Genomic DNA, 57,671 nt, shown 5'->3' on the forward strand with positions numbered 1-57,671 from the left:
CAGCGCAAGCCAGGTCACTGGTGTTGTCCGCTGTTGAGGACCAGGGTCTGCGTCGTGTAGCCGGGAGCCGTCGACCGGGAGGCTGCAGTCGCCGCAGATCGCCAGGTCGTAGGCGAGCGTGTGGGCGTTGGCCTCGTTCAACCGACCCAGATCGGGCCCCTGGCCACTCCGCGACCGTGTCCGGGGTTCAGGCCCAGGAAGTGCCGAGGAATACTTCGACCGCCTCCGTCGCCGATCCTTCCATCAGGACGCGAGCGTCTTGGGCGATCGTTCCACGGGGGCTTCGGGTACCCGTCGACCCGGTAGCACGGCTCGTGCCAGCGCAGCCTGGCGATCGGGACGCCGGCGAGCGCGCCTTCGTCGCCAGGTTCGCGCCCGAGGACCGGCGAACAACAACCGCCGAGCCGCGGCCTCCTGGACCACCGCCTCGAGGTCTCGATCTCGCGCGGCGACGCGTACTTCGGGAAGTCGCGCTCTCGCCGCGCCCCCCGCGGGTCGTAGACGTAGTGGGCAGTGTGCCGCGCCAGTTTCGGACGAGCGGGTCGAAGATGGTGTGGGTTCGCGGGAACGAACCGTTGAGGAGCACGAGCGGCGCCCTCGCCTCCTTCCCGGAAGCGATTCGGGGCGTGCCGTCCCCCGGAAACCACCTTGCGGCATCACGCACTCCCCACGCCGAACGGAGATGCTCTCACCTCCCCGTACTGCCTCGCAATCTTCGAGCGCTCGGGCCACCGTCGAGGCGGCGCCGGGCGCACGGCCTTCCGCCCCCCGCCGGCGCCGTCAGCGGCGCGTCAGTCTTCCGGCAGCACCGGGGGCGCACAGTGGACCGGAACAGTATCGCCCTGCCCGGTCCCGGCGAGCCCGGTCAGCCACTCACGCTGCGAGTCCGGCACACGCAGCCCGCCCCTGGACGCCAGCGCCGGGCCGGGAACCCGGCCGCCCAAGGAGACGACAGACCGAGCCACCCCCAGGCGAGGAGCTCTCCGCGACCGCCGGACGCGGGGCGGAGCAAGTCGCGGTAGGCTTGCCACCGGCCGAGGGCCCGACCGGGCCTGCTGACCCGGCCAACGTCTCTCGGCTCCGCGCTCTCGCCCCGCACCGCGTCGCCCTGCCGGTCCGGCCTCGACGGCCCGCTCGGCGTGCGGCACCCCGCCGGCCCTGCGGCCGGATCCGCCGACGCCACGGAACCGGAAGACCGTCCCCGGTCACTCCCCGGCAGCACGAGCTGCTCCTCGGACGCCCTTGCCCGCCCCACGGCACCGGCCGCTAATGTGGGAGCCAGTTGTTCGCTGGCCGATGGTCACGGCCCCTGGACACCGACCGGTTCACCGCCGCCTGGCAGTCCGTGTTCGACCGCGAGGCCGTCCTGCGGGCCGCCTTCGACTGGGAGGCCGAGCCCCGCCTGGTGCTGCACGACGACGTGCCCGCCGAGGTCGTCCGGCATCCGGCCGGTTCCGTCGACTGGGACGAACTGATGGAGTGGGACCGGCTGCGCGGCTTCGACCTGCGCTCCCCGGGCCTGCTGCGGGCGACACTCCTGGACGAGGCGGCCGGTGAAGCCCGGCAGGCGGGCGGGGACACGGGCGGCACGCCCCCCGCTGTGCGGGTCCTGCTGACCTTCCACCACGCCCTGCTGGACGGCTGGGGCGTCTCCGTCCTGCTCCAGGAGTTCTACCGCGCCTACCTCGCCGGGGGCTTCCTGGCGGGCGCGAGCGGCCGGCCGACATCCGGGATAGCCGCCACTGGCTGAGGGAGCAGGACAGCGCCCGCTCGGGAGTTCTGGTCCTCGGCGGTACCGGACGCCCTCTCCTGGTGCGGCCCGCCGTCCGGTCGGGCACCGGCGGAGCGGGTTCCGGCCGAGCCGAGGTCCGGATGAGGCGGCGGACGCCCCACCGGCTGTGCGCCTGGGCGGGGTCCTGCGCCACCACCGAGTCCAGCGTGCTGCAGGCCGTGTGGGCGCTCTTGCTGTACCGGGCGGGCGGTGCCACCGGCCCGCCGGTCGGCTTCGGCGTCACCGTCTCCGGCCGCGGCATCGCCCTGGACGCCGTCGAGCGGCTGCCGGGCCTGCTGGTGAACTCGCTGCCCATGACCGTCCGGGTCGACCCGTCGGCCGCCGTCACCCGGCTGCTGACCGAACTGCGCGACCGGGCACTGGACATGGCCGCCTACGAATGGGTCTCCATCGGGCAGATCCAGCGGTGGAGCGGCCGACGGGCCGACGAGAAGCTCGCCGAGAGCCTCGTCGCCTTCGAGAACCGCCCGCGCGCCTGCGGCGGCCTGGAACCGGCGCTGGCCGCGCAGGGCATCGGCGTCGACCCGCCGGACGCGGTGGGCTCGCAGACCGCGTTCCCCGCCACTCTGCTCGCCCACCGCGACGTGGACGGCGCCCTCGTCCTGACCGCCGTCCACGACAGGACCCGGATCGCCGACGACGACGCCGAGCGGCTGGTCGGCCAGTGCGCGCGGCTGCTGCGTGAACTGCCCGGTCTCGCGGGCGGTTCCGCGACCGTCACCGACGTGCTGGCCGCGATCGCCGACGAGGAGCCCGCGCGGATGGCCGAGGCCTCCGGCCCGGCCGGCGACGCCGCCGCGGACGTCTCCTGACCGGACGGCCTGGCGAACACGGAGAAGCCGGGTGCCCGTGGCCGATTCGAGTCGTGCTCCAGGCACTTCGGCGAGGCTCGTGCGCAGCCAGGGCGTTCCTACGACCGGCGGCCGAGGAGGTGGACACACATGCGGGACGGCTCGCCGGTCACGCTGTACTGCTTCGCGCACGCCGGTGCGGGCGTGTCCGGTTTCGCGCACTGGCGCGTCAGGACGGCCCCGGGTGTCCACCGTGCCGGTGCTGCTAGCCGCGGCCGGGACGCCCCGGCGCCGGCGAGCCCCGTGCGACCATCCGCGCGCCGAAGCTGCTCGGGCGCGCTCCCTCGACCGCGCTGGCCGCACGAGGTTCGCCGATCGGCCGGCCCGTACGTGCTTGCTACGGGGCAACAGCCCCCTGGGCGGCAATCGTCGCCTACACCCTCGCCTCCGCGCGCTCAATGGACCGCGGGCCTTGCCCGTCCCGGCCCTCCTTCGCCGTCGGCGCCAGCCCGGCACCTGCACGCCGTGCCGCGTGTCATCGGCTGAAAGACATCACCGACGACCGGCCTGCTGCGCTTCGTGGCCTGACCTCGGCGCGGCGCCCGCCGCGGTGCTCGCCCGACGCCCGGGCAGCGTCTGGCAGCCGCTCCGTGCTGCCCGTGCTGCGGGAACGACCTCCAAGCTGGCCGCCGCCCTGCGCGTTCGCGGCTCCTCGCGACGCGGCGCACGGCCCGTTGACCGTGCCCGTCCTGGCACGTCGGCGGACAGGACGATCCCCGTCGTCGGCGCGGCTCGCTGGACGCTTGGTCCGCCTGACCCACCGCAAAGGTCCTGATCGGCGCACCGTCCCCGGCGACCACTTCTTCGGTCGCGCCCGCACGCAACCCGACTGGTCGGGCGCGCCCTGCTGCCGTGTGGTGCGCCGCACTCATCTATATTACCCGGGCTCGTACCTGGGATCGTCATATCTGAGGAGCAAAGTGAGGGATCAACCGATGAAGCGGTCGTCATCAACGGCATCGGGTCGTGGCCCCGGCGGTCGTGGGCAACCCGGCGGTTCTGGAGGTGGTGTGTCCCGTGCGGGCCGGTGGCCCTGGAGGACGGGCAGGACACCGGGAATGGGGCGGCGGGCCTGCAGACGGTGGATACTGGAAAAGCGGCACCCTGGCTGGCGGACTCAGCGGCGGTGGTCCTGTCCAGGGCACGTGCGGCCGGCTCGCGCGGCGAAGGGACTGGCCGTTACTTCGGCCGGCGCACGGCCTCACCTACCAGCCCCCGGCAACGGCGGACGTCGTACCTGTCGTCCGTCGCGCGGGCGAGCAGGTGCTGTTGCGCGGTCTGGGCCTGAAACTTCTTCGACTACATTGGCGCTTGTTTCGGGGACGGGGGCGGGGGGCGGTGCCTTCGAAGCCGCGGGCGGACGGCTGCTAGCGCCCTGGGCGGCGAGCCACGCCTGTACGGCGGATCGCGGCGCGGCGTGCCTACCAGCGCGCGGCGAGAAGAGAAGGGCGCACGGCCGGTACACCCCGGCTGCCTTGACGGCGACGCAATCGCGCAGGCTGCGTGCGTCGCACTGGGACGCCGACGGCTGCGTTTCGGCGGGACGATCTGTGGCAGCTGATAGCGCGGGAGTGCCCGTGGCGTCTACTAGGCCGTACTGACGCAGCGGCCGAGATCCGGACGGGTGGGCCGGTTCGCCGCCCGTAATGCGCGCCCGCACCGGGCCGCGCGGGAGGACCTTCTCCTGCGGGACGCGGGCATCGGCACGAACGACGCTGGATTGGAACGCATTCGCCCGCCCTCAGGCAGCGCGCGCCTTCACGACCTGCCTCGTTCGTGAATGGCTGGGCGAACCTGGAGCTGACCGATTGGGTGCGGAGAGGCCCGCGCTGGCAACGTAGCGGCCGCTCGAAGGCGGTCTGGCGTACTGTTCGCGAACTGCGCAACGAGGTGCGGCTCGCGTCGCCAGCGGCCTCGAGCCGGCCTGCACCGCGACGTACACTGCGAACGGTGGTAGGGCACCGCTAACGCCTTTTACCTGGTCGATAGGCCGTCCCGCCTCGGTGTCGAGAGATGGCCGGCTCATGGACGCGGGAGTTGGACGCCACGGGCCAGCAATGCGCGTGACGCGGCCGCGTCCTCGCTCCGGAAGGCCCCCGTTTCCAACGGCGGGACGTCGAGCCAGATCCGTGCGTGCGGGTAATTGGGCCATCCAGCTGATGAGTGCCGATGAGCGGGAACGATCTGCGCTGCACCGAGGATCCGCTGATGAACCAGTTGCTGCGTCACGGGCGTGCCGCCCTACCGCATCCCCGGCAAGGCGGCAGAGGAATACGAGACCGGGAGGCCTGGCCGTCTCCGCGCCGGCCCTACGGCGGGTGAGACGCCAGGCGGGGCACTCCGCGGACGCTTTCGCCCAGCGCGTTCCCTTACACGATCGGATGCACTCTGGGCGAGGGCCGCGCGGCGGGGATCAGACCGGCGTACGGCATTCCGGTCCGCTGGAGGACTCCGACGCCAATGCAGCGGCCGTCCTCGCCTCGGGCGCCTGCGGTGTCTCCGCCGCACGGCCTGCGAAGGCCGGGGGTCCGATTCGCGGCCGCTCCAGGAGCCGACCAGGGAGTGGGGATTGAGGATCACGCTTTGACGACGACCAGAAACACCGTCCGTGGGCGCCTCCCTCCGGCTTCCGGAACGGGCTGCCTCGGGCCGGTCTGTGCAGGCACCCCGTCGAACGCCGGGGTGGGGACACTGCCTGGGCTGCAGGCGATGTGGACGCGGAGGCGGCCTGGCCCCGCCAGGCGGCTGCGGAAACGATTTCCCCAGGCGCGCGCGAGAGGGATACCGGCCGCGGCACGCGTCGGAGAAAGCCTCGACCGCGCGACTGGGCGGCGGGGGCGCCGCCACGCCGGACGGAACCCGGTGGTCGGGCCTGGTCGGAGAATGCGGGCGGTGTGTGGCCGCCGCTCGCCCGAGCGCGAGTTACGTCACCGGGTCGCTCCACAGTCGGAGTCTTCGACACCGGCGCGATGCTGGAGGGCCCGGTACTGCGGCTGAATCGTTGCCGAATGCGGGAACGTGGCCGAGGCCTGGCCAGTCTCGGGTCGTTTCGCCCACCCCCGGGGGGCCGCCCCCCCCGGGGGGGACCCGTGATGGCGGGGCGCACCACTCACCTCCAGCGTGCCAACCAACTTCGGGTCAAGGCGGCGGGGGCGGGCACTGGTCCACTGGACTGCGGCCCGGCGGGCTGCGGCACGTGCGGACAGCACGGACATCAGTCGCGGGCTAATGACCCCGTCTCCTGGGCGGTGCCGGCAAGCGGAAATGGCGGGCTACTCAAGCACGCGGGGACGGGCGCACCCGGAAGCGGTCTGGACGACCTGACCGGCGCTTTTCGCCGGACGAGACCGGCTTGGCCGTCCACCCTGCTGGCACGCGCTTGCGCACCCCCTCGCGCCTCGGCGGGCCCTGCCCACCACCGGGGCCTCGGCAAGATCCCGCGGACGATGCGGTATAGACCGTACTCGAGGTCGGTGAGGTGGCGAGCCGCGGGCGGGCGGGCGGGGCGCCGGTCAGGGTGGCGATGCCACAAGCGCAACCCCGTCCTCCGACGCTGGTCCGCTCGGCGCGCTGCACAGTGCCGCTCGCCTCATCCTGAACCCAGTGCCCTGGTCACCGAGGACGAACGCGCGCAGTGTGTGGCACAGCCGAGTGGCAGCCGCTGAGCGACTGCCTGCGGCTGGCGGCGGTGCGTTGCACACCCACGTCGAGATGGCCCGAGGGCTCGTAGTCGCCGGGGCCGAAACGCCATGCGCGCCTTTAAACCTCGGGCACTTCCGGGGGCAGAGTCGGGTCTCCGAGAGACGGCTCAGCGCGGGATACTCGCACCGACCCGCCGGGGGCTACAGGCGGGAAGGCCAGAGGAACTGCGGCTGACCCGGGGTCCCAGCAGAGCGGCGGCGGCCTCCCCACGGCCGCTGCGGCCGGAGCGTCCTGCGCGAACATAGCCCTCTGCTGAGGCGCGTTCACCAGGAGAGCCTGGGTCGAGCTGCTGGACCTCGGGCGGATACACGGCGCGGCCGGAACCCTCCTGGTCGACCCAAAGCGCTGACCCGGCCTTCGACCCACCGGAGGCCGCGGGGAGACGGTGAACGGTACGCCCCTTTGTCATCTGGCGGTTAGGCTGGCGCGCTTGCGCACGTCGGCCGGGGCGACGGCGACGCGTCCCCGGAGCGCAGAGCCCGGCCGGGGAGGCCGCACCGGGTACCTCCCACGACGGCAGGCTGACACGGACCACGTCGCGCGGCAGAACGCAGGACCAGCTCCCACGTCTCGCACGATCCCGCCGCGAAACGGGTGACCGTACCCCGGCGCCGGCGTCTCGGGGCGGCGACTCGACTCCCGCTGCCCGACCCCGGGTTCCGCAGGGTCTCGGGGCTGCCCCAGAACCCGGCGGGGCTACCTGGCGGAATGTCCGCCTCGGGCCGTCACCGGGTACGATGCGGCCGCGTCCGCCCGGCTTCCCGTTGCACCGCGGGTGGTGAAGGAGGCCGCATCTCGGGAAGCCTTGCCCGGCAGCCGAGCAGAGGGCTCTGCCGCCGTCAATGGTGCAGAGCCCTCACATACGGCGGACCCAGGTCAGCGGTCGTCTTCCTCGCGGGCTGCTGAACGCGCTCGATGAGCTTCCCAGCTTGTCTCTCGGCGCATGGTGTGTCTCGGAGGATCAAGGCACACCTCGGCAGGACTGTCCCACGGCATCCGACAGCGGCGGGCCGGGACGGGCGGCTAAAGGGGCCGACGAACGCCGCGGGCTGTACGGGAAAAGATCCGGGCGTTGCCGCTGTCGGGCTCAGCGTGTCCCGAGCGGGTTGGTCGGATCCGTTGCGCTGCAGCGGGCGCGGCCCCTTAATAGGTACGCGCGTATATGGAGACTCTCCGGGGCGGGGGGCTGCTCTCCGGGCGCGGCGATATGGGCGGCCTCGCTTGGGTAGAGCTGCGCTCCTTTCAGCGGGGCCAGTTACCGGGCTCCGCGCTCGAGTGGCTTCTTCACCACCGACGGCAGCAGTAAACAGGCTCCGCAACCGCTCTCGCAGACGCCTCTGGCAGTGTCAGGGAGTCAGGGGGACGCAGTGCCCAGGCGTTGGGAGAACCCAGCCTGGACCGGTGGCGCTTGGCGAGCCTGGTCCCCGGTGGGGGTGCGCGTGGAACTCCAGCGCTTCTTCACGCCGCCCGGGCTTCGTCCAGCGGGTCCGAGGGGCTTCTCTGCGGGGGTGGATGTTGGCACCCTGGCACGCAGGCGGACTCCCAGCAGTTCGTCCGGCCGCGCGCGCTCGCAACGAGGGACTGTCCATCATGACCCGCAGTGATGAGAGGCCGGCTGCCGCGCGCAGGCCGAACGGGCTGGCAAAGTTCTGCGTGTTATGACCGCAACGTAGGCGGCCTGCGGCAGGCCTCGACGTGGTCTACGTGGCTCTGCACCCCGGGGCGGAGATGGCCCGCCTCAGGTTCCGCCTCACGGAATGATGTCACCCCGCGGACTTCTTGCCCGTGGTCCGCAGCGACGCGGCCAGGTCGGTGACATCCGGCAAGTGGTCGCGAGGGCTTGTCCCGGATTATGGCTGGCCGCAGATGCACGGACCAGCCGGGTCGGCCGTGGGGCCGTCCATTGCCGCCAGAAACTTTCAGCAACCGCTCGGGCATTGGGGCCGTTCCGGCACGGCCGATGCGACGAAGCCCCCAGCAGATAGCTTGCCAACTCACGACGCGGACCCCGCGATCTGCCGCTGCTCAGCTGGTTCCACAGCGGAGGCGATAGCTCAGCAGCGGCTTGCCATGGGACACGGCCTCACGTGCCTCCTTCAGATCACGGGTATGACCGCAGCACGGGCGTCTCCCGAGACTCCACTGCTGGAGGCTGGAGTGGCGGACGAACTCGCCTGGAGTGTACAGGTTCAATCCAACAGACGAGGTAGTCCAAGCCTCCAGTTCGAGATCCTCTTTCAGCGACTCGATCTGGTCGGTGAGCATCGCGTAGGCGGTGGCGGACGAATCCCGGCGAGGACGGGCGATGATGACGCGGAGGTGCCCACGGGTTTCCGTCACGGCGCCGCCCGGTAGTATGATGGCGGCGTCATGCGATCCAGCGGACGCGGACAGTCGATGACGGACGATGTCGAAGTCCGGCCTCCAGCGGCTCCAGAGCCCGTTCAAAAGCGTGGATCTCCCGCCGACGGATGCGCGGTGTTGGTTGGCGATTCTTCGCATCCAGGAGGAAACCGTCGAAACACGCGGGCAAGTAGTCTGGAAGCCGCTTTGCCGAACCGGTCCTCCTCGAAACGTGGGACCAGCAGAATCACGCGGATCCGCCTTGCCCTCCAGCACACATATGGGCCACCAGGCTGTCCGTCGCCCGGAGGGATCTGGGCATGCCGAGCTGCTCACTCAGGTCCCCTGAAAGGCGTCGTAGTCGACTCAGGAGACTCGCTTGCCCGGCTTCGGCGTACGCCTGGGCAACGCCGGCAGCGATGGCGGTCTTGCCAACCCCGCCCTTCTCTGATTACACGACGACCTTTTCCGCTGCGGCCCGGTGTGGAGGTTGCTGCCCCGGAAGAGGGGTGAGGTGTCCAGCCAGAGACGCCACCGGACTGCGGCCGGGCCGGCTGGTTGTTTTGTAGGCAGCCGCCGCGGGTGGTGCGGTCTGCCTTGAAACTCCGAGTCGTGACACGACCGACAGGAAGCCCAGGCTGGAGAAGGGGACTCGGGCCGCCGCGGGCCTGTCAACGGCCGGGCAGGGCGCCAGCTGCCCCGGCGCGCCAGCGGCGGATGCCTTCGCTGACTCGGCGTCCCTGGATGTCGCTGCGCGTGCTCGGCCGTGCGGGACCTTGAGTTCTTGCCGGAGGCCGGCCGGGAGCTTGGACGCTACCTTCTTTCCCGGCTACCGTCGAGGTACGGAGAGATGCCATGACGTCAGACCATACCTCCGACGTGGGGGGTTGGTGGGGTGAAGGAGCTCTCAGGGGCCATGTTTCACCTCTCGGGCTGTCCCTCATTACGACGTAATAGTGGTCGCCGCCGACCGAGCAAGTCAGGTTGCGGGCACCGGACCGCTGCTGGGTGCGCGGACCTTCACATTCATGTCGCGGCCTGGCCGGCCGCCCATTCTACCGACTCGCGTTCGTTCGTCGACACCTTCTCCCGCGGATCGTGCGGCATGGCCCCGCGGCGTCGACCAGCCAGGGCCGAACTGGCTTCTAGTCGCCGCGCTGGAGATTGGCCCTCGTGGACCAGCGCGGCCGCAACCCCGCACGGCAGCCCGATCCGGCCCGGCGAGCTGGTGCCTCACTCGAGAATGCCGCGAAGGGGCCGGCTACACACATCGTTCGCACTTCCACGGCCCCGCCCACCGTCTCCTGCGCCGGGCCGGCATCCCCCCTTGGTCGGCTTCCGGCGATCAGCGTTATGCGGCGGGCAGCGAGGTCCGAGGGAGGCTCAAGCCGCCCTCTGCCGCCTGAAAAGCAGCCCTCCGGCTGACTTGCTCCCTCTCGATACTGGGCGATCTGCTCCTCCGTACCGCTCCCTGGAACGTCGGGCGCGGTCGAAGCGGTCGCTCGGGCGGTCCAACGCCGGCAGGGGTCGCACTGGAGCTGCCTCGGCGGGCGTTGCGGAGGGAGCCGGCCGATGAGAGGCTGAGCGCGCTAAGGGCACGCCGGCGTTGTTGCCTCGAGTCCTTCCACCATACACATCCGGGCGCCGAGACGGCAAGATGCATGCAGGGGGCCCGGGGTGACCTGGTGAGGCCGGGTGAGACGGCCCGAGTTTCCTCAGCCCGAATCGCTCGGCCGTGAGTGGACTCTTCACGCGATCAGCGCGGCCGCGGCTCTGCGCGGGGCCGCTGGCGACCCAGCGCAGGGTGGGCGCGCAAGCACCGGGTAAGCGGCCGGCGGACATCCCGCGCGGAGTGAAGACCAAGAGCGTATGCTTGGGCCGCTCCAGGCTAGCGGCAAGGCGGCCGGAGGCTCCACGGCGATCGTCATGACGTCCCATCCTTCGTCTTGCGCGCCGAGCGGGTCTGAGGCGGGCTCTGCCCCCGAGGCGGCTTCTCTGCGCGGTCGGGCGAAAGCTCCCAGGGCAGCTCCCGCGAACGACCTCAGCGAGGTTCGGGGTTGTGCCTGCGAATGATCGTCCCCCACGGGGAGCGGCCACACTGGTCGACCTTCATTTGTGCCGGTTGTGTCTTCATACCCGGCTCAGGCTTCGACCGGCCCCGGACCGCCCTTCGAACGCCGACCAACCGCGGGTGGCAACTGGTCACACCCGGGCTTGACCCGGCCACCAGGTCCGATCCGCCAGGCCGGCTCGGCTTCAACGAGCGGGAGATCTTGGCGAACTCGCCGCAACGCACCAGCAGCTCGGCGAGACGAACCTGAGTGGGCCTGAACGGCCCGCCAGGCTTCTGCAATCCCCATCATTCCGGAGCATATACCAGCCCGCAGGGAGACGATGTCGTCCCGTAGTTGAGTCACCGGCCAGCCAGCCAGAGAGAACCTGACTGTCCATCACGAAGTCGTCCATCGAGAGAACCCGCTCGCTGGTGACCGGCGGCTCGACCGCGGCCCGGTACCCGTCGGGGACGGTTCAACGACGTTCGCGCCGCCGCAGCGCGCCGGCTGCCGAAGGCGCCTTGGGCGGAGGTGGCGGAAGCGCGGACAGGTTGCTGGCCGCCGGTCGCGGCTGGCCTTCTTCGGCTGTGCAGTCATCGCGGGGGGTGGCTCCGCAGCCGTCGGTTGAACCCGGCAGCGGCGGCAGCTACGGGATTGCTCCCCCGGGTGCACTTTCATGTTCCCCAGATGCAACCCTTTCCGCCTGTCGTTTTAGTCACCCCCTGGTGATAAACCCAACCCCCTTGGCGCCTCGCTGAGCTCCGCTCATGTGATAGCAGCCCGGATGTACCCCAGGCGCACAATCGCCGCGGCCGACCGTAGCTGCCTTCGCTCGCAGAATGTACCCCAGGTGGCACAAAAGATGCCTGGTTCTATAACCCCCGGGTGATAATTCGAGGCCTCGTTTTAATTCACCCCCGGGTGATAACAAACAGGCCTCCACCTTACGCCTCTGACCTGCGAAGCATGTGGCGCCTCTTCAACCATCTAGAGCGTGCGCGCGCGCGTGGAACACCAAGCAGCTCACCAACCATGCAACGCACCGGACACGCGGTGGTTCTCGCCCTTCAGCACCGGCCCGAAGCCCTCAGCACGAAATCTGAGCGAGGGGGGTGGCGTAACCTCGCTTCGCGTGCGGCTCATACGACATCAGCCTGCGGACCGTACGGCGGCCACCAGCGGTGTCCTGAGTCTCGGGTGGGGTACCGACCCGTGACGGACAAACGGATTGAGAGGCTCAGAGAGTTTCTCGAAACCGAAGTGTGGGGCTGGGGGGTTCCGTACGGTGTGACTGGTCGGGTGATGGGTGGCCGCGCGCGGGGCATGAAGGCAGGGCCTCTCGGGGAGCACAGAGGGTGTCTACTGCCAACTGCTCACCGGAGGCCCTGGTCTGCCGCCGGTTGTATCGGTCATGCTGTGAAGGAGTCCATTCCGGACATCGCGTACGTGTGACTGCTTCGCCCCCACACGTACGGCAACGCCGCGGGACAATTCCGTCCGGCGGGCACTGCTATCCGACGACGATACATGAGGGACGCGCGAGTGGGCCGCGGTCCGCGACCTGATCACCGAAAGCCCGTGCGGGGTGTGGGCCGAGGGCCGGGGGCGGACGGCCGGAGGAGTACTGCCACCGGGGACATACCTCGATTGCGATCAGGTTATCGTGGTCGAACAACGGCGTTTGAACGTTGGCCCGCGCTGCCCGCCGATTACCCGCCGTGGAAGGCCGTGCCAACGGTTCTTCACCCGCTTGGCGCGCGGCAGGGGCTGATCGCGCGACGTTCCACGACCGGGCTCCGCGCCGCGACCCGCCAAGCGCAGGGCCGGGATGACGGAGGCCGACGCCGCGGGGCGATCGACTCGCAGTCCGCGAAAGGGCACGTCCACGGTCGGGGCCGCGACCCAGCCGGCTAATGACGGCGGGAAGCCAGAATCCACAAGGGCCGCAAAGCGGCATCATCGTGGGTGGCACCCTCGGCCTTGATCCTGGCGGTCCTGGTCACCCCCGCTCGACGGGCGACCGCCACGCCGCCCAGGGACCTCCTGACCCAGGTCCGCATGGGGGGGGGGGGGGGGGGGGGGGGGGGGGGGGGGGGGGGGGGGGGGGGGGGGGGGGGGGGGGGCGGCGGCGGCGGATCACCGCCTTGGCGCGTAATGGGCGGACAGCGGAGTACACCGGCCATGCTGGTGAGCTGGTGGCGCGACCGCCCTGAACCTGATTGCTGACCGTCCATCACGCCGCAGCGAACAAGCCCAGGGCAGGGCTTCGTACGTGCTGCCCCAAACGGTGGCTCGTCCGAGCGACGTTCGCCTGGCCTCACCCGATTCCCGGCGCCTCGCCCGTTCGACTACGAGCGGCTGCCCCACGTCCTCGGAGGCGATGATCCTGTGGTCGATGACCATGGTCAATGACCCGCCGCTCTCGGGCCGTCGCCGCACGGCGAAACCGGCCCAGGCACCGCGCGTCGTGCGCCCATCCCCGCGCAACGAGCCGGCTTGAAGCTTGCACCGCACACCCTCAATCTTCGCCGAACCCCTCCAGCCCCGCCAGGGCAGTAATCATCACGGCAGTTGCGCCTGGCCACCGGCGTGCGCGGGCGTTCGACAAGCAGAGGCCCATGAACCTGCGTGATACCGGCCCAGCACCCCGACCGACAGGGCCCCTCCGCCAGTGGGAACCACCGACCGGGCCGCGCCGCGACGGGGGTTCCGGCTTGTTCCCGCCACAGTCTCTGGCCTGCACCTCTCACGCGCGTCCAACTCACAGACCGCTGAGGGCGATCAGCCATCGTCCCACTCGCTGCGCGCCTCCACTCGGCTGCAACTCCTCCACCCTCGCTTCCTGGCCGCCGCTACCGCTCCTCCAGCGCCCCAGCCCCGCACCATCACACACCTCCAGAGCCCATTCCACGGAGCACCGGGACCTACCTCCCCGCCCGACACATGCCTCCACCAGCACAAACCAGCCCCCACACTCGGTTTCGAGAAGCCTCTCATGCCAGTAGTGGGCTCGCTGCCGGCTGGGGCCGCGCAGCGCTGCGGCCTCCGTACGCCGTCGTACGCCCTGTCCCCAGCTCTGAGGTGCTGTTGCTCGGATTGAGGCATGTAGGGAGTACTGATCGTTTTCAGTAACAAGGTTGGGAGCAAGTCTGCCGGCGCCCCCGTAGGGAACCGCATGGCGGGGTCGGCACCTCGGTGCCCTTGATGCTCTCAAGGGTCGCCACACCACCCGACCCAACCAGCTGACGCTCCCAGCACCGCTCCGCATCCCGCAGTCGGCCTGCAAGCGCCTTCACCCGTTTCCCTCCAGCAGCCCGTAGACGGCACCCGACACCTCCACCGAGAAGACGACACGGTGTGTCATATTGCCGTCGGACATCAGATCCATGTTGACCAGCGAAAACGAACGGTCGGTTCGGAAAGACAACAGCTTCTAGAGGCTGACGCTCAGGTCGGCCCTTTGTGAGATGCGTTCACAGCTGGGCAGGGTGTCCATGATGCTCTGCCGACCGGGGTAGGGCCAGCAGGACGCCCAGCGCCAGGAGAGGCAGTCAGCTTCTCGTCGACCGATCCTGGCCTGGTGCGGCGGGCACCGGTATGAAGAAGATAGACCGCGAGCAGACCGCCACGTTGATCGTACCAAGCTGCCCAACCTCCCAGCTCTTGGCGCTTCGTGCTGACGGGGTAGCGAGGCTCGCCCCAGCTTCTTCTTGTGTAGCCGGGGCGGTTGGCGCTGTCCGTGTTTGCGGGTGCTTGGGGTAAAGCGTTCTCCTGGCCGGAACACGTGGGCACAGAAGCTACGGGGTGGCGAGGCGCGGAGTCTTGCGGCGGTTGCTCTGGTCAGCCCTGGAGGGCTGCGAGCGCCTGGCTAACCGGTTGTTCGGTCACCCAGGATACCCAAAGCCTGACCGTGTTGCAGGTGGCGTGTGCTTCGTGGTCGGTTGAACGCAGAGATCGTCAACGGTCTTGGGGGTTGAGGTGGCGCGATGCGGGATGCCGAACGCAAAGACGCACGGACAGCCAGGCCCGTGCCCCGGCCCGGTGCCCGAAGCGGAGACGGGAACGGCAGCCGGCATCGGCCTGCCGCCTGCTCCCGGCGCGCCGGTCTGGGGGACGGTGGTTGAGGGGAGGCGCCCGGCCGGCCGCTCCTCTCCGAAGCGGGGTGGCCCGCCGAAGGCAGCAGCAGGGCAACGATTGCTGCCGTCCTGGCTTGTGGGCGCATGGCGCTGGCGGTGGTGGCGCGGTGGTGCGGTGGCTTGTGAGAACTGGTGGTGCTGGCCTCCTGGCCAGCGGCGGCCGGCGAGCGTCGGCGGTGCGCTGTGGCACACCCGCTCCCAGCGGGCGCGGTGGGAGCGGGTACGGGCCAGGGGTTGCGCCTACCGGCTGGCCCAGCTTCGCGCCCTGCACTACGACGCCTTCGAGTACGCGGTGGCGGGACTGATTGCGACCCGTGACGGCTGCGCGGATGCGCAGAAGGCTGGGCGGGCGCGGCGACAACGGTTGCGACGTGCCTGCCACCGACCCTTGGCGCCGCTGGGTGAATCCAGTGGCAAGCACCGTTCCAAGGGCTGCGCGGGGCCGCCGTCGGCACTCCGGACCTGCGGTCCCTCAACGGCACCACGCCCGGTCCACTCGGGGACGTGGTGGTGCTGGTAACCCAACGGGCCGGTTCTCGCCCCGGCCCGCGACTTTCGGAAAGCAGCAGCGGCTGCACCTGGCGACGGGTAATCCTGGAGCAGTGGGCGGCGGCTCCCCCCGCGTGGGAACTGCGGACCGCCATCTCACCACCCAGACGGGGGCTGTCCAAACGTTCGGCTCTGTCTCACTTCCCGGTGGTGACGGAACCGCAAGAGTTGAGCGGCGCTGTTGAGAGAGTGCGGAGACGCCTGACTGACAGTTAGAACGGATGGAGGCACCGAGACCAATGGGCCCTGTCGCGCCATACTCTCGCGGACAGTGCCGGGCCGGTCAGCCGGTACTGAAGAACGACCGCCACGGCCGCTGACCTTTCGGATATCCTGGTCTACGAACCTGCCCAACCTTACCTGTACACTTTCCCGTCACCACCGGAAGTGAGACAGAGCGAAGACGTTTTTACAGTCCCCTCCACGGCGGTCATAGCCCAGTCCACGCCGAGCTTCCGTAGCGCGCCCCAGCTGCTCCACTGGTGAGTTCGTCGGCGCCCTTGATCCGGGTGTGTTCGATAGCCATACGCCGGAGCTTGTGGCTGGTGATCACTGGCCGTCGATGACAGAGCGCGTTCGAGGTAGTCCTCTCAGGCAACTGCTTATAATTGGTCCGCCAAAATCAGCGCTGCATATCCACTGGTGAGGGCTGGTGATTTGCCGCGTTTGGAAGGCGATCGCCTTACCGGACGCCCTTCGCGGGTAGCTTTTTGGCGGCCGGTTGCCGAGGTGGAACGCTCAAGCGGGTTTTCACGCTCAGTCTGGTCAGCCGTCTCTGGTCTGTTCTTCCGAACAGTTCCGCCCACGGCGTTTCTTCTGCCGCTTCAAGCCATCGTCCGAAGGTCGTCGCTCGTCGAAGGTCTCCGCCGGGCCTGATCTCGTCGAGGGACGGCCGGGGGGACCCATCCGCCGCGACGAGGTCGCGGAGGTACGCCCAGTGGCCGTTGCCAGTCCAAAGGGCCAGGGGCAGTTCCAGTCCTCATCGATCGCGCGGTCAGCTGCTGCGCCGCGTACGGCGGCTTCGCTCGGGGTTCTTGCCGAGGCCGCCCCTTGCGGCGGAGGTTGGCCATGTCGCTGCCCATCGGGACCTCTGCCCCGCTCGGTGGGTCGGTCCATCGCCGCGTCCTGGCTGAGGCGCGAGGGTGTTTGTGGGCGTGCGGTAGGAGGCCGCAGCCGCGGGCGATTTGGTCTTTCCCAGGCTTCCTGGCCGGGTTCCCAAGACCATTCCGGCCTCGTCGAGGAGCTGTCTTGCGGTGGGGGTACGAGTTTCTCCGGCGCGCAGCGCCTTGGCGCTGCTGGTGTGCACCCATCGCCCAAGCCGGGAACGTCTTTCGTCGTCCCGGGCTGTCGGTCTCGGTGTCGTGGGGAGACGGCGTTGACAGGCCGGTGATGTCGTTCTCCGCTCGCCAGCGGAGGCAGGGCCTGGTTAAGCCCTCGAGCCAAGACCAGGGACTGGGGGCGGATGGACGGCGGCAGCGGGTCAGGCGCGCGATGTCGGCGGGCGTCAGGGGGCTTGGGGCGTAAGTTGATCACGATGGAGGGTGACCCGATTGGGGGCGGCCTCCTGCTGCGTTCTCGCTCGTCTCCTGGCCGTCACCGCCGTTGGTTCCCGCTGCGTGGGACCGGGGCGGGGAGTGGGAGGTGTCGGCGCTCGGACTTCCGCGGGTTCAGGGCGCGGGAAGGCGAGTTGGGCGACCATGCGCTCCGAGTGCGAGCGCAGCGCCTGGAGGATGTTCCGACCAGGGGCTGGTAAGCTGGCGGAGGCGACCATGTCTATTGGGGCCTCCCCGGGCTGCAGGAAGCACTCGGGATGATGATTCCGCGCCGTCTCTCACTGTGCCGTCCGGATTCGGGGCGCATAGTGCCCGCCCTCGAATGTTCTGGTAGCTCGACTGCTCGACTCTGGGCAGTCTGCGCGAGCCGATGATGCACCACCGCCCTCCACGCCGCGCAGCCCGGTGATGTCGACACCCGACCCCGAGGAGCCCGTACCGAGGCGAAGGATACGCCCGGTGTACGCGACCGGTTTCTCCGGTGTTGAATGCCGCCTGCGAACCGGGTGGATCACCTCGGCGCCGGTGGGCGATGGGGTGGTCGGCCGCACCAGCCAGTCGCGCCCAGGGACCCGGTCCGGGGGACGTGGTCGGGTTGGTCCTCGAGCTCGTACAGCGCGGCGTGGAGGCGGTGTGCATCATCGGCTCGCGCAGCTCCCAGATCGACATCGTCCAGAACATCGGGCGGGCACTGCGCCCGAATCCGGACGGCACAGTGAAGACGGCGCGGATCATCATCCCGATCTTCCTGCAGCCCGGGGAGGACCCCAAAGACATGGTCGCCTCCGCCAGCTACCAGCCCCTGGTCGACATCCTCCAGGCGCTGCGCTCGCACTCGGAGCGCATGGTCGACCAACTCGCTTCCCGCGCCCTGACCCGCGGAACCGAGCGCCGACACCTCCACTCCCGCCCCGTCCCCGCAGCGGGAACCAACGGCGGTGACGGCCAGGAGACGAGCGAGACGCAGCAGGAGGCCGATCGGGTCACCTCCATCGTGATCAACTTCGCCCAGCCCCGCGACGCCGCCGACATCGCCGCCCTGACCCGCTGCCGCGTCATCCGCCCCCAGTCCCTGGTCTGGCTCGAGGGCTACCAGGCCCTGCTCCGCTGGCGAGCGGAGAACGACATCACCGGCCTGCACGCCGTCCCCCACGACACCGAGACCGAAGCCGGGACGACGAAGACGTTCCCGCTTGGGCGATGGGTGCACCAGCAGCGCAAGGCGCTGCGCGCCGGAGAACTCGACCCCCACCGCAAACAGCTCCTCGACGAGGCCGGAATGGTCTGGGAACCCGGCCAGGAAGCCTGGGAGACCAAACTCGCCGCGCTGCGCTCCTACCGGCACGCCCACAAACACCTCGCGCCTCGCCAGGACGCGGCGTGGACCGACCCCACCGACGGGGCAGAGGTCCCGATCGGGCAGCACATGGCCAACCTCCGCCGCAAGGGCGGCCTCGGCAAGAACCCCGAGCGAGCCGCCGTACGCGCGCAGCAGCTGACCGCGATCGATGAGGACTGGAACTGCCCCTGGCCCTTGGACTGGCAACGCCACTGGGCCGTCCTCCGCGACCTCGTCGCGGCGGATGGTCCCGGCGTCCTCGACGAGATCAGGCCCGGCGTGACCTTCGACGGCGACGACCTCGGACGATGGCTGAAGCGGCAGAAGAACGCGTGGGCGGAACTGTCGGAAGAACAGCAGAGACGGCTGACCAGACTGAGCGTGAAACCCGCTGAGCGTTCCACCCGGGCACCGGCCGCCAAAAGCACCCGGAAGGCGTCCGGTAAGGCGATCGCCTTCCAACGCGGCATCACAGCCCTCACCCAGTGGATTCAGCGCGAGGGCGACCAAAAAGCAGTGCCGAGAGGACACCTCGAACGCGTCGTCATCGACGGCCAGGAGCACCACCACAAGCTCGGCGTATGGCTATCGAACACCCGATCAAGGCGCGACAAACTCACCAGTGAGCAGCTGGGCGCGCTACGGAAGCTCGGCGTGGACTGGGCATGACCGCCGTGGAGGGACTGTAAAACGTTCGGCTCTGTCTCACTTCCGGTGGTGACGGAAAGTGACAGTAATGTTGGGCAGGTCGTAGACCAGAATCCGAAGGTCAGCGGACCGTGGCGGTCGTTCTTCGGTACCGGCTGACCGGCCCGGCACCTGTCCGCGAGAGTATGGCGCGACAGGCCCAGTGGTCTCGGTGCGCTGCCATCCGTTCGAACTGTCGAGGTCAGAGCGTCGGCCGCACTCTCTGCAAGCAGCGCCGCTCAACTCTTGCGTTCCGTCACCACCGGAAGTGAGACAGAGCCGAACGTTTGACAGACCCCCGTCTGGGTGGTGAGATGCGGTCCAGCAGTTCCCACAGCGGGCGGGAGCCGGCCGCCCACTGCTCCAGGAGTACCCGGTCGACCAGGTGCAGCCGCTGCTGCTTTCCGAAGTCGCGGGCCGGGGCGGAGAACCGGCCGTTGGTTACCAGCACCACCACGTCCCCGCAGTGGACCGGGCGTCCGGTGCCGTTGAGGACCTGCAGGTCCGGAGTGCCGACGGCGGCCCCGGCCAGGCCCTTGGAACGGTGCTTGCACTGGATCACCCAGCGCCTGCCGAACGGGTCGGTGGCCAGCACGTCGCAACCGTTGTCGCCGCGCCCGCCCAGCTTCTGCGCATCCGCGCAGCCGTCACGGCGCATCAGGTCCCGCACCGCGTACTCGAAGGCGTCGTAGTGCAGGGCGTCGAGCTGGGCCAGCCGGTAGCGCAACCCCTGGGCCCGTACCCGCTCCCACCGCGCCCGCTGGGAGCGGGTGTGCCACAGCGCACCGCCGACGCTCGCGGCCGCCGCGGCCAGGAGGGCCAGCAGCCACCAGTTCTCCAGCAGCCACCGCACCACCGCGCCGACCACCGCCAGCGCCATGGCGCCCACAGCCAGGACGGTCAGCAGATCGTTGCCCTGCTGCTGCCTTCGGCGGGCCGACCGCCGCTTGCGGGAGGAGGAGCGCCGGGCCGGGCGCCTCCCGCTCACCACCGGCTCCCCCAGACCGGCGCGGCCGGGAGAGCAGGCGGCAGGCCGATGCCGGCTGCCGTTCCCGTCTCCGCTTCGGGCACCGGGCCGGGGCACGGGCCTGCTGCCGTGCCGTCTTTGCGTTCGGCATCCCGCATCGCGGCCACCTCAACCCCCCAAGACCGTTGACGATCTCCTGCGTCAACCGACCATCGAAGCACACGCCACTGACAACACGTCAGGCTTTGGGTACCTGGTGTGACGATAACCGGTCTATCCAGGGCCGCAGCCCTCCAGGCTGACCAGAGGCACCGCCGGCAGGGACTCCGCGCCTCGCACCCCGTAGCTTCTGGTGCCCACGTGTTCCGGCCAGGAGAACGCTTTACCGCCAAGCACCCGCAAACACCGGACAGCGCCCACCGGCCCCGGCTACACAAGAGAGCTGGGGCGAGCCTCGCTACCCCGTCAGCACGAAGCGGCCATGAGCTGGGAGGTTGGGCAGTTGGTGACGATCAACGTGGCGGTCCTGCTCGCGGTCATCGTCTTCATACGGCTGCGCCGCCGCACCGAGGCCAGGAGTCGGTTCGACGAGAAGCTGACCGTCGCCATCGTCCTGGCGCTGGGCGTCCTGCTGGCCCCTACCCCGGTCGGGCAGAGCATCATGGACACCCTGTCCCAGCTGGTGAACGGCATCTCACAAGCCGACCTGTGAGCGTCAGCCTCTGAGAAGCTGTTGTCTTTCCGAACCTGACCGTCTCGTTTTCGCTGGTCAAGCATGGATCTGATGTCTCGACGGCAGTGATGACACACCGTGTCGTCTTCTCGGTGGAGGTGTCGGGTGCCGTCGGTGACGGGGCTGCTGGAGGAGAACGGGTGAAGGCGCTGCAGGCCGAGCTGCGGGATGCGGAGGCGGTGCTGGAGCGTCGGCTGGTGGCGTCGGGGTGGAGTGCTGGGCTGACCCTTGTAGGAGCATCAAGGGCCACCGAGGTGCCGACCCCGCCATGCGGGTTCCCTACGGGGGCGCCGGCAGACGACTCCCAACCTTGTTCTGAAACGATCAGTTACTCCCTTACATGCCTCAACCGGAGAACAGCACCTCAGAGCTGGGACAGGCGTACGACGGCGTACGGAGGCCGCAGCAGCTGCGCGGCCGCCAGGCCGTGCAGCGGAGCCCACTACTGGCATGAGAGGGCTTCTCGAAACCGAGTGTGGGGGCTGGGTTTGTGCTGGTGAGGCATGGTGTCGGGGCGGGGGAGGTAGGTCCGGTGCGTCCGTGGAGATGGCGTGCTGGAGGTGTGTGATGGTGTCGGTGCTGGGGCGGCTGGAGGAGCGGGAGCGGGCGGCCCGGAAGCGGGTGGAGGAGTTGCAGGCCGAGTTGGAGGCGGCGCAGTCGGAGTGGGACGAGTGGCTGATCGCCCGCAGGCGGGTCGGTGAGGTGTGGGACGCGGGTGAGAGTGCAGGCCAGGAGACTGTGGCGGGGAACAAGGCCGGAACGCCGTCGGCGGCGCGGCCCGGGTCGGTGGTTCCCATCTGGCGGGAGGGGCTGTCGGTCGAGGTGCTGGCGCCGGAGTATCAGCAGGTCATGGGCCTGCTGGTCGAACGCCGCGCCGCCGGTGGCCAGCCGCTGAACTGCCGTGAGATCACTGCCCTGGCGGGGCTGGAGGTGGTTCCGGCGAAGATTGAGGGTGTGCGGTGCAAGCTCAAGCGGCTCGTTGCGCGGGGATGGGCGCACGAGCCGGTGCCGGGCCGGTTCGCCTGCGGCGACGGCCGAGACGGCGGGTCATGACCATGGTCATCGACCACAGGATCATCGCCTCCGAGGACGTGGGCAGCCGCTCGTAGTCACGGGCGAGGCGCCGGGATCGGGTGAGCCAGGCGAACGTCCGCTCGACGAGCCACCGTTTGGGCAGCACGACGAAGCCTGCCTGGCTGTCGCTGCGGCGGATGACGGTCAGCATCAGGTTCAGGGCGGTCGCGCACCAGCTCACCAGCATGCCGGTGTATCCGCTGTCCGCCCATACCCGCCCAAGGCGGTGATGCCGCCGTGCGGCCTGGGTCAGGAGGTCCTGGGCGGCGTGGCGGTCGCCCGTCGAGGCGGGGGTGACCATGACCGCCAGGATCAGGCCGAGGGTGTCCACCACGATGTGCCGCTTGCGCCCTTTGATTTTCTTCCCGCCGTCATAGCCGCTGGTCGCGGCCCCGACCGTGGACGTGCCTTTCGCGGACTGCGAGTCGATCGCCCCGGCCGTCGGCTCCGCATCCCGGCCCTGCGCTTGGCGGGTCGCGGCGCGGAGCCGGTCGTGGAACTCGCCGATCAGCCCCTGCCCGCGCCAGCGGGTGAAGAACCGGTGCACCGCCTTCCACGGCGGGTAATCGGCGGGCAGCGCGGGCCACTTCACGCCGTTGTCGACCACGTACCTGATCGCATCGAGTATGTCCCGGTGGCAGTACTCCTCCGGCCGGCCGCCCCGGCCCTCGGCCCACGCGGGCTTCGGGATCATGTCGCGGACCGCGGCCCACTCCGCGTCCCTCATGTCGGTCGGATAGCAGTGCCCGCCGGACGGATTGTCCGCGGCGTTGCCGTACGTGTGGGCGAAGCAGTCACACGTACGCGTGTCCGGAATGGACTCCTTCACAGCAGACCGATACAACTGCGGCAACAGGGCCTCCCGGTGAGCAGTGGCGTAGACACCCTCTGTGCTACCGAGAGGCCCTGCCTTCATGCCCCCGCGCGGCCACCATCACCCGAACAGCACACCCGTACGGAACCCCCAGCCCCACACTCGGTTTCGAGAAACTCTCTGAGCCACTTCATCCGTTTGTCCGTCACGGTCGGTACCACCCGAGACTCAGCACCGCTGGTGCCGCCTACGGTCCGCAGCTGATGTGTAGAGCCGCACGCGAAGCGAGGTACGCCACCCCCTCGCTCAGATCGTGCTGAGGGCTCGGGCCGGTGCTGAAGGGCAAGAACCACCGCGTGTCGGTGGTTGCTGTGGTGAGCTGCTTGGTGTATCACGCGCGCGCGCACGCTCTAGATGGTTAAGAGGCGCACATCTTCGCAGGTCAGAGGCGTAGGTGGAGGGCTGTTTTATCACCCGGGGGTGATAAAACGAGGCCTCGATTATCACCCGGGGGTTATAGAACCAGGCAGTTTTGTGCACCTGGGGTACATTCTGCGAGCGAAGGCAGCTACGGTCGGCGCGGCGATTGTGCACCTGGGGTACATCCGGGCTGCTATACATGAGCGGAGCGCGAGGCGCAAGGGGGTTTGGTTTATCACCAGGGGGTGATAACGACACGCGGAAAGTGCATCTGGGGAACATGAAAGTGCACCCGGGGGACAATCCCGTATGCTGCCGCTGCCGGGTTCAACCGACGCGTGAGGAGCCACCCCCCGCGATGACTGCACAGCCGAAGAAGCAGCCGCGACGGCGGCCAGCACCGTCCGCGCTTCCGCCACCTCCGCCCAGCGCCTTCCGGCAGCCCGGCGCGCTGCGGCGCGCGAACGTCGTGAACCTCCCCGACGGGTACCGGGCCGCGGTCGAGCCGCCGGTCACCAGCGACGGGTTTCTCGATGGCGACTTCGTGATGGACAGTCAGGTCTTCCTGTGCTGGCTGGCGGACTACTACCGGGACGACATCGTCTCCCTGCGGCTGGTTGTCCGGATGATGGGGATGCAGAAGCCTGGCGGGGCCGTTCAGGCCACTCAGGTTCGTCTCGCCGAGCTGCTGGGCGTGCGGCAGTCGCAGATCTCCCGCTCGTTGAAGGAGGCCGGGCGGATCGGACTGGTGGCCCGGGTCAAGCCCGGGGTGTACCAGTTGCACCCGCGGTTGTCGCTCAAGGGCGGCCGGGTGCCGGTCGAGCCTGAGCCGGGTATGAAGACACAAGGCACAATGAAGGTCGACCAGTTGGCGCTCCTGGACGACATCGCGGACAACCCGAACCTGCCTGAGGTGTTCCGGGAGCTGCGGGAGCTTCCCGACCCGGCAGAGAAGCCGCCTCGGGAGGACAAAGTCCGCGCTCAGACCCGCCGGGCGCGCAAGACGAAGGATGGGACGTCATGACGATCGCCGTGGAGCCTTCGGCCCCTGAGTACGTCTGGACGGCCAACAACGCTCTGGTCTTCACTCCGCGCGGGATGTCGCCGGCCGCCTACCCGGTGCTGCTGCACCTGCTGGGTCGCCAGGAGCCGGGGGGGCGCTGCCTGGTCACTCACGGCACGATCGCTGAGGAACTCGGCATCACCCGGCCCAAGGTCACCCGGGCCCTGCAGCATCTGACGTTCGCCCGGATGGTGTGGAAGGAAGGCAACGGCGCCTACCGGCTCAGCCCTCTCATCGCCGGTTTCCGCACGCCCGCCGAGCAGCTCCAGGCGATTGCGGCGTTGGACGACGGCGACCGCTTCGACCGCCCCGACTTCCAGGAGCGGTACGAGGAGCAGATCGCCCAGTACGAGAGGGAGAAGCAGCGGAGGGCTGCTCAGCGGCAGAGGGCGCTTGAGCCTCCCATCGACCTCGCTGCCCGCCGCAAACGCTGATCGACGGAGCCGACCAAGGGGGATGCCGGCCCGGGAAAGGTGGGCGGCCGGGGCGAACGATGTGTACCGGCTTCCGGCATCCGAGTGAGGCACCAGCTCGCCGGGCCGGATCGGGCTGCCGGTGCGGTCGCGCTGCCACAGGGCCATCTCCAGCGCGGACAGAACCAGTTCGGCCTGGCTGGTCGACGCCGCGGGCCAGCCGACGATCCGGCGGGAGAAGGTGTCGACGACGAACGCGACGTAGATGGTGCCGGCCCAGGCCGCGACATGAGTGAAGTCCGCGACCCAGCAGCGGTCCGGTGCCCGCACCGACTGCCGGTCGGCGACCACTATTACGTCGTAATGAGGAACAGCTCCAGAGGGTGAAACATGGCCCCTGATGCTCCTCAACCAACCACCACGTCAGTATGGTGACGTCATGGCATCTCCGTACCTCGACGGTAGCCGGGAAAAGGTAGCGTCCAAGCTCCCGGCCGGCCTCCGTCAAGAACTCAAGGTCCGCACGGCCGAGCACGGCATCGACATCCAGGACGCGGTCAGCGAAGGCATCCACGCCTGGCGCGCGGGCAGCGGCCCCTGCCCGGCCGTTGACACCGCCGGCGCCGAGTCCTTCTCCACCTGGCTTCCTGTCGGTCTGTACGACCAGTTCAAGGCAGACTGCACCACCCGCGGCGTCTCCTACACCCAGGGCCTGGCCCAGTCGGTGCGTCTCTGGCTGGACACTCACCCCTCTCCGGGGCAGCAACCTCACACCGGGCCGCAGCGGAAGGTCGTCTGTAATCAGAAGGGCGGGGTGGGCAAGACCGCCATCGCTGCCGGCGTTGCCCAGGCGTATGCCGAAGCGGGCAAGCGAGTTCTCCTGGTCGACTACGACCCTCAGGGGCACCTGAGTGAGCAGCTCGGCATTGCCCAGATCCCTCCGGGCGAGGACAGCCTGGTGGCCCATATGTGTGCTGAGGGCAAGGCGGATCTGCGTGATCTGCTGGTCACGTTCGAGGATGACCGGTTCGGCAAGCGGCTCCAGATACTGCCCGCGTGTTTCGACGGTTTCCTCCTGGATGCGAAGATCGCCACCAACACCCGCATCCGTCGGCGGGAGACCACGCTTGAACGGGCTCTGGAGCCGCTGGAGGCGGACTTCGACATCGTCGTCATCGACTGTCCGCCGTCGCTGGGGATCGCGATGGACGCCGCCATCTACTACGGGCGGCGCCGTGACGGAGAACCCGTGGGCACCTCCGGCGTCATCATCCCCGTCCTCGCCGAGGATTCTTCCGCCACCGCCTACGCGATGCTCACCGACCAGATCGAGTCGCTGAAGGAGGATCTCGAACTGGAGCTGGACTACCTCGGTCTGGTGGTGAACCTGTACGACTCCAGGCGAGGGTTCGTCGCCACGTCCAGCCTCCAGCAGTGGAGGTCTCTGGGAGATCCGCCGGTGCTGGCGGTCATCGGTGATCTGAAGGAGCAGCGTGAGGCGGTCCGCATGGGCAAGCCGCTGCTGAGCTATGCGCCTCGCTGTGACCAGGCTGAGGCGATGCGGCAGATCGCGGGGTCCGCGTCGTGAGTGGCAAGGCTGATCTGCTGGGGGCTTCGTCGGCATTCGGCCGTGCCGGAACGGCCCGCAGTGCCCGCGGGCGGGTTGCGGAGAAGGTTCTGGGCGGCAGTGACGACGGGCCGACCCGGCTGGCCCTGCATCTGCTGAGCCATAATCCGGACAACCCTCGCGACTCACTGCCGGATGTCACCGACCTTGCCGCGTCGCTGCGGGACCACGGGCAGAAGTCCGCGGTGACGATCATGTCCCGTGAGGCGTACCTGGCGGCCAATCCCGGCCGGGAGGACGAACTCGAGCCGCGGGCCGCCTACGTCGTCATCGACGGCAACTGCCGCCTGGCTGCTGCCCGGCAGGCCGGCCTCTCATCACTGCGGGTCATGATGGACGAGTCCCTCGGTGGCGACCCGGACGAGCTGCTGGAGTCCGCTCTGGTGGCCAACATCCACCGCCAGGACCTCGACCCGCTGGACGAAGCCCGGGCGCTGAAGAAGCTGCTGGAGGTCCACGGCACCCAGGACAAGCTCGCCAAGCGGCTCCACCGGTCCCAGGGCTGGGTCTCCCAACGCCTGGCACTGCTGTCCCTGACTCCTGAACTGCAGAGGCGTCTGGAGAGCGGTGCGGAGCCGGTGGACCTGCTGCGTGCGGTGGGGAAGAAGCCACCCGAGCGGCAGGAGCGTGAACTGGCGCGGCTGAAGGAGGAGCGGACCCGCAAGCAGGCCGCCAAGGGCGCCGCGAAGAAGCAGGCGCCCCCGCCGGTGGAGGAGTCTCATTACGACGTAATAGAGGGGGCCGGCCCCGCTGCAGCGGCAACGGATCCGGACCAACCCGCTCGGGACATCGCTGAGCCCGACAGCGGCAGCGCCCCGGCTGTTCCCGTACAGCCCGCGGCGTTCTCGGCCCCTGATGTCCGGCCGTCCCGGCCCGCCGCTGTCCGGATGCCGTGGGACAGTCCTGGCGAGGTGTGCTTGATCCTCCGGGACAACATGGCGCCGGAGAAGCTGGGGAAGCTCATCGAGCTGCTTCAGCAGCCCGCGGAGGAAGACGACGACTGACCTGGGTCGCCGTATGTGAGGGCTCTGCACCATGGACGGCGCAGAGCCCTCTGCTCGGCTGCCCGGGCAAGGGCTTCCCGGATGCGGCCTGCCTTCACCACCCGCGGTGCAACGGGGAAGGCGGGCGGACGCGGCCGCGTCGTACCGGTGACGGCCCGAGGCGACGATCCGGCAGGTAGCCGCCGCCGGTCTGGGGGCAGCCCCGAGACCCTGCGGAACCGGGTGAGGGCAGCCGGAGCGAGTCGCCCCCGGAGACGCCGGGCGTCCGGGGTACAGGTCAGCGTTCGCGGCGGACGGCGAGACCGGTGGGAGGCTGGTCCTGTCGTTCGTGGGCGCGCCGAGGTGTGTCCGTGTCATGCCGATGCCGTCGTGGAGGTACCCGGTGCGGCCGTCCCCGGCCGGTGGGCTCGCCTGCCGGGGACGGCTCGGCCGTCGGGCGGACTGTTCGCAGCGCGCCAGCCGTACCGCCATGACCGGGGCGGAGCTGTTTCACCGTGCGGTCCCCGCGGCCTCCGGTGGGTCGAAGGGCCGGGTCAGCGCTTGGTCGACCAGGGGTCCGGCCGCGCCGGTGTATCCGGCCGGGTCCAGCAGCTCGACCAGCTCGTCCTTGGTGAACGCGGCCTTCAGCGAGGGGAGTTCGGCCAGGACGTCGGCCAGCGGCCGGGAGGCCGCCGCCGCCTGCTGGGACGCCCGGGTCAGCAGTTCCCTGGCCTCCGCCGTACCCAGGCGGGGTGCGAGTACCGCGCTGAGGCGCTCGGAGACGATCTGCCCGCCGGTCGCCCCGAGGTTGGCGCGCATGCGTTCGGGGTGGACTACGAGCCCTCGGGCCATCTCGACGGTGGTGTGCGCGGCACCGCCGGCCAGCCGCAGGCAGTCGCGCAGCGGCTGCCACTCGGCGTGCCACACACCTGCCGCGCGTTCGTCCTCGGTGACCAGGCACTGGGTCAGGATGGAGGCGAGGGCGGGCACTTGCAGCGCGGCCGAGCGGACCAGCGTGGCGAGGACGGGGTTGCGCTTGTGCGGCATCGCCGACGACGCGCCCCGGCCCGCCGCCGCGGGCTCGGCCACCTCACCGACCTCGGTACGGGTCAGTACCTGCACGTCCGCGGCGATCTTGCCGAGGGCCCCGGTGGTGTGGGCGAGGGCCGCGCCGAGGTCGGCGAGGGGGGTGCGCAGCGCGTGCCAGGGCAGGGTGGGGACGGCCAGGCCGGTCTCGTCCGCGAAAGCGCCGGTCAGGTCGTCCAGGACGCTTTCGCGGGTGCTGCCCGGTCCCGCGTGCTGGAGGTAGCCCGCCAGTGTTCCTGCCGCACCGCCCAGGGAGACGGGCAGCCCGTGTTCCGCGACGTGCCGCAGCCGCTCGGCCGCGTCCAGGACCAGGTGCCGCCAGCCGGCCGCCTTGAGCCCGAATGTGGTGGGCACGGCGTGGAGGGTGAGGGTGCGGCCCGCCATCACGGTGTCGCGGTGCCCGGCGGCGAGGACGGCCAGTGCCTCGGCCACGTCCCGCAGGTCGGCCACGATCAGCCGCAGTGACCGGGCGGCCACCAGCATCGCGCCGGTGTCGAAGACGTCCTGACTGGTGGAGCCCCGGTGTACGTACTCGGCGGCCTCGGGCGAGCGGGCGGCCACCACCGCCCGCAGTTCTCCGACCAGGCCGACCACCGGGTTCGCGGTCCGGCGTGCGGCCAGCGCCAGTTCGCGCGGGTCGAGGTTCTCCGCGCGTGCCGCGGCCGTGATCGTCTCGGCCGCGGCCTGGGGAATCGTTCCGCAGCGCGCCTGGGCGCGGGCCAGGGCCGCCTCCGCGTCCAGCATCGCCTGCAGCCAGGCGGTGTCGCTCACCGCCGCCTCGACGGGGGTGCCTGCCCAGACCGGGCAGAGCAGCCCGGTTTCCGGGAAGCCGGAGTGCGCCCCACCGGACGGTGGGTTCTGTGTCGTCGTCATGCGGTGATCCTTGCACTGGTGGTGGTCCTGGAGGCGGCCGCGAGGGACCGGGCCTTCGCGGCCGTTTGCGGCGGGGAGACGACCGGCAGGGCGGGGAGGGCGAGGACGGCCGCTGCGATGGCGTCGGAGTCCTCCAGCGTGACCGAGCCGACGCCGGGTCTGATCCCCGCCGCGGTCGCCCAGTGCACCGACTCGGTGGGAACGCCGTGGGCGAAGCGCCGCGGATGTGCCGCGCCGTGGGCGTCCACCAGGTGGTAGGGCCGCGCGGAGACGGCCAGGCCTCCGGTCTCGTATTCCTCTGCGTCGCTGCCGGGGATGCGGTAGGGGCGGCACTGCCCGGTGCGCAGCAACTGGTTCATCAGCGGATCCGCGGTGCGGCGCAGATCGTTCCCGGGCAGTCGGCACTCGATCAGCGTGGTGGCCCGTATCCGCACGCCGGGGATCTGGCTCGACGTCGCGGTGAAACGGGGGCCTTCCGGGGCGAGGACGCCGGCGGTCACGCGCATGCCGGGGCCCGTGGCGTCCAGGACTCCCGCGTCCATGAGCGCGGCCATCTCCTCGACACGCGAGGCGGGCGGTCCTATCGACAGGTAGGCGTTGAGCGGTGTGTACCACCGGTCCAGTTCGTCGCGGTGCGAGGCGGCGTCGAGGCCGGCGTGGTCGACGGCGAGCCGCACCTCGTTGCGCAGGTCGCGCAGTACGTCCAGAGCCGCCTTGAGCGGGCCGCTGACGTTGCCGCGGCGGGCCTCGCGCACATCGTCGTCCAGGTGTCCGCGCAGCCATTCGCGGAACGAGGGCAGGTCGGTGAAGGCGCGGCTGCCGTAGGGGCGGGCGATGCGTTCCCAGTCCCAGCGGTCGTTCGGGGCGATGCCCGCGTCCCGCAGGAGAAGGTCCTCCCGCGGGCCCGGTGCGGCGCGCAGGTACCGGGCGGCGAACCGGGCCACCCGGTCCGGATCGTCGCCGCGTGCGGTCAGTACGGCCTCGTAGTAGACGCACTGCACCTCCCGCGCGATCAGCGGCCACAGATCGTCGCCGAAACGCAGCCGTCGCGTCCCGGTGGCGGACGCACGCAGTGCGGCGATGTGCTCGGCCGTCAGCAGCCGGGGGGTGTAGCGGCCGTGGGCGCCCTTCTCGTTCTCGCCGCGCGCGTGGTAGGGCACGCCGCGCCGCGATCCGGCGTACAGGCGTGGCTCGCGGCCCGAGGGTCGGTAGACGAGCCGGCCGCCCCGGCGTTCGAAGGCACCGCCCCGGCCGTACGTGAACAACGCCATGTAGTCGAAGAAGTTCAGGCCCAGACCGCGCAGCAGCACCTGCTCGCCCGGCGCGACGGACGACAGGTCGACGTCCGCCGGGTTGGCCGGGGGCTGGTAGGTGAGGCCGTGCCGGCCGGCGAAGTCGGCCAGTTCCCGTTCGGCCGCGGCGAGCCGGGCCGGCACGTGCCCCTGGGACAGGACCACCGCGCTGAGTCCGGCCAGCCGGGTGCCGTTCTCCAGTACCACCGTCTGCAGGCCCCTGCCGCCCGTTCCGGTGTCCTCGCCGTCCTCCAGGGCCACCGCCCGCACGGGATGCACACGCACCTCCATGTGTGCGGGCGCGTCCGCGGTGATCCGCTGGAACGCCCACCTCAGGTACTGGCCGTACAGGGCGCGGGTGGGGTACGTGTCCGGCCCCACGTCCCGTGCCTCGGCGAGGATCTTGTCGTCGTAGGCCAGGTGGGGGCCGGGGATGAGCACGCCGGACCCCACGGCCCTGGCCCACTGGTACAGGCTCGGCCCCTCTTCCAGCGGCCCGTCGATGTTGACGCTGGCGTCGGTGTACACCGTGGCCTGTGAGGCGACGGTGTTCATCAGCAGGTGCCGGGACTGCGAGGGCCGCCACACCCCGCCCGCGCCTGCGGGGGCGGGGTCGGCGATGTGCACGGTGATCGCGTCCCAGCGCGGGGATCTGCGTTCACGTGCGCAGAGCCGTTCCAGCACCGACAGGCCTCGCGGCCCGGCACCGACGAGGCAGATGGCCGTGTGCCCGCTGCTCACCGGGGCTTTCCACCCGGCTCGGCTGCTTGTCATCGGCGGCCCTGTGCGGAACCCGGAGAACCGGCACGATCGCTTTCGTGTGTACCGTTCACAACGCTTCCTCCCAGCAGCCACCGTCGGCCGAGGCACTCAACCGGTGCTCGCGTCCTGCTGGAAACAGGACGCGAGCACCGGCTGGCGGCCTCCGGTCCGGGCCGCACCGGACTCTTCGCAGGGCGTACCGGGGCTCCGGACGGGGCGTGTCCTGCCCCGCCGGCGCTCGTGCCATGGGGAGCGCACGGTCGGGCCGGCCAGGGCGCGGTGGGGTGGCGGCCGGATGTGCTCTCCGTGAGCGCGGGACCTCACCTTGCGGCTACGGGGCCCGATCGGGCTCTGCCGTCCGTTCGCGGGGTCACAGGTGGTCAGCGGTTGCGGGCGCTTGCCGGGGGGGCTTCGAGCACGGCCCGGAAACCGGACCGTCCGTTCGGTCCGGGGGACCGAACGGACGGAAAAAGGGGAAGGCCCGGCGTGATGTCAGGGCGATCTCGCCACGTGTGTCGCCCGTCGGTGACACACGTGCGGGGGGAGAGCCGGCCACGCGGCGGCGGGAGAGGTCACCGCGTGCTTCTCCCACACCCCGGGTCCCCGGCGGACGGACCCGGGCTGGATCATCCCGCGCTCAGTACGGCGGCCGAGTTGAAACCGCCCCGGCCGCGGGCCAGGACGAGGGCGTGGCGGAGGGGGGTCTCGCGGGGTGTGGTGACGAGATCGACAGGGCAGTCGGCGGCGGGCTCGGCGGTCCCGGTGGTCGGCGGGATGACCTGGTCGCGCAGGGACAGCAGGGCGGCGGCCACGTCGAGGGAGGCCCCGCCGGCGAGCAGCCGTCCGGTCATCGACTTCGGCGCGGTCACCGGGACGCCGCGCGGCCCGAACAGGGCGGCGAGCGCCTCTGCCTCGGCGCGGTCGGCGGCGCGGTCACCGGCCGCGTCGGCGAACACCACGCCGATCTCGTCGGGGCGCACCCCGGCGTCGGCGAGGGCCAGCCGGGCGGCGTCGCCCAGGCGCGGGGTGCCGGGACCGTCGAAGGTGGCCGCGTATCCGGCGAACGCACCGTACGCGCGGGCGGCGCGCTCGCGGGCCGCGTCGGCGTTCTCCAGGACGAACAGGGCGCCGCCCTCGCCGACCACGTGGCCGCAGGCCGCGGCGTCGAAGGGCAGGTAGGCGCGGGCGGGGTCGGTGACCCGGCTCAGCTCGTCCGTGACAAGGTGGGCAGCCCAGCCCCACGGACACAGCGCCGAGTCGACGCCGCCGGTGATCATCAAAGGGGTGCCCTTGCGGATCTGTCGCCGGGCCTGGGCCACCGCGTCCAGGCCTCCGGCCTGCTCGGTGACGATGACGCCGCTGGAACCGCGCAGCCCGTGCCGGATGGAGATCTGGCCGGTGTTCACTGCGTAGAACCAGGCGAAGGACTGGTAGGCGCTGACGTGCTGCCCGCCCTTGGACCACAGTGCCTGCAGCTCGCGCTGCCCGAACTCGAAGCCGCCCGCGGAGGAGGCGGTGACCACGCCGGCGCCGTACTCGGGCAGCGCGGCGGGATCGGTGCCGGAGTCGTCGAGGGTCTCCTTGGCCGCGGCCAGCGACAGCCGGGTGACCCGGTCGGTCTGCGGCAGCAGCCGGCCGGACAGGTGGTCCTCGTCGACGAAGCCGGGGACCTCGCCGGCGATGCGCACCGGGTAGCGGGAGGCGTCGAAGCGGGTCACCGGGCGGATGCCGCTCTCGCCGCGCAGGGTCGCCGCCCACCACGCCTCGGTGCCCAGCCCGTTGGGAGCGGCGACCCCGATACCGGTGACGACGGGAGCGGCGGTGGCGGGGGCGCCCGGCCGGACGGCGAAACGGTCGGTTGTGGCTGTGGTCATGCCGTCTCCTGAAGTCGCGGCCGGGTCAGGACCATGGCGCTCTGGAAGCCGCCGAAGCCGCTGCCGACGCTCAGCACGGTGTCCGTGCGCTGCTCGCGCGCTGTGAGCGGGGTGTAGTCGAGGTCGCAGGCCGGGTCGGCCTCGTGCAGGTTCGCCGTCGGCGGCACGACGTCGTGCTCGATGGCCAGGGCGCAGGCGGCCACCTCCAGCGAGCCGATCGCGCCGAGCGAGTGGCCGATCATGGACTTGATGGAGCTGACGGGTACCCGGTAGGCGTGTTCGCCGAGGCTGCGCTTGAACGCGGCGGTCTCGTGCCGGTCGTTCTGCTTGGTGCCGGAGCCGTGGGCGTTGATGTAGTCGACGGCGGTGGCGTCCAGGCGGGCCTCGTCGAGCGCCGCGCGGATCGCCTCGGCCATCTCCACGCCGTCGGACCTCAGACCGGTCATGTGGTAGGCGTTGCTGCGCCCGGCGAACCCGGCGATCTCCGCGTAGACGTGGGCGCCGCGTCGGCGGGCGTGTTCGAACTCCTCCAGGACCAGGACGGCCGAACCCTCGCCGAGCACGAAGCCGTTGCGGGAGCGGTCGAAGGGACGGGAGGCGGTCTCCGGCTCGTCGTTGCGCGGGCTGGTGGCCTTGATGGCGTCGAAACAGGCCACGGTGATCGGGGAGATCGGCGCCTCGGTCGCGCCGGTCACCATCACGTCGGCGCTGCCCTCGTGGATCAGTTCGACGGCGTGCCCGATGGAGTCCAGGCCCGAGGTGCAGCCGGTGGAGACCAGTGAGACCGGTCCCTGGGCACCCACCTCGCGGGCCACCTCGGCGGCCATGGAGCTGGGCACGAAGTAGTCGAAGAGGTGGGCGACCGCGCGGGTGTGGTCGACCTCCCAGGTGCTGCCGCTCTCGCTGACCACGCTGTACTCGTGATCGAGGCCGGTGGTGCAGCCGACGGCGCTGCCGAGGGTGACGCCGGTGCGCACCGGGTCGAGCGCGCCGGTCAGGCCGCTGTCCTCGACTGCTTCCCGGGCGCTGACGAGGGCGAACTGTACGGCGCGGTCGAGGCGGGCGGCCTCGGCGGGACCGAATCCGTGTGCGGCCGGATCGAAATCCGCCTCGGCTGCGATGCGCGAGCGGAACGGGGACGCGTCGAACAGGGTGATGCCGCGTGTGGCGGTGCGGCCCGCGGTCAGTGTGTCCCAGAACGCCCGGGTGCCCACGCCGCCCGGGGCCACGACCCCGATGCCGGTGATGACGACCCGCCTCATCGGTTGTCCCTCACTGTTGTCCTCCAGATATGAGTCCAGGTACGAGCCCGGGTATGAGCTGAGTGCGGCGCACCACACGGCAGGCGCGCCCGACCAGTCGGGGTGCGTGCGGGCCGCGGACGAAGAAGTGGTCGCCGGGGACGGTGCGCCGGACCAGCCTGCCGGTGGTCCAGCGCGCCCAGCCGTCCAGCGAGGCCGCGCCGACGACGGGGTCGTCCTGTCCGCCGACGGCCAGGACGGGCACGGTCAACGGGCCGTGCGCCGCGTCGGCGAGGGCCGCGACGCGCAGGGCGGCGGCCAGCTTGAGGTCGTCCCGCAGCACGGGCAGCACGGAGCGGTGCCAGACGCTGCCGGGGTCGGCGAGCACACCGCCGGGCGCCGCGCCGAGGTCGGCCACGAAGCGCAGCAGCCGGTCGTCGGTGATGTCTTCGCCGTGACACAGCGGCACGGCGTGCGGTGCCGGGCTGGCGCCGACGGCGAGGAGGGCCGGGACGGGCAGCCCCCGGTCCATGAGCGCGCGGGCGAGGGTGTAGGCGACGATGCCGCCCAGGCTGTGCCCGTACAGCACGTACGGGCGGCCGTCGGCGACCTCGTCGGCCAGCGGGTCGAGGAGCGCGCCGAGCAGTTCGGCGCGCGAGGTCGCACGGGGCTCGCGGCGCCGGGCGTCCCGGCCGGGCAGCAGCACCGGCACGGTGGACACCCCGGGGCCGGTCCTGACGCGCCAGTGCGCGAAACCGGACACGCCCGCACCGGCGTGCGCGAAGCAGTACAGCGTGACCGGCGAGCCGTCCCGCATGGTGTGTCCACCTCCTCGGCCGCCGTCGGTAGGAACGCCCTGGCTGCGCACGAGCCTCGCCGAAGTGCCTGGAGCACGACTCGAATCGGCCACGGGCACCCGGCTTCTCCGTGTTCGCCAGGCCGTCCGGTCAGGAGACGTCCGCGGCGGCGTCGCCGGCCGGGCCGGAGGCCTCGGCCATCCGCGCGGGCTCCTCGTCGGCGATCGCGGCCAGCACGTCGGTGACGGTCGCGGAACCGCCCGCGAGACCGGGCAGTTCACGCAGCAGCCGCGCGCACTGGCCGACCAGCCGCTCGGCGTCGTCGTCGGCGATCCGGGTCCTGTCGTGGACGGCGGTCAGGACGAGGGCGCCGTCCACGTCGCGGTGGGCGAGCAGAGTGGCGGGGAACGCGGTCTGCGAGCCCACCGCGTCCGGCGGGTCGACGCCGATGCCCTGCGCGGCCAGCGCCGGTTCCAGGCCGCCGCAGGCGCGCGGGCGGTTCTCGAAGGCGACGAGGCTCTCGGCGAGCTTCTCGTCGGCCCGTCGGCCGCTCCACCGCTGGATCTGCCCGATGGAGACCCATTCGTAGGCGGCCATGTCCAGTGCCCGGTCGCGCAGTTCGGTCAGCAGCCGGGTGACGGCGGCCGACGGGTCGACCCGGACGGTCATGGGCAGCGAGTTCACCAGCAGGCCCGGCAGCCGCTCGACGGCGTCCAGGGCGATGCCGCGGCCGGAGACGGTGACGCCGAAGCCGACCGGGGCGGGGCCGGTGGCACCGCCCGCCCGGTACAGCAAGAGCGCCCACACGGCCTGCAGCACGCTGGACTCGGTGGTGGCGCAGGACCCCGCCCAGGCGCACAGCCGGTGGGCGTCCGCCGCCTCGATCCGGACCTCGGCTCGGCCGGAACCGCTCCGGCCGGTGGCCGGACCGGGAACGGCGGGCCGCACCAGGAGAGGGGCGTCCGGTACCGCCGAGGACCAGAACTCCCGGGCGGGCGCGGTGTCCTGCTCCCTCAGCCAGTGCGCGTAGTCCCGGATGTCGGGCCGGCGCTCGCCGCCCGCCAGGAAGCCCCCGGCGAGGTAGGCGCGGTAGAACTCCTGGAGCAGGACGGAGACGCCCCAGCCGTCCAGCAGGGCGTGGTGGAAGGTCAGCAGGACCCGCACAGCGGGGGGCGTGCCGCCCGTGTCCCCGCCCGCCTGCCGGGCTTCACCGGCCGCCTCGTCCAGGAGTGTCGCCCGCAGCAGGCCCGGGGAGCGCAGGTCGAAGCCGCGCAGCCGGTCCCACTCCATCAGTTCGTCCCAGTCGACGGAACCGGCCGGATGCCGGACGACCTCGGCGGGCACGTCGTCGTGCAGCACCAGGCGGGGCTCGGCCTCCCAGTCGAAGGCGGCCCGCAGGACGGCCTCGCGGTCGAACACGGACTGCCAGGCGGCGGTGAACCGGTCGGTGTCCAGGGGGCCGTGCCATCGCCAGGACAACTGCTCCACATAGCGGCCGGTGCCGTGGTGGGCAAGGGCGTCCAGGAGCAGGTCGTGCTGCCGGGGGGTGACCGGGACGGTCTCCGGTCCGTGGGCGTCGGCGGATCCGGCCGCAGGGCCGGGCGGGGTGCCCACGCCGAGCGGGCCGTCGAGGCCGACGGCGGGCGACGCGGTGCGGGGCGAGGCGCCGGAGCCGAGGCTGTGCCGGGTCAGCAGGCCCGGTCGGCCCTCGGCCGGTGGCAGCCTCCGCGACTGCTCCGCCCCGCGTCCGGCGGTCGCGGAGAGCTCCTCGCCTGGCGGGTGGGGCTCGGTCATCGTTCGTCTCCTGGGGCGGGGCCGGGTTCCCGGCCCGGCGCTGTGCGTCCGGGGCGGGCGTGCCGGGGACTCGGCGCGGTGGACGGGTGGCTGACCCGGGGCTCGCGCCGGGACCCGGGCAGGGCGGGGCGGTACGGTCCCGCTCCACTGTCGCACCCGGTGCTGCCGGAAGACTGACGCGCCGCTGACGGCGCCGGGCCGGGGCGCCGAAGGCCGTGCCGCCCCGCGACCGGCCCTCGACCGGTGGTCCAGCGAGCCGCTCGAAGATGCCGGCAGACGGGGAGGTGAGAGCACCTCCGTTCGGCGTGAGGAGTGCGTGATGCGCAAGGTCGTTTCCCGGGACGGCACGACGATCGCTTACGAGAAGGAGGGCGAGGGCCCGCCGATCGTGCTCCTCAACGGTTCGTTCCGCGACCACACCATCTTCGACGCGCTCGTTCCCGAACTGGCGCCGCACTGCACCACCTACGTCTACGACCGCCGGGGGCGCGGCGAGAGCGGCGACTCCCCCGAGTACGCCGTCGCGCGCGAGATCGAGGACCTCGAGGCGGTGGTCCAGGAGGCCGGCGGCTCGGCGGTGGTGTTCGCCGGTTCCTCGGGCGCGAACCTGGCGATCGAGGCGGCGCTCGCCGGCGTCCCGATCGCCAGGCTGGCGCTGCACGAGCCGTGCTACCGGGTCGACGGGTACCCGAAGCCCCCGTGGAACGTCGCCAAGACGCTCCGCGTCCTGATGGAGGAGGATCGGCGTACGGAGGCGGTCGAGTATTTCCTCGGCAGCTTCCTGGGCCTGACCCCGGACACGGTCGCGGAGTGGCGCAGGGGCCCGATCTGGTCGGTGAACGAGGCCAACGCCCACACGCTCGCCTACGACCTGGCGATCTGCGGCGACTGCAGCCTCCCGGTCGACCGGCTCGCCGGCTACACGACGCAGACCCTGGTCCTCAACAGCGACAACACCAGTGCCTGGCTGCGTGCGGCGGCGCAGGCGACCGCGGCGGCCCTGCCCAACGGCCGGTCACTGGAGCTGCCCGGATCCTGGCACCGGATCTCCATGGACGTTCTCGGCCGGACCCTGGCCGAGTTCGCCACCGCCTGAGTAGCCCCGCCGCCTTGTCCCCCCGCCCCAAGGACCGTCGCGTGTCGCCCGCCGTGCCCGGCGGCATTCCGCGAGGCGGCGCCGGGTCCCGCCCCCGCCGCGCGCTCCGGGCGCCGTGGACGGCCCGGCCGGTGCGGGCCGGCGGGACGTGAACGCGTACGCGGACAGACCGGTGTCCGGGCCGGCTCGGACGATGTCCGGTGCCAAAGCCGGTTCCAACAGTCCGGCACCTCACGATCGGGAGAGCATCACCATGCCCACAGCTCACGCCCCGGCCGCCGCGGAGGCAGCCCCCGCAGACGCCGTCCGCGAGCGCGGCGTCACCGTGTGGCTGACCGGGTTGCCGAGCGCCGGCAAGACCACGATCGCCCGCGCCCTGGCGGGGCGGCTGCGCGACGGGGGGCACCGGGTGGAGGTGCTGGACGGTGACGAGATCAGGGAGTTCCTCTCCGCCGGCCTGGGCTTCTCCCGGGAGGACCGGCACACCAACGTGACCCGGATCGGATTCGTGGCGCAGAAGCTGGCCGCCAACGGCGTCGTCGTGCTGGTCCCGGTGATCGCGCCGTACGCCGACAGCCGCGAGGCGGTGCGCAAGCGCCACCAGGCGGAGGGCACGGCGTTTTTGGAGGTGCATGTGGCCACCCCGGTGGAGGTGTGCTCCGAGCGTGATGTGAAGGGGCTGTACGCCAGACAGGCCGCGGGGCAGCTCTCCGGGCTGACCGGGGTGGACGACCCCTACGAGGCGCCGGCCGCTCCCGATCTGCGGATCGAGGCGCACACCGAGCCGGTGGCCGACTCCGCCGCCCGGCTGCACGCCCTGCTCGCCGAGAGGGGACTGGCGTGACGACCTCGGCCGAACCGACCACCGGGCCCGCGGCCGCGCCGGACCGGACCGCCGACGCGGCCGGCACGTCCTTCGCGCTGAGTCATCTGGACGTTTTGGAGTCGGAGGCGGTGCATGTCTTCCGGGAGGTGGCGGGTGAGTTCGAGCGGCCGGTGATCTTGTTCTCCGGTGGCAAGGACTCCATCGTGATGCTGCATCTGGCGCTGAAGGCGTTCGCTCCGGCGCCGGTGCCGTTCGCGTTGCTGCACGTGGACACCGGCCACAACTTTCCCGAGGTGATCGACTACCGCGACCGGGTGGTGGCCGGGCACCGGCTGCGCCTGCACGTGGCCTCGGTGCAGGAGTTCATCGACCGCGGGGAGCTGCGCGAGCGGGCGGACGGCACCCGCAATCCGCTGCAGACCGTGCCGCTGCTGCACGCCATCGCGGCCAACCGCTTCGACGCGGTGTTCGGCGGCGGGCGGCGCGACGAGGAGAAGGCCCGGGCCAAGGAGCGGGTGTTCTCCCTGCGTGACGAGTTCGGCGGCTGGGATCCGCGCCGTCAGCGCCCGGAGCTGTGGCAGCTGTACAACGGCCGTCACGCCCCGGGTGAGCATGTGCGGGTCTTCCCGCTGTCGAACTGGACGGAGCTGGATGTGTGGCAGTACATCGGGCGGGAGGGGATCGAGCTGCCGGCCATCTACTACGCCCACACCCGTGCGGTCTTCCGCCGGGACGGGATGTGGCTGGCGCCGGGCGGGTGGGGCGGCCCGCGGGAGGGTGAGACGGTGCGGGAGCGCCGGGTGCGGTACCGCACCGTCGGTGACATGTCCTGTACCGGGGCGGTGGACTCCGACGCCGCCACCATCGAGGAGGTCATCGCGGAGATCGCGGCCTCCCGGCTGACCGAGCGGGGCGCGACCCGGGCCGACGACAAGCTGTCGGAGGCCGCCATGGAGGACCGCAAGCGCGAAGGGTACTTCTGAGCGATGACCACCACTTCCACCACCACCCCCGCAACCACCCCCGCAACCACCGCCGGGGCGGCCGGGCTGCTGCGGGAGACCTCGCTGCTGCGTTTCGCCACCGCCGGTTCGGTCGACGACGGCAAGTCCACCCTGGTCGGGCGGCTGCTGCACGACTCCAAATCGGTCCTGGCCGACCAGCTGGAGGCCGTCGAGCACGCCTCCCGCAACCGCGGCGCCGCCGGCCCGGACCTGGCGCTGCTGACCGACGGACTGCGCGCCGAACGCGAGCAGGGCATCACCATCGACGTGGCCTACCGCTACTTCGCCACCCCGCGCCGCCGGTTCATCCTGGCCGACACCCCCGGCCACGTGCAGTACACCCGCAACATGGTCACCGGCGCCTCCACCGCCGACCTGGCCCTGGTCCTGGTCGACGCCCGCAACGGCATCGTGGAACAGACCCGCCGCCACGCCGCGGTCGCCGCCCTGCTGCGGGTGCCGCACGTGACGCTGGTCGTCAACAAGATGGACCTGACCGGCTACGCCGAGCCCGTCTTCGCGGCCATCGCCGAGCAGTTCACCGCCTACGCCGCCTCGCTGGGCGTGCCGGAGGTCACCGCGATCCCGATCTCGGCGCTGGCCGGCGACAACGTGGTCACCCCCTCCGGGCACATGGACTGGTACAGCGGCCCCACCGTGCTCGAACACCTGGAGACCGTCGAGGTCGACCACGCCCCGGCCGCGGACGTGGCCCGCCTGCCCGTGCAGTACGTCATCCGCCCGCAGACCGCCGAGCACCCCGACTACCGCGGCTACGCCGGCCAGCTCGCCTCCGGCGTGCTGCGCGTGGGCCAGCCGGTGACGGTGCTGCCCTCCGGCCGCACCTCGGTGATCGAGGCCATCGACACGCTCGGCCGGCCGGCCCGGGCCGCCTGGGCACCGCAGTCGGTCACCGTCCGCCTGACCGACGACCTCGACGTCTCCCGCGGCGACCTGATCGCCCCGGCCGACGACGCCCCCACCCCCACCCGGGACATCACCGCCACCGTCTGCCACCTGCACGACACCCCGCTGCGGGCCGGCCGGCGGGTACTGCTCAAACACACCACCCGCACCGTCAAGGCGATCGTCCAGGAGATCGGCTCCCGGCTGACCCTGGACGACCTCTCCCCCCACCCCGAACCGGGCGAGCTGGCCGCCAACGACATCGGCCGGATCGTGGTCCGCACCGCCGAACCACTGCCACTGGACCCCTACACCCGCTCCCGCCGCACCGGCTCCTTCCTGCTCATCGACCCCGCCGACGGCGCCACCCTCACCGCCGGCATGTCCGGCGACGCCTTCACCGGAGCCGACGGGGCGGCGCACGCAGCCGGGAACGACACCCCACAGGAGGACGGATGGGACTTCTGAGCACTGCGGGCACCACCGTGCAGGACGCCTTCACCACCTTCGACCACACCGGCGGCCGGATCGGCAGCGGTGTCCGGGGCAGCGGGCAGGGCGGGCTGGCGGGACGCCACCGGTGACGCCCGGTACCCGGTCGCACGACCCGCACCTCCGGCACGTCCAGCGCGACCCGTACGGCCGGCGCTTCGGGGACGTCCCGTACGCCCCCGAAGCGCGGCACGTCCCCGCCGCACACGCCGGCTCCCCCCTGCCGTAGCCGCCCGAACAGGGTGGCGAACCACGAGAGGACCCCGCTGTGTCCACCGAACTCGCCACCCCTGTCCCGGTGCCGTCCGCCGCCGGGGCCGGGGCCGGGCAGGCCTCCCCGTACGCGGTGCGGCTCGACCGTGTCTCGAAGTCCTTCGGCACCTCCCCCCACACCCGCCAGCAGGTGCTGGACACCATCGACCTGACGGCGGCCCCCGGCGAGTTCGTCTGCCTGCTGGGCGCCTCCGGCTGCGGCAAGTCCACCCTCCTGAACCTGGTGGCCGGCCTGGACCACCCCACCTCCGGCCAGGTACGGGTACCGCACGGCCGGCCCGCCCTGATGTTCCAGGACCACGCCCTCTTCCCCTGGCTGAGCGCCGGCCGCAACATCGAACTCGCCCTGAAACTGGCCGGAACCCCCCGGACCGAACGACGCACCCGGGCCGAGGAACTGCTGCGGCTGGTCCGGCTGCCGGACGCGTACGGCAAACGGGTCCACCAGCTCTCCGGCGGAATGCGCCAGCGCGTGGCCCTGGCCCGCTCCCTGGCCCAGGGCAGCCGGGTACTGCTGATGGACGAACCCTTCGCCGCGCTGGACGCCATCACCCGCGACCTGCTCCACGAGGAACTGACCCGCGTGTGGCGCGAACGGGAACTGACCGTGCTGTTCGTCACCCACAACGTACGCGAGGCGGTACGGCTCGGCCGGCGCGTCGTACTGCTGTCCTCCCGCCCCGGACGCGTGGCACACCAGTGGGACGTGGCCATCCCCCACCCCCGCCGCATCGAGGACACCGCCGTCACCTCCCTCGCCCGGGAGATCACCGGCCACCTGCACGAGGAGATCGTCCGCCATGCCCGCCACTGACACCGAGGACCCCCGGCGGCACCCCGGACACGAGCCCCCGGGGCACAGCACCGGCCGGGCCCCGGAACGGACCGCGGACGGCCCCGGCAACACCGGCGGCCCCAGCGGCACCGGCGAGATGGCGTCCGGCCTGGACGCCCTGGAGTCCCCCGCCTCCGCCACCGCCGCCACCTCACGCCGGATACTGGCCAAGGCCGCGCCGCCGCTGGCCGCCGCCGCCCTGGTCCTGGCCCTGTGGCAGACGGCCCACACCCTGACCTGGTCGGCGACCCTGCCCGCCCCCGCCGCCGTATGGGGCGAACTGGCCGGCACCTGGGCGGACGGCACCCTGCCCCCCGCCCTCGGCCACAGCCTGCTGCGCTGCCTGACCGGCTTCGCCGCCTCCGCCGCCCTCGGCGTCCCCCTGGGGCTGCTGCTCACCCGGGTCGCGCCGCTGCGCACGGTCGTGGGCCCCATCCTGTCCGCCGTGCAATCCCTGCCGGCCGCCGCCCTGGTACCGGTCGCGGTGATCGCCCTGGGCAACTCCGAGGCCGCCGTCTACACCGTGGTCCTCCTCGGCGCGGTCCCCTCCATCACCGCCGGCGTCACCGCCGCCGTCGACCGGATCCCCCCACTACTGCTGCGCGCCGGCCGCTCCATGGGCGCCGGCGGCCTGCCCGGCACCGTCCACATCCTCCTCCCCGCCGCACTGCCCGGCCTCGTCACCGCCCTGCGACAGGGCTGGACCTTCGGCTGGCGCGCCCTGATGACGGCCGAACTCATCACCGCCACCCCCCTGCCCGGCATCGGCCGGATCCTGGACGCGGGCCGGCAGGACGGTGAGCTGAGCCTGGTACTGGCCTCGGTGATGCTCATCCTGGCGGTCGGCGTGGCCGTGGAAACAACACTGTTCTCCCCCGTGGAACGCCGCGTCCTGCACAACCGCGGCCTGGCACCGACAACCGGACAATGAGCAACCCGGGCCCACACGAGAAACCGTGCACACCCCCCACACCCCGCTGGTCACCGCACACGGCAGCCCCGGGCTACGGGTCCGGGAGGTGCACCGCCACCGCGTCGCCCCCGGGAAGCCGCCCCGGTCCGCGGGTTGAGGGCCTCGGGCCGTCGTCCTTCGCCGCCGGACCGAGGAGAAGTACGGTCGGGGCGGCCGGTCCCGCCACTCGGACCTCGCACGAGTGCGGCCGACGGTCCCCTCCAGCGATATTCGACGGCTTGCCCATTTCCCCTTGAGGCGCTTCGCGCAAGGTGGCGATGGACGGTTCGCCGACGGAGTGGAGACTGACATGCGGCCGAGGCCCGGGCCCGCGGTGAGAGCCATGGGGAAGAGCCTCGGCACGGGTTTCATGTGGACGGGATTCGCGTGGACCGGGATACATCCGCACCACACATGGACGGATTACGGGATCCCACCCGCCGAACAGCCCTGTCCGCCGCCCACACCGGAGGAGGAGCCCACCCGGTGGACGTCACCGGGTGAGCATCCGTGAAAGGCACGGCACGCCGCCCGGGCGGCTGCCGGACGCACCGCGCCCCCGCCGTCGTGCCGGGGACCACGATCCCGGTCCGGCCACCGTGCCGCGGCACGGCTCGCGTCGACCGCGGGCCCGGCTCCTTACCCGTCCGCGCGCCATCGACAGGGCATGACCGAAGATAAGGAGACCAGGGTGACCACCACCGGGTCGGCCGCTGCTCATTTCCCCGTGCAGAAGCGACGCATACTCAAGCTGTTCCGTCCGTACCGCAAGAATCTGCTCTGCGTCGCGTTCCTGGTCGTGGGCTCTTCCCTGGTCTCCCTCGTCAACCCCTTCCTGATCCGCGAGATCATCGACGTGGCGCTGCCACAGGGCAGGACCGGACTGCTGTCGCTGCTCGCCCTGGGAATGGTCGTCGTCTCGATCGCCACCAGTTCGTTCAACGTGTGGCAGACCTACCTGTCCGCCAAGGTCGGCCAGCTCGTCATGCACGATCTGCGCACCGCCGTGTACTCCCACCTCCAGCGCATGTCCCTGGCCTTCTTCACCCGGACCCGTACCGGTGAGGTCCAGTCGCGCATCGCCAACGACATCGGCGGGATGCAGGTGACCGTGACGACCACCGCCACGGCGCTGGTGTCGGACGTGACGACCGTCATCGCCACGGTCACCGCCATGCTCCTGCTCGACTGGCGGCTCACGCTGGCGTCACTGATCGTCCTCCCGGGCTTCGTCTGGGTGAGCCGGCACGTCGGAGACATGCTCCGCGTCGTCACCCGTGCCCGGCAGCGCCAGTTCGCCGACCTGTCGTCGAACGTGCAGGAGTCGCTGTCGGTCAGCGGGATCATGCTCGGCCACACCATGGGCCGTTCGCGCTCGCTGAGCGACACGTTCGCCGAGCAGTCCCGCAAGCTCACCGACATCGAGGTACGTGCGAGCACGGCGGGCCTGTGGTACCAGTCCACGATCTGGGTCGTCATGGCCGCCATGCCCGCGGTGATCTACTGGGTGGCGGGAATGAACTCGAGCGGCGGCCGCATGTCCATCTCCATCGGCGCCCTGGTCGCCTTCGCCACCCTCCAGCAGGTCCTGTACCGGCCGGCCCAGCGGCTCTTGACCATCGGTCTGGACATCCAGAGTTCACTCGAACTGTTCGGGCGCGTCTTCGAGTACCTCGACATGCCCGTCGACATCGCCGAGCCGGAGCGGCCCGTCGCGCCGGAGCGCCTGCGGGGCGAGGTGCGCATGCGGGGGGTCGGCTTCTCCTACGCGGGTGCGGAGCGACCGACGCTGGAAGGCGTCGACCTGACCGTCCCCGCCGGGTGCAGCCTCGCCGTCGTCGGGGAGACCGGCTCGGGCAAGACCACGCTGAGCTACCTCATCCCGCGTCTGTACGACGCGACGTCCGGCGTCGTCACGATCGACGGCGTCGACGTGCGCGACCTGTCGTTCGAAACGCTCGCCGCCGCCGTCGGCGTCGTCTCCCAGGAGACCTACCTGTTCCACGCGTCGGTCGCCGACAACCTCCGGTTCGCCAAGCCCGACGCGACCGACGAGGAACTGGTCGCGGCGGCGCGGGTCGCGCACATCCACGACTACCTGATGTCCTTGCCCGGCGGCTACGACACGGTGGTCGGTGAGCGCGGGTACCGGTTCTCCGGCGGGGAGAAGCAGCGGCTGGCCATCGCCCGCGCCATCCTGCGCGACCCGCCCATCCTGGTGCTCGACGAGGCCACCAGCGCCCTGGACACCCGAACCGAGCAGGCCGTGCAGAAGGCCGTCGACGCGGCGAGCGCGGGCCGCACCACCATCACGGTCGCCCACCGGCTGTCGACCGTCCGTGAGGCCGACGAGATCATCGTGCTGGAGCGGGGCAGGATCGTCGAGCGCGGCACCCACGACGAGCTGCTCGGTCTCGGCGGCCGCTACGCCACGCTCGTCCGCCGGGACACCGAGGCGGCGGTCGTGTAGGGCGCGGCCGCGCCGGAGGACGTGCAGGCCCGGGGCGCGAGGGGGCCGGGCCGGGAACCGGCTCCTTTGTGGTGAAGCGGACCTCAAGCCCTTCTGGAGTGGCACTCCCTAACATCCGGCGAGTGGACACTGCATCTGCCGAAATACCAGAACCATCCGGGCTCAACCGTCGCACGCTGCTGCGGGGCGGCGCCGTCGCCGGCCTGGGCGTACTCATGTCATCGGCCCCCGCCTTCGCCGCGCCGGGGCAAGGGGCCCCCGGCGGGCCCGAGCCGTCGGCGGACGGACTGAAGCTGACCAAGTTCAAGGACCCGCTGCGCGAGCCGCCCGTGCTCCGTCCCCGCGGCCACGGCCGCCATGAAGAGCTGACCGTGCGCATGCGCACCGCCGACGTCACCCTGCACTCGGAGCTCCCGCCGGTGCCGATGTGGACCTACGAGGGCGTCTATCCGGGTCCGACGATCGAGACGGTCCGCGGCCGCAGGCTCCGGGTCGCCTGGGAGAACCACCTGACGGGGAACATCCCGGTCACCGCCGTCGACTTCGGCATGCCCGGCGGCCCGTCCCGCGATCCGCTCACCAACTACCCCGGCACGGAGGGCTGCCAGGAGGTCCCCGGGGTGGCCGGCCTGGAGCCGTGGGCCGCGGTGCACCTGCACGGCATGCTGACCGGCGGCGGCAACGACGGCTGGATGGAGAACCTCGTCGCTCCCGGCGACGTACAGCTGTCGGCGTACCCGAACGACCAGGCCGCGACGACGCTCTGGTACCACGACCACACCCACCACGTCAGCCGCTTCAGCGTGTACGCCGGTCTCGCGGGCATGTTCGTCTCCCGCAACGCGGAGGAGCGGGCGCTGGACCTTCCCAAGGGCAGGCACGAGGTGCCGCTGATCCTCAGCGACCGCAACTTCGGGCTGGACGCGTCGGGTGCCCTGACCGGCCGGCTGGTCCACAAGGTGGAGATGGTCGGGCAGCGCCTCATGCGTGCGCACGCGGCCCCCTACACCCTGGTCAACGGCGTGATCTGGCCCTATCTGGAGGTCGACCCGCGCTGGTACCGGTTCCGGATCGTCAACACGGCGAACTCCCGTATCTACCGGCTGATGCTGCTGGCCGACGGCCGGCCCGTCCCCGGGGCGCTCCAGGTGATCGGCACCGACCAGGGCCTGATCGGCAAGCCGCTGCCGGTCGACGGGGCGCTCAACCTCTCCTCCGGTGAACGCGCCGACGTGCTGGTCGACTTCAGCGCGTTCCGCGGTCAGTCGCTCAAGCTGGTCAACACGATGGAGGGCGTCACGCCCGGCGAGTCCAGCAAGCGCCACGACCTGCTGGAGCCCGACGTGATGCAGTTCCGGGTGGCCGATCGCAGGCCCTCCACCCGGTTCACGCTGCCCGAGGTCGTCTCACCCACCTTCGAGCGGTCCACCCACCACGACGTGCCGCACGACCGCGCCCCCCGGTGGGTGGTACTGGTCGGTCCCGGCTCGGCCAACGTGCCCGAGCTCTGGGAGATGGAGGAGACCGACGCGGAGGGAATCACGTTCCCCGCCGCCGGGATCGTCCAGGTGCAGGACGCCGAGGGCACCGTCACGACGCTGCGCAGGACGGCCATGCACTACGGCGACGGCAACACGTTCACCGCGGCGCACGACGGGGTGGAGATCTGGAAGTACCTCAACCTCGCCGCAGCCCCCCACCCCATGCACATTCACCTGGCCCACTTCCAGGTGCTGTCCCGCGAGAGCTACGACGTGACCGGTTTCGACCGTTTGGTCCGTGGCTCGGCCAGGCCGATCGCGTTCAAGGCGACGGCGGAGCTCGAACCGCACGAACTCGGGGAGAAGGACACCATCAGGGTGGGGACGGCCGGTCAGATCAGGCCCGGTCCGGACGGCACACCGGGCGAGCTGGTCACCGTGGCCGTCCGCTTCCCCGTGGTCGGCAGGGGTGTGCACCACTGCCACATGCTGGAGCACGAGCAGCACATGGTGCGTCCCTTCGTGGTCAGCCCGGCCGCCCATCTGCACATGGGTGGCCACCACTGAGGAAACGACGAGTGCCCGCGGCGCTGGTCGGCGCGGGCACTCGGGGCGAAGTCCGGGACGCCGCATGCGGCGCCCACGGGTTCGCGGTCGGCGCGGCGGTCGGCCGGATCCGCGGCGCGCCCGCCGCCGGGCCGCCTCGTACGGCGTGGCGCTCACCCCCGGCCCGGGACGCACACGGGCACGGGCGGGCCGGGGACCCGCCGGCCCCGGCTGTCGTTCAGGCGGCCTTGCGGACGATCTCCACGGATTCGGAGTTCAGGAGGGCCTGGACGGCGGACTCGCCGCCGGCGACGTCCAGGTTCATTTCGTGGAGGCGGTCGATGACGGACTGGACGACCTTTTCCGACTGAGTCTTCTCCGAGCCCTCCCAGACCAGCTCCGGGAAAACCGTCAGATAGACCTTGTCGTTTCCCTGGGTGAAGATATTCACTTCCATGACGTCGCGGAGGGCCATCCGGGCGTTGTAGATCAGATTGTTCATGCGTGCCACCGACTTTCGATGTCCGTTTTTCTGGGGCTTCCTCGCCACACGTGCAGACCTCATGATGGTCAGCGGCCAAGGGCTGCGCAACGAGGTCCGGAGCGCACCCTGTTCAACTGCGGGAAATCCGCGATTGAACAGGGTTGCCAATTGAAGTTGTTTGACAGGAAAAGGGTGCGTTGCGGACCATCAGTACTGTTCGCAAATGCTTTAGGCCGCGTCCCTCGAAAGCATTCGGAGTGCCATGAAAATCCTGTTCATAACCACGGGCAGCCAGGCCACCTACTATGCCGCTGCTCCGCTGGCGACGGCCGCGCGGAACGCGGGCCACCAAGTCATGCTGGCCGCCCACGAGCCGTGGGTGGAGACCGCGGAGGCCATCGGCCTCCCCACCTTCTGCTTCACCGTCGATCCGATCCGGCACTTCATGCGGATCAGCAACCCGGGCAAGGGTCTGCGGTTCCCCCGCGAGCTGGGGGACGAGGAGATGTTCGGCCAGGGCCGAGGCTTCGCGCAGATGGGTCTGGCCGGGGTGAAGTCCCTCCTTGAGCTGGCGAAGGACTGGACCCCGGACGTGGTCGTCGGCAGCTCGCAGAGCTACGCGGCGATGCTGCTCGCCGCCCACCTGAAGGTCCCGTACGTGCGCCAGGTCGAGTACCTGGGGATCCCCCTCACCGGTATCGACCCGGGCGCCGAGGAGGAGCTCCGGCCGGAGCTGGAACGTCTGGGAGTGGACGGGCTGCTCAAGCCCGACCTGCTCCTCGACTCGACCCCCCCGTCGCTGCGGCCGGCCCACGACCCGGTCGCGCAGCCGCTGCGCTGGATCCCCAGCAACCCGCAGCGTCGGCTCGAGCGCTGGATGTACACCCGCCCCGAGGGGCGGCGCCGCGTACTGATCACCTCGGGTTTCCGCAGCCTGATGTTCCGCGACCCGGGCTGGTCCATGCCGCTGCTGGTGAGCGAGCTGGACAAGCTGGGGGCCGAGGTGCTGATCGCGGCGTCCCCCGGTGCCGCCGAGCGGTTCGGCTCGGAGCTGGGCGACGCGCGCGTCGGCTGGATCCCGATCGACGTCACCGCCGCCACCTGTGACCTGGCGGTCCACCACGGCGGCGCGACCACCGCCACGACCCTCATGGCCAACGGCGTGCCGCAGCTGATCATCCCCGAGAACCCGCCGGAGTTCCCCCCGAACTACCACCGGGAGGCCATCGCCGGCGCCATCAGCGGCTTCGGCGCCGGCAAGACACTGTGGCCGCAGGCGCAGGAGCCCGACAAGGCTCCGGGCGAAGTGATCGCCGCCGCCTGCCGGGAACTGCTGGAGAACCCGGGCTACACCGAGCGGATGCAGTTCCTCGCCAAGGAGATCTCGACGCTCCCCACGCCCGCCGAGATCGTGCCCAAGCTGGAGGCGCTGGCCTGACCCCCGGGCAGGCACGTCCGCCGGCAACGCGGACCGCCCTGAGACCGCGGAGACCTCCTCCGTCGGTTTCAGGGCGGTTCGCGTTGCCGGGGCCGGCCGGGCCTCCGGCCGGTACCGCTGCCGGTCAGCGGGCGGCGAGGGCTTCCACCTCGCGCAGCACCTCGGCGGGGGTCGGCAGCGCCGCGGCCTCCGCGGCGAGGGCCCGTGCCCGCTCGGCGTACCGGGGGTCCGAGAGAACCTCCCGGCAGCCCGCGGCGATCACCTCGTCCGGGTCCTGGCCCGCCTCCGGCCGGTGCCGGTCCACCATCACGGCGGCGCCGAAGCCGCTGACGGCCTCCGCGACGGCCTTGCCGTAGCCGTTGTCGGGGACGATCAGCTGGGGCACGCCCGCGTTGATCAACGTCATGGCGGTGGTCGCGCCGCCGTGGTGGACCGCCAGGTCACAGGTGGGAGCGGCCACGTCCAGGGGAATCCAGCCGATGCGTACGTCACCCAGCTCCGGGCCGAACCGCTCGGCGGCCTCGGGGAGCGCCGCGATCAGCACCTCGGCCCCCGTTCCGGTCAGTTCGTCCACCAGCCTGCGCAGCGAGCTGCCGGGGGTGTCGAGCACGAGGTTGCGGGTCCCCGCCGTGACCAGCACCCGGCGGCGCCCCTCGGGGCGGGTGTACATCCACGGCTCGATCCGGCTCTGGCGCACCCGGGGGACCCAGCGCATCGCCCGCCCGGCGGGGGCGTCGGGCGGGCGCAGGGACGGCGGGCACAGGTCGATGAAGAGATCGGGAGCCGGCAGCTCGGTCACGTTGAGGCGCTCCAGCTCCGGCTGGAGCTCCGCCACCGCCGTGCGGTCCCGGCGCGCCATCGGGGCGATGTGCCATATGTGACGGACGTAGGGGACCTTCAGCCGGGCGGCGAGCACCCGGGGGACGTGGGACAGGCCGCCGACGACCAGGTCGGGGGCCCAGTGCCGGGTCAGTTCCAGCAGGGCGTCGAGGCGGACGGCGGCCGTCATGGCGTCCTGGCCGTAGCGCATGCGCTCGGGGGTGATGCACACCGCGGGGAGCCCGACGGACTGCGCGGCCGCCATCAGCGGTTCGTCGGCGGCCAGCAGGATCTCGTGGCCCGCGTTGCGCGCGGCCGCGGCGAGGGGGGCGACACCGAAGACAGCCGCCTGGCTGCCGCCGACGGTGAACAAGAGTCTCATTGGCTGTTGCACTTCTTCCGGTGAGGAGGTGATTTCGGCGCTGCGGTGTCCCGTTCGGCCTCAGCCGGCCCGGGCCAGTTCCATGACGTACTGGCCGTAGGAGGAGTGGGCGAGGCGGCTTCCGAGCCGGTAGCAGGACTCCTGGTCGATGTACCCCATGCGCCAGGCGATCTCCTCGAGGCAGGCGATGCGCACACCCTGGCGGTGTTCCAGGACCTGGACGTAGTCACCGGCCTCCATGAGCGCGTCGTGGGTTCCGGTGTCCAGCCAGACGAAACCGCGGCCGAGCGGGACCAGCCTGGCCTCGCCCCGCTCCAGGTAGACGCGGTTGAGGTCGGTGATCTCCAGCTCGCCGCGCTCCGAGGGCCGCAGTCGCCGCGCGATGTCGACGACCTGGTTGTCGTAGAGGTACAACCCGGTGATCGCCATGTTGCTCTGCGGACGCGCGGGCTTCTCCTCGAGGGCGACGAGTCTGCCCTGTGCGTCGACCGTGCCGACGCCGTAGCGTTCGGGATCGCGCACCGGGTAGCCGAACAGGACGCAGCCCTTGATGTTGTGCGAGGCACGCTGGAGCAAGGGGCCGAACTCGTATCCGTGGAAGATGTTGTCACCCAGCACCAGGGCGACGGAGTCGTCACCGATGTGGTCCGCGGAGACCAGGAACGCGTCGGCGAGCCCCCGGGGCTTGTCCTGCTCCGCGTAGGTCAGGGAGATGCCGAGCCAGGAGCCGTCGCCCAGCAGCCGACGGAACATCTCCTTGTCGTCGGGGGTGGTGATGATCTCGATCTCGGTTATCCCCGCCAGCATCAGGGCCGACAGCGGATAGTAAATCATCGGTTTGTCGTAGACCGGGAGCATTTGCTTCGAGACGCCGAGGGTGATCGGGTGGAGTCTCGTGCCATTGCCGCCGGCCAGGATGATTCCCTTCACCGTGGCACCTCCTCAGTGGCTTCGTGCCAATTAGGTGATGTCCGCACTCTATATCCGGACAACACCCGGCCGAAAGCCTCCTCCAATCCACGGTCCGCGAATACCCTGAATGTTGACAAACGCGGGTCGTTTTATCCAGGCTGACACCATACTGGTTCAGGCATGCGAATTCCTATCGTCGTTTAGGTGGACCTGTGAGCATCGAAGATCTGACGCCCGTTCCCGAACCCGAGCAAAGGGTTGGTATCGGCATCATCGGGTGCGCCGACATCGCCGTACGGCGGGCCCTCCCGGCGATCCGGGAGTCGGCGTTCCGGCTGGTGGCGGTCGCCAGCCGATCCCGGGAGAAGGCCGAGGGCGTCGCGGCCGCTCATGGTTGTGCGGCCGCCGCGGGTTACGAGCGGCTCCTGGAGCTGCCCGGCATCGACGCGGTTTACATCCCCCTGCCGAACAGCGAGCACGCCACATGGGCGCGCCGGGCGCTGGAGGCGGGAAAACACGTCCTGATCGAGAAGCCCGCGGTGCCCGGCGAGGAGACCGCCCGGGCCCTCGTCACGCTCGCCGAAGAGCGCGGATTGCTCATCATGGAGAACTTCGCGTTCCTCCGGCACCCCCAGCACGACCTGGCGCAGTCCCTCGTGGCCGACGGAGCGATCGGGGAACTGCGCTCCTACAACGGTGTGTTCGGTATTCCGCCGACCGACCCGCGCGGGATCAAGTACCAGGCGGACCTCGGTGGCGGGGCGCTGTGGGAGGTCGGCTGCTATCCGGTGCGCGCGGCCCAGGAGTACCTCAGGTCCTCGCCGCAGGTCCTGGGAGCCGGCCTGAAGTTCGATCCCGGCCTGGGCGTGGACATCTCCGGAGTGGCGCTGCTGCGCGACGACGACGGCGTCACCGCGAACTGCTCGTTCGGCCTGTCCCACAGCTACCGGTCGACCTACGACCTCTGGGGGAACGAGGGGCGGCTGGTCCTGGAATGGGCGTTCACGCCCTCGCACAGTGCCCGCCCGGTACTGCGCCTGCAGCAGAAGGACCGGGAGACCAGGATCCTCGCCCCGGCGTCGGACCAGTTCCTCGGGGTGTTCACCGCGTTCCACGACGCCGTGCGCGACCCGGCGGCACGGGCGGCGCACCACCACGAACTGGTGCGGCAGGCCGGGCTGATGGCCCGGATCCGCGCGCACGCCCTCGGCGGGGAGTCCCGGTGAGCGGGAACGGGTGAGCGGGAACGGGTGAGGCACCGCGGGAACGACGGCGGTCGGCGTCCGCGGACGCCGACCGCCGTCGTTCCCGCACCGGGCCCGGCCCCGGACACGCGGTCATCCGCCGCGGTGCCCGGCCGGGCCGTTCGGCACGAGGGGCCGGCGCGGCGGGCACTGGTCATAGGTGGGCAGGAGGCCGGCGGCCGCCGCCTCGGCCAGGGTGGGAGCCGCGGCGTCCTTGTCCGAGCGGATCGGCGGTTCCTTCAGCTCCCACGGCAGGGCGAGTTCCGGATCGAGCGCGTCGACGTCGATCATGGTCCCCGGCACGTACTCCTGGGAGCAGAGGTAGCTCATGCAGGTGTCGTCCGTGAGGGCGAGGAACGCGTGGCCGATCCCGTCGGGCAGGTACACGGCCGTCCCCGTCTCCGGGCTCTGGTAGGTGACGTCGTAGTGGCCGAACGTCGGCGAACCCACACGGATGTCGACGGCGATGTCGAGCGCGCTGCCCCGCACGCAGGTGACGAACTTCGCCTGCCCGGGCGGAACCCTGGTTCCGTGGATGCCCCGGAGGGTGTTCCGCCTGGACACCGAGAAGTTGACCTGGCGGACCGCGAACTCCCAGCCGCTGTCGGCCAGCAGAGCGCTGGTCTTCACCGACTCGAAGAAGAACCCCCGTCGGTCGCTCAGGGGCTCGGGTTCGACGCGGTACGCGCCGGGGATCGTCATTTCCGAGATCAGCACCGAACGCTCCTCGCCGTCTCAGTCCGCGGCGGCCGGACCGGCTCCGGCCGCCAGGGCGACCCGCCGGCGCATGGACGCGCTGTCGTTGGCGTGCGGGAACTCCTCCCGGGGGACGTCGGCCCCGAGGAAGGCGCACAGCGGTTCCCACCCCTGCTCCACGTCGTAGACGAGGACGTTGTCCGCTCCCAGGGTGCGCACGACCTCCTCGTTGTGCCGGTGGTAGACCTCGATGGCGTGGTCCTTGTCGGAGAACCGGCCGCCGAACAGGCCGTCCCAGACCATGGTGCTGGTGATGCGGAACAGCCGGGCCTGCGGGGATCCGGGCTCCGGCGGGTTCTGCATGCTCCGGAGGGCGAACTGGTACAGCGTGTCGTGGGTGCTCCGGTACCAGCTCTCGGCGTCGCGCACCGTGAGGACCATCTTGGCCTCGGGAAACGCCTCGCTGATCTGCTGGTAGTAGAGGGCGCAGGGACCGTCCACCGCGGAGCGGTAACCGTCGAACACCGCCGCCCAGTCGGGGCGCTCCCCGTCGCAGACGATCTTCTCCCACGGCTCGAGTCGTCCCGCGTCGCCCACGATGTCGAACATGTGGAAGGAGGGGCCGAGACCGAGCCGGTCCAGGGCCACCTTCAGGGATGTCGTGCCGGTCCTGCCCAGGCCGGCGTTGATGAGCTTCAGCACGGTGCCGTGTCCCCTTCCTCAGCGCCAGGCCGCGGGTTCCTGGCGGGTGGTGACGTTCACCCGGTTCCAGAGGTTGACCAGGCCGATGTGCATGACCAGCGCGCCGAGCTGCTCGTCGTTGTAGTACTGGGAGGCCTCCCCCCAGATCTCGTCCGACGCCATGTCCTGCGGATCGGTCATCAAGGTGATGGCCTCCGCCATCTCCAGCGCGGCACGCTCGGCCTCGTCGAAGCAGGACTCGGTGCGCCAGGAGGCCACCAGCAGGAGGCGCTCGTCGACCTCCTGCGCCTTGTCCGGGAACGTGTAGGTACGGCCGTTGATCTCGCTGACGCGCAGCCGGACGAGATCGAGGGTCGTCTGCGGCACGCCGACCTTGCTGATGACCTCGGTCAGGTCGAGCAGGGGCTGCAGGGCGCCGGGAACGACCAGGGAGGGGTTTTCCATCCGTGGAGTCATCGAGTCTTCTCCTGTGCGATAAGCGTGTATTAATCACCGGGAAAAACATGCTGCTCAGCGTCCGAGCCATTCGCAAGAAACCGCTGTTCAACCGCGGACAGAGCGCAGATGAAACACCCGCGATCCGCGGTCCGCAATTCGCGCGGAATTACGTCGACTGCTTTTGGCGGCCTCTCGGCGAAGTCCGCTGCGACCACGAGCGGGCGGCCGGCCTTCTCGTACCCGGGGGCCGGTGTCGCGGGGCCGCCCGCCGGGCGTCAGACCGGGATCGCCTCGATGATCGAGATCGGCGCACCGGTGGGGACGGCCCTGGTGAGCTTGAAACCGGCCTTGGCGAACAGCTCGGTGTACTCGGCGAGCGTGCGCTCCTGGGCGCCGAGCATCAGCATCAGCCAGAGGTCGATGGTGTGGCCGATGTGCTTCTCGTTGTTCTCCGGGATCACGTACTCGATGACGAGCAGCTTGCCGTCGGGGGCGATCGCCTCGCGCGCGTTGCGCAGGGCCGTGACGGCGTCGGCCTCGGAGAAGTCGTGGATGATGTGCTTGAACAGGTAGGCGTCGCCGCCGGCCGGCAGCTTGTCGAGGTAGCCGCCGTGCTCGATCGTGAACCGGTCCGCCACTCCGGCCGCCTCGAAGAGCGCGGGCGAGTCCACGGTCGCGACCTGGGAGTCGTACAGGACGCCCTTGACGCCGGGCGCCTGCTTGAGGATGCCCGCCAGGAGGTTGCCCCGGCCCGCGATGACGTCCACGACCGTGCCGAAGCCGGAGAAGTCGTAGGCGGCCAGGATCGGGTCGGTCTCCGACGCCGAGAGGTCGCCGAACGCCCTGAAGAACACGCTCGCGTACTCGGGTTCGGCGTGGAAGAAGTCCAGCGCGCCCATGCCGCGGAGCTTCGGCAGGTTGGGCTCGCCGGTCTCCGCGGTGCTCAGCAGGTGCCCCCATTCCTCCCACAGCATGGGGTGGCTCATCAGCAGGGCGAAGCCGCGCATCGAGTCCGGTGCGTCCTCGCGGAGCTTGTCGGACAGCGGCGTGTGCTCGAACCGGCCGTCCGGGCGGACCGCGAACACCCCGTGGCCGCAGAGCGCGCGCAGGATGCGGTGGGTCGCCCTCGGGTCGGACCCGGTCCTGTTGGCGATGTCCTCGACGGACAGCGGTCCGGCGGCGAGGACGTCCGCAATGCCGAGCTTGGCCGCGACGGAAATCGCCTGGGTGATCACAGCACCCTGAATGAGATGGAGCAGCGCGTACGAGTCGGACTGGTCACGAACCTCGGGCAGCACGGACATGCCGTTCCTTTCAGAGCGCCTCTTTTCGTGGATTACAGACGATAGGCAGGCGCTTCTCGAACCCGCAACTCCGGCATTGACGCAATTGCCCGCCGAACGTTCAACCAGGGAATTTGAGCGGTTGAACGCGGCAATTCCAGTGCCGCTCCACCGGTAATCCGGCCCCGCTTGCCACATTGTTCCGGCTTCCGGCTTCCGGCCCCGAAAGACCGGGCGACCCGGCGGACGGGGGGCGGACAGCGCCGATCGCGATCCCACGGACACATCGAGGAGGCCCCGGTGCGGCACGGCACCCCGACCCCGGTGGATTTCTGGTTCGACCCGACCTGCCCCTGGGCGTGGCTGACCTCCCGCTGGATCCTCGAGGTCGCACGGCAGCGGCCCCTCGAGCTCCACTGGCACCTCATGAGCCTGACCGTGCTCAACGAGGGGCGCGCCGACCTGCCCGAGCGCTGGCACCGGGACCTGGCCGTGCGGCTGGAGCCGGTACGGGTCTGCGCCGCCGCCGAGCGGGAGCACGGCTCCGAGGTGCTGGGGCGGCTGTACACGGAGCTCGGCACCCGGTTCCATCTGGAGCAGGCCCCCAAGGAGCGGTCCACCTACGCGGCGGCCCTGGCCGCCGCCGGCCTCGACCCCTCCCTCGCCGACGCGGCCGGGTCCGACGCGTACGACAGCGCGGTGCGCGCCTCGCACCACGACGGCATCGGCCGCGTCGGCACCGACGTGGGAACGCCCGTCGTCGCCGTGGGGGACGTGGCGTTCTTCGGCCCGGTGGTCACCCCGGCCCCGCGCGGCGAGGCCGCGACGAAGCTCTGGGACGGCGTGCTCGCGGTGGCCGGGACCGACGGGTTCTTCGAGCTCAAGCGCACCCGTACCCGGGGCCCGGCCTTCACCTGAGATCCGCGGTCAGCGCCCCGCCCCGACCGCGGGAGCGGTCCAGTTGTCCCGCAGCCAGGCCTCCAGGGACACCAGGCCGGGCCTGTTCCGGCGCAGTTCGGCCAGGTCGGCACGGTAACCGTCCCGCTCGAACCAGTCGAACATGTTGGCGAGGTCGGGACGGGCCGCGCGCAGCGGCTCGATGGGCAACTGCTGGAAACGGGTCGGGACGCCGGACACGGCCTCGAACGCCGCGGCCATCTGCGGTCCGGTCAGCGCCTCACCGGCGATCTCGACCACCCGGCCCAGCCAGACGTCCGGGTTCTCGAAGGCGTCCGCGGCGAACACGCCGATGTCGCTCGACGCGATGAGCTGCACCGGGGTCGCGGGGTCCAGCCACATCGCCAGGACGAGTTCGCCCTCCACCGGGCGCGGGGCGATGTCGAGGAGGATGTCGTGGAACATGACCGGCCGCAGCACCGTCGTCGGCAGGTCGAGCGTCTGCAGGTACTGCTCGATCCTGAGCTTGCTCTCGAAGTGCGGGACACGGGTGTCCCGGTCCGCGCCGCCGACCGAGCTGTAGACGAAGTGCTTCACCCCGGCCCGGACCGCGGCGTCGGCGACCGCCCTGCCCTGCCGCTCCTCGGCCTCGACCCCGCCGGGCCCCCGGAAGGTC

Annotated in this window: 36 protein-coding genes and 2 pseudogenes (1 of these 38 running past the window's edge); 21 read left to right on the forward strand and 17 right to left on the reverse strand. The window is 71.0% G+C overall.

Annotated features, from left to right (window positions below; translation table 11 throughout):
* The first annotated feature begins 1,282 nt into the window (after positions 1–1,282).
* The 3 genes and pseudogenes from ACGRHY_RS29395 to ACGRHY_RS29405 form a co-directional block, all read left to right on the forward strand.
* Positions 1,283–1,750, forward strand: a complete 468-nt coding sequence (locus tag ACGRHY_RS29395; protein WP_394638707.1) for a condensation domain-containing protein — start codon at positions 1,283–1,285, stop codon at positions 1,748–1,750.
* A 122-nt stretch (positions 1,751–1,872) separates the two neighbouring features.
* Entirely contained in the window at positions 1,873–2,604 is a 732-nt protein-coding gene (locus ACGRHY_RS29400) for a condensation domain-containing protein (RefSeq protein ID WP_394638708.1), read from the forward strand.
* Between the two features lie 14,989 nt (positions 2,605–17,593).
* Positions 17,594–18,988, forward strand: a pseudogene (locus ACGRHY_RS29405) (helicase associated domain-containing protein); the annotation flags it as partial.
* A 274-nt stretch (positions 18,989–19,262) separates the two neighbouring features.
* Here ACGRHY_RS29405 and ACGRHY_RS29410 read toward each other — a convergent pair.
* On the reverse strand, positions 19,263–19,994 hold the full coding sequence (locus ACGRHY_RS29410; RefSeq protein ID WP_394638709.1) for a restriction endonuclease: 732 nt from the start codon (positions 19,992–19,994) through the stop codon (positions 19,263–19,265).
* 460 nt (positions 19,995–20,454) lie between these two features.
* Here ACGRHY_RS29410 and ACGRHY_RS29415 point away from each other — a divergent pair, with 460 nt between their 5' ends.
* Complete coding sequence (locus tag ACGRHY_RS29415) at positions 20,455–20,685, forward strand: hypothetical protein (RefSeq protein WP_394638710.1); 231 nt, start codon at positions 20,455–20,457, stop codon at positions 20,683–20,685.
* Positions 20,686–21,273: 588 nt separating this feature from the next.
* Positions 21,274–21,759, forward strand: a complete 486-nt coding sequence (locus ACGRHY_RS29420) for a hypothetical protein (RefSeq protein WP_394638711.1) — start codon at positions 21,274–21,276, stop codon at positions 21,757–21,759.
* Here ACGRHY_RS29420 and ACGRHY_RS29425 read toward each other — a convergent pair.
* On the reverse strand, positions 21,674–22,609 hold the full coding sequence (locus ACGRHY_RS29425) for an IS5 family transposase (protein WP_394638712.1): 936 nt from the start codon (positions 22,607–22,609) through the stop codon (positions 21,674–21,676). The two genes, ACGRHY_RS29420 and ACGRHY_RS29425, sit on opposite strands and share 86 nt — an antisense overlap.
* Before the next feature lie 763 nt (positions 22,610–23,372).
* Here ACGRHY_RS29425 and ACGRHY_RS29430 point away from each other — a divergent pair.
* Both ACGRHY_RS29430 and ACGRHY_RS29435 read left to right on the forward strand, forming a co-directional pair.
* Positions 23,373–24,038 (forward strand): hypothetical protein, encoded by a 666-nt coding sequence (locus ACGRHY_RS29430; RefSeq protein WP_394638713.1) that lies wholly within the window; start codon positions 23,373–23,375, stop codon positions 24,036–24,038.
* A complete protein-coding gene (locus tag ACGRHY_RS29435; RefSeq protein ID WP_394638714.1) occupies positions 24,035–24,511 on the forward strand; it encodes a hypothetical protein in 477 nt (158 codons plus the stop codon). The genes ACGRHY_RS29430 and ACGRHY_RS29435 overlap by 4 nt, the downstream gene beginning before the upstream one ends.
* A 33-nt stretch (positions 24,512–24,544) precedes the next feature.
* On the opposite strand, the pseudogene ACGRHY_RS29440 reads toward ACGRHY_RS29435, so the two are convergent.
* A pseudogene (locus ACGRHY_RS29440) lies at positions 24,545–24,841 on the reverse strand (DDE-type integrase/transposase/recombinase); the annotation flags it as partial.
* An 88-nt stretch (positions 24,842–24,929) separates the two neighbouring features.
* Between ACGRHY_RS29440 and ACGRHY_RS29445 the strand changes: the two are divergent.
* Positions 24,930–26,078 carry a ParA family protein gene (locus ACGRHY_RS29445; protein ID WP_394638715.1) on the forward strand — a complete coding sequence of 383 codons (1,149 nt, stop codon included), beginning with the start codon at positions 24,930–24,932 and terminating at the stop codon, positions 26,076–26,078.
* A complete protein-coding gene (locus tag ACGRHY_RS29450) occupies positions 26,075–27,121 on the forward strand; it encodes a ParB/RepB/Spo0J family partition protein (protein ID WP_394638716.1) in 1,047 nt (348 codons plus the stop codon). The genes ACGRHY_RS29445 and ACGRHY_RS29450 overlap by 4 nt, the downstream gene beginning before the upstream one ends.
* A gap of 489 nt (positions 27,122–27,610) precedes the next feature.
* Here ACGRHY_RS29450 and ACGRHY_RS29455 read toward each other — a convergent pair whose 3' ends face one another.
* The 6 genes from ACGRHY_RS29455 to ACGRHY_RS29480 form a co-directional block, all read right to left on the reverse strand.
* Positions 27,611–29,059 (reverse strand): nitrosuccinate lyase, encoded by a 1,449-nt coding sequence (locus tag ACGRHY_RS29455; RefSeq protein WP_394638717.1) that lies wholly within the window; start codon positions 29,057–29,059, stop codon positions 27,611–27,613.
* Entirely contained in the window at positions 29,056–31,092 is a 2,037-nt protein-coding gene (locus tag ACGRHY_RS29460; protein ID WP_394638718.1) for an FAD/NAD(P)-binding protein, read from the reverse strand. Before ACGRHY_RS29460 ends, ACGRHY_RS29455 begins: the two co-directional genes overlap by 4 nt.
* A 647-nt stretch (positions 31,093–31,739) precedes the next feature.
* Positions 31,740–32,987: a ketosynthase chain-length factor gene (locus ACGRHY_RS29465; RefSeq protein ID WP_394638719.1), complete on the reverse strand. Its 1,248-nt coding sequence runs from the start codon at positions 32,985–32,987 to the stop codon at positions 31,740–31,742.
* The gene (locus ACGRHY_RS29470; protein WP_394638720.1) at positions 32,984–34,249 is read right to left on the reverse strand and encodes a beta-ketoacyl-[acyl-carrier-protein] synthase family protein; all 1,266 of its coding nucleotides are present in this window, start codon (positions 34,247–34,249) and stop codon (positions 32,984–32,986) included. The genes ACGRHY_RS29465 and ACGRHY_RS29470 overlap by 4 nt, the downstream gene beginning before the upstream one ends.
* A 10-nt stretch (positions 34,250–34,259) precedes the next feature.
* Positions 34,260–35,045, reverse strand: a complete 786-nt coding sequence (locus ACGRHY_RS29475) for a thioesterase II family protein (protein ID WP_394638721.1) — start codon at positions 35,043–35,045, stop codon at positions 34,260–34,262.
* Positions 35,046–35,175: 130 nt separating this feature from the next.
* Complete coding sequence (locus ACGRHY_RS29480; RefSeq protein WP_394638722.1) at positions 35,176–36,819, reverse strand: condensation domain-containing protein; 1,644 nt, start codon at positions 36,817–36,819, stop codon at positions 35,176–35,178.
* Positions 36,820–37,138: 319 nt separating this feature from the next.
* Between ACGRHY_RS29480 and ACGRHY_RS29485 the strand changes: the two genes are divergently transcribed.
* The 9 genes from ACGRHY_RS29485 (at position 37,139) to ACGRHY_RS29525 (ending at position 47,721) form a co-directional block, all read left to right on the forward strand.
* A complete protein-coding gene (locus ACGRHY_RS29485; RefSeq protein WP_394638723.1) occupies positions 37,139–37,915 on the forward strand; it encodes an alpha/beta fold hydrolase in 777 nt (258 codons plus the stop codon).
* Positions 37,916–38,168: 253 nt separating this feature from the next.
* On the forward strand, positions 38,169–38,759 hold the full coding sequence (gene cysC, locus ACGRHY_RS29490) for an adenylyl-sulfate kinase (RefSeq protein ID WP_394638724.1): 591 nt from the start codon (positions 38,169–38,171) through the stop codon (positions 38,757–38,759).
* Positions 38,756–39,724: a sulfate adenylyltransferase subunit CysD gene (cysD, locus tag ACGRHY_RS29495; protein WP_394634146.1), complete on the forward strand. Its 969-nt coding sequence runs from the start codon at positions 38,756–38,758 to the stop codon at positions 39,722–39,724. Before cysC ends, cysD begins: the two co-directional genes overlap by 4 nt.
* A 3-nt stretch (positions 39,725–39,727) precedes the next feature.
* Complete coding sequence (locus ACGRHY_RS29500; protein WP_394638725.1) at positions 39,728–41,119, forward strand: sulfate adenylyltransferase subunit 1; 1,392 nt, start codon at positions 39,728–39,730, stop codon at positions 41,117–41,119.
* A complete protein-coding gene (locus tag ACGRHY_RS29505) occupies positions 41,107–41,235 on the forward strand; it encodes a hypothetical protein (protein WP_394638726.1) in 129 nt (42 codons plus the stop codon). The genes ACGRHY_RS29500 and ACGRHY_RS29505 overlap by 13 nt, the downstream gene beginning before the upstream one ends.
* A gap of 176 nt (positions 41,236–41,411) precedes the next feature.
* Positions 41,412–42,230 carry an ABC transporter ATP-binding protein gene (locus ACGRHY_RS29510; protein ID WP_394638727.1) on the forward strand — a complete coding sequence of 273 codons (819 nt, stop codon included), beginning with the start codon at positions 41,412–41,414 and terminating at the stop codon, positions 42,228–42,230.
* Positions 42,217–43,182 carry an ABC transporter permease gene (locus ACGRHY_RS29515; protein ID WP_394638728.1) on the forward strand — a complete coding sequence of 322 codons (966 nt, stop codon included), beginning with the start codon at positions 42,217–42,219 and terminating at the stop codon, positions 43,180–43,182. Before ACGRHY_RS29510 ends, ACGRHY_RS29515 begins: the two co-directional genes overlap by 14 nt.
* A gap of 688 nt (positions 43,183–43,870) precedes the next feature.
* Complete coding sequence (locus ACGRHY_RS29520) at positions 43,871–45,673, forward strand: ABC transporter ATP-binding protein (protein ID WP_394638729.1); 1,803 nt, start codon at positions 43,871–43,873, stop codon at positions 45,671–45,673.
* A 122-nt stretch (positions 45,674–45,795) separates the two neighbouring features.
* On the forward strand, positions 45,796–47,721 hold the full coding sequence (locus ACGRHY_RS29525; RefSeq protein WP_394638730.1) for a multicopper oxidase family protein: 1,926 nt from the start codon (positions 45,796–45,798) through the stop codon (positions 47,719–47,721).
* 217 nt (positions 47,722–47,938) lie between these two features.
* Here the strand turns inward: ACGRHY_RS29525 and ACGRHY_RS29530 are convergent, their stop codons facing one another.
* Complete coding sequence (locus tag ACGRHY_RS29530) at positions 47,939–48,202, reverse strand: hypothetical protein (RefSeq protein ID WP_394638731.1); 264 nt, start codon at positions 48,200–48,202, stop codon at positions 47,939–47,941.
* 244 nt (positions 48,203–48,446) lie between these two features.
* On the opposite strand from ACGRHY_RS29530, the gene ACGRHY_RS29535 reads away from it, so the two are divergent.
* Complete coding sequence (locus tag ACGRHY_RS29535; RefSeq protein ID WP_394638732.1) at positions 48,447–49,622, forward strand: glycosyltransferase; 1,176 nt, start codon at positions 48,447–48,449, stop codon at positions 49,620–49,622.
* Between the two features lie 124 nt (positions 49,623–49,746).
* Here ACGRHY_RS29535 and ACGRHY_RS29540 read toward each other — a convergent pair whose 3' ends face one another.
* Both ACGRHY_RS29540 and rfbA read right to left on the reverse strand, forming a co-directional pair.
* Entirely contained in the window at positions 49,747–50,823 is a 1,077-nt protein-coding gene (locus ACGRHY_RS29540; RefSeq protein WP_394638733.1) for a glycosyltransferase, read from the reverse strand.
* A gap of 60 nt (positions 50,824–50,883) precedes the next feature.
* Entirely contained in the window at positions 50,884–51,753 is an 870-nt protein-coding gene (gene rfbA, locus ACGRHY_RS29545; protein ID WP_394638734.1) for a glucose-1-phosphate thymidylyltransferase RfbA, read from the reverse strand.
* 194 nt (positions 51,754–51,947) lie between these two features.
* Here rfbA and ACGRHY_RS29550 point away from each other — a divergent pair, with 194 nt between their 5' ends.
* A complete protein-coding gene (locus ACGRHY_RS29550) occupies positions 51,948–52,961 on the forward strand; it encodes a Gfo/Idh/MocA family protein (RefSeq protein ID WP_394638735.1) in 1,014 nt (337 codons plus the stop codon).
* 111 nt (positions 52,962–53,072) lie between these two features.
* Here the strand turns inward: ACGRHY_RS29550 and ACGRHY_RS29555 are convergent, their stop codons facing one another.
* From ACGRHY_RS29555 to ACGRHY_RS29570, 4 genes are all read right to left on the reverse strand, one after another.
* Positions 53,073–53,696 carry a dTDP-4-dehydrorhamnose 3,5-epimerase family protein gene (locus ACGRHY_RS29555; protein ID WP_394638736.1) on the reverse strand — a complete coding sequence of 208 codons (624 nt, stop codon included), beginning with the start codon at positions 53,694–53,696 and terminating at the stop codon, positions 53,073–53,075.
* A gap of 18 nt (positions 53,697–53,714) precedes the next feature.
* A complete protein-coding gene (locus ACGRHY_RS29560; RefSeq protein ID WP_394638737.1) occupies positions 53,715–54,377 on the reverse strand; it encodes a sulfotransferase family protein in 663 nt (220 codons plus the stop codon).
* Between the two features lie 18 nt (positions 54,378–54,395).
* Positions 54,396–54,833 (reverse strand): carboxymuconolactone decarboxylase family protein, encoded by a 438-nt coding sequence (locus ACGRHY_RS29565; protein ID WP_394638738.1) that lies wholly within the window; start codon positions 54,831–54,833, stop codon positions 54,396–54,398.
* 257 nt (positions 54,834–55,090) lie between these two features.
* On the reverse strand, positions 55,091–56,119 hold the full coding sequence (locus ACGRHY_RS29570) for a methyltransferase (protein ID WP_394638739.1): 1,029 nt from the start codon (positions 56,117–56,119) through the stop codon (positions 55,091–55,093).
* A gap of 279 nt (positions 56,120–56,398) precedes the next feature.
* Here ACGRHY_RS29570 and ACGRHY_RS29575 point away from each other — a divergent pair, with 279 nt between their 5' ends.
* Positions 56,399–57,016: a mycothiol-dependent nitroreductase Rv2466c family protein gene (locus tag ACGRHY_RS29575; protein ID WP_394638740.1), complete on the forward strand. Its 618-nt coding sequence runs from the start codon at positions 56,399–56,401 to the stop codon at positions 57,014–57,016.
* A gap of 9 nt (positions 57,017–57,025) precedes the next feature.
* Here ACGRHY_RS29575 and ACGRHY_RS29580 read toward each other — a convergent pair whose 3' ends face one another.
* On the reverse strand, positions 57,026–57,671 hold the 3' portion of the coding sequence (locus ACGRHY_RS29580) for an NmrA/HSCARG family protein (RefSeq protein ID WP_394638741.1). Its footprint extends 233 nt past the window's final position; 646 of the gene's 879 nt are visible here — the last part of the coding sequence; the start codon falls outside the window, past its right edge — the gene reads right to left on this strand; it ends in the stop codon at positions 57,026–57,028.

The sequence above is a fragment of the Streptomyces shinuiensis genome (genome assembly GCF_043660855.1).
GTDB lineage: Bacteria > Actinomycetota > Actinomycetes > Streptomycetales > Streptomycetaceae > Streptomyces.

Bases quoted from the DNA above. Each gene is read 5' to 3' on its own strand.
- ACGRHY_RS29420 (WP_394638711.1), top strand. From the start codon at position 21,274: ATGGTGTCGGTGCTGGGGCGGCTGGAGGAGCGGGAGCGGGCGGCCCGG.
- ACGRHY_RS29430 (WP_394638713.1), top strand. From the start codon at position 23,373: ATGACTGCACAGCCGAAGAAGCAGCCGCGACGGCGGCCAGCACCGTCC.
- ACGRHY_RS29415 (WP_394638710.1), top strand. From the start codon at position 20,455: ATGAGCTGGGAGGTTGGGCAGTTGGTGACGATCAACGTGGCGGTCCTG.
- ACGRHY_RS29530 (WP_394638731.1), bottom strand. From the start codon at position 48,202: ATGAACAATCTGATCTACAACGCCCGGATGGCCCTCCGCGACGTCATG.
- ACGRHY_RS29565 (WP_394638738.1), bottom strand. From the start codon at position 54,833: ATGACTCCACGGATGGAAAACCCCTCCCTGGTCGTTCCCGGCGCCCTG.
- ACGRHY_RS29445 (WP_394638715.1), top strand. From the start codon at position 24,930: ATGGCATCTCCGTACCTCGACGGTAGCCGGGAAAAGGTAGCGTCCAAG.
- ACGRHY_RS29465 (WP_394638719.1), bottom strand. From the start codon at position 32,987: ATGACCACAGCCACAACCGACCGTTTCGCCGTCCGGCCGGGCGCCCCC.
- cysC (WP_394638724.1), top strand. From the start codon at position 38,169: ATGCCCACAGCTCACGCCCCGGCCGCCGCGGAGGCAGCCCCCGCAGAC.
- ACGRHY_RS29400 (WP_394638708.1), top strand. From the start codon at position 1,873: ATGAGGCGGCGGACGCCCCACCGGCTGTGCGCCTGGGCGGGGTCCTGC.
- ACGRHY_RS29520 (WP_394638729.1), top strand. From the start codon at position 43,871: ATGACCGAAGATAAGGAGACCAGGGTGACCACCACCGGGTCGGCCGCT.
- ACGRHY_RS29505 (WP_394638726.1), top strand. From the start codon at position 41,107: ATGGGACTTCTGAGCACTGCGGGCACCACCGTGCAGGACGCCTTCACC.
- ACGRHY_RS29570 (WP_394638739.1), bottom strand. From the start codon at position 56,119: ATGTCCGTGCTGCCCGAGGTTCGTGACCAGTCCGACTCGTACGCGCTG.
- ACGRHY_RS29515 (WP_394638728.1), top strand. From the start codon at position 42,217: ATGCCCGCCACTGACACCGAGGACCCCCGGCGGCACCCCGGACACGAG.
- ACGRHY_RS29480 (WP_394638722.1), bottom strand. From the start codon at position 36,819: ATGACCGAGCCCCACCCGCCAGGCGAGGAGCTCTCCGCGACCGCCGGA.
- ACGRHY_RS29535 (WP_394638732.1), top strand. From the start codon at position 48,447: ATGAAAATCCTGTTCATAACCACGGGCAGCCAGGCCACCTACTATGCC.
- ACGRHY_RS29435 (WP_394638714.1), top strand. From the start codon at position 24,035: ATGACGATCGCCGTGGAGCCTTCGGCCCCTGAGTACGTCTGGACGGCC.
- ACGRHY_RS29485 (WP_394638723.1), top strand. From the start codon at position 37,139: ATGCGCAAGGTCGTTTCCCGGGACGGCACGACGATCGCTTACGAGAAG.
- ACGRHY_RS29470 (WP_394638720.1), bottom strand. From the start codon at position 34,249: ATGAGGCGGGTCGTCATCACCGGCATCGGGGTCGTGGCCCCGGGCGGC.
- ACGRHY_RS29475 (WP_394638721.1), bottom strand. From the start codon at position 35,045: ATGCGGGACGGCTCGCCGGTCACGCTGTACTGCTTCGCGCACGCCGGT.
- ACGRHY_RS29540 (WP_394638733.1), bottom strand. From the start codon at position 50,823: ATGAGACTCTTGTTCACCGTCGGCGGCAGCCAGGCGGCTGTCTTCGGT.
- ACGRHY_RS29455 (WP_394638717.1), bottom strand. From the start codon at position 29,059: ATGACGACGACACAGAACCCACCGTCCGGTGGGGCGCACTCCGGCTTC.
- ACGRHY_RS29500 (WP_394638725.1), top strand. From the start codon at position 39,728: ATGACCACCACTTCCACCACCACCCCCGCAACCACCCCCGCAACCACC.